The sequence below is a fragment of the Bacillus sp. FSL K6-1145 genome, assembly GCF_038003425.1.
Classification (GTDB): Bacteria; Bacillota; Bacilli; order Bacillales; family Bacillaceae; genus Bacillus; species Bacillus pumilus.
In genome coordinates this window covers 2,595,219-2,652,889 of the sequence record NZ_JBBOPC010000001.1, presented here as the reverse complement: position 1 = coordinate 2,652,889, position 57,671 = coordinate 2,595,219, and the positions used below count along the sequence as shown (strand labels likewise).

The following is a 57,671-nucleotide window of genomic DNA, read 5'->3' as shown; positions in this document are numbered from 1 at the left end:
CAAAACTTGTCCATTGATGTTAAGGAATCCGAATAGTTGAAAGCATATTCAAAATTTCTGGAGAGATACTTGGAAAACCGAAAGAATTCTTATAGTATAAAGTGAGTGTTATTTTTATAGGAATATATATGGTCATTACATAGAAACGAGGTAAATCGTAGAATGAATGAAGAAACATTGTCGCTTTTCCGAAATTTAACAGAATTACAAGGCACCCCAGGTAATGAACACCATGTGCGTGCTTTTATGAAAAAGGAACTTGAGAAATATTCTGACGAACTCATTCAGGATCGTCTTGGCGGTGTGTTTGGGGTACGCAAGGGACCAGAGAACGCACCTAAAATCATGGTGGCTGGTCATATGGATGAAGTGGGATTCATGGTTTCATCCATTACGAAAAACGGGATGATCCGCTTCCAAACACTCGGCGGCTGGTGGAGTCAAGTCATGCTGGCGCAGCGTGTCGATGTTCATACCGATCACGGGCCAATTCCTGGTGTCGTCTCTAGTACACCACCTCATCTTCTAACACCAGAACAAAAAAGCAAACCTGTGAAACCATCAGACATGCTCATTGATATTGGGGCAGACAGTGAAGAAGAGGCAAAAGAACTTGGCATTCGTCCAGGACAGCAAATCGTGCCTGCAACAGTCTTTACTCCTATGGCGAATCCTAAGAAGATTTTAGCGAAGGCTTGGGATAACCGCTATGGCTGCGGACTTGCGATTGAATTATTAAAAGAAATAAAAGACGAACCACTTTCATGTCATCTGTATTCTGGTGCAACGGTTCAGGAAGAAGTAGGTCTTAGAGGGGCAGAAGTAGCTGCGAATATGATTCAGCCAGATCTGTTCTTTGCTTTAGATGCAAGCCCTGCAAACGATGTGACAGGTGACAAAACCCAATTCGGCCAGCTAGGAAAAGGTGCACTTCTGCGTATTTTTGATCGAACCATGATTACGCACCGCGGCATGAGAGATTTTGTGCTCGATACGGCTGAGTCAAACAGTATTCCATACCAATACTTCGTATCACCAGGTGGTACAGACGCTGGACGTGTGCATATTTCAAACCAAGGCGTGCCTTCTGCTGTCATTGGGGTATGTGCTCGCTACATTCACACAAGTCATTCAGTATTGCATGTGGATGACTATGCAGCGGCAAAAGAATTAATTGTCCGTCTTGTGAAAAACTGTGATCAAAGTAAAGTGGATTCTATTTATCAACAGGTGTAAATATAATCAAAAGGCTGCCTCTTTCAAGAGAGCAGCCTTTTTTTATTGCTGTTCAAACACGTAAGATAACGCTTTGATCGCTTGGTTCACGGTTTCCACAGTGATATTCGCTTTGTTTGATAGCTCCTTTAACGGATGGTGCAGTTCTTTTGGGCGGATCAAAATGAGAGGTTTCCCTTTAGCGATGGCAGCAGATGCATCCATCGCCGTGTTCCACTGTTTATATTTCTCACCAAAGCGGGCAATGACGACGTCTGCCTTGTTTAATAGGATCTCAGTACGAAAATTGTTCAAATCAGAAGCGGCATCATCTTTGAATATGGCATTCGGCTGCTCACCTAAAATGTCCTCACCAATGTGATCGGAGCGGTCATGATTCTCCATTGGACCAACAAATGTCACTGGCAGTTTCAACGATTGGCTTTTCTCCTTGATTTCATCGCGCCACTGGCTATGAATTTCTCCTGCTAAATAGACGGTTAATTGCATAACGATCTCCTCCTTTTGTACAAACTTAGTAAAGGTTTGCCCTGTTTCTTTTCATGTTACACAAGAAGTGCTTGATAAAGCAAAAAAAATATGATTATGATATTCATGGTAGAAACTATTTTTCATCGTAAGAATACTACATATAATGGGAAGGACAGGCCTCTTCGTCTTTCCTATGAGAAAGCAGGAAGACGACGTTGATGACTTATTTGAAAAGAAAGGGAATCTCCCTTTCGCCAAAAGTGTACTTCATTGATGCACTCTCTTATATGGCTTTAGGTCTATTTGCTACACTAGTAGTAGGTCTGATTTTAAAAACAGCAGGCGGTCTGTTATCACTTCCGCTCATCATCAAAATGGGAACACTCGCCATGGGGCTCATGGGACCAGCGATCGGTGTAGCCGTTGCGTACCGGTTACAGGCATCTCCTCTGATCATTTTTGCAAGTGTTGTCTCAGGTGCTGCAGGAGCAGAGCTTGGTGGACCTGCTGGAAGCTTTGCCGCAGCATTAATTGGTGTGGAAATCGGTAAGCTGGTCAGTGGTGAGACAAAAATTGATATCATTTTGACACCGCTTGTCACCATCATCACTGGTTTTTCCACCGCCGCTTTGATCGGTCCTGGGATTGAAGCCATGATGACAGGGCTTGGCAGGCTCATCATGTGGGGGACTGACCAAAGTCCGCTGATCATGGGCATGCTAGTAGCAACCATTGTTGGACTTGCTCTCAGCTCACCGATTTCAAGTGCTGCGCTTGCGCTCATGCTTGACTTAAGCGGAACAGCTGCTGGTGCTGCAACGATTGGCTGCTGCGCTCAAATGGTCGGTTTTGCCGCTGCAGGCTTTAGAGAAAATCGTTTTGGCGGACTTGCCGCTGTCGGTATTGGCACGTCAAAATTGCAGCTGCCGAACATTGTGAAAAATCCCCTTATCCTTATTCCGCCGACGATAGCGGGCCTCATTCTCGCGCCAATTGGTATTATTGGCTTTGGGATGGTCAATAATGCGGCAGGGGCAGGAATGGGAACGAGTGGCCTTGTTGGACAGCTCATGACACTGACCGTTATGGGATTTCATCCATCCGTTTTTCTGGCGATTGCTCTTTTGCATATCGTTGGCCCGGCAGTGATTAGTTTGGTAGTATCAGAATGGATGAGAAAGAAAGGCTATATACAATTCGGAGATTTAACCATACAAACTGGAGGAATGAAACATGAAAAAAATTGAATCTAACGAAGAATTACAAAAAGTAATTCAAGAAGACTTAACAGTATTGCTATTTTCAGCGGACTGGTGCCCGGACTGCACCTTTATCGAACCATTCTTGCCAGAGCTTGAAGCAAACTACCCAGAATTTGAGTACTTCTATGTGGATAGAGATCAATTTATTGACACTTGCGCAGAGTGGGAAATTTACGGCATTCCAAGCTTTTTAGTATTTAAAAATGGGCAAGAGATTAACCGCTTTGTCAGCAAGGATCGTAAAACGAAGGAAGAGATTGAAGCATTTTTAACAGATTCTCTTTCTAAATAATGAAAGGAGAGTCTAAATCATGGCAAAAATGACATCAAGACAGCTTGCGAACGAACTCAAAAGCCGTCTGACAAATGACAGCTGGTCACACCAGTTTGACCGAGAAAAAGATACGCTTCGTATTGAAGATAAACAAACAGGCAAAGGGATCACACTAGAGCTCCCGCCAATCATTGCAAAGTGGGAAGTAAAGCCTGATGAAACATTGGATGAGATCGTTTATTATGTGAAAGAGGCGCTAAGTGCTATGAAAGGCGAAGCGCAGCACATCTCAGGAAAAGAAAAGCAAATTTATCCGGTCATTCGATCCACTTCCTTTCCTGAGACATCAAGTGACGAGATTCCGCTTGTTTTTGATGAGCATACAGCTGAAACGAGAATCTACTATGCACTTGACCTTGGAAGCACCTACAGATTAATTGATGAAAAGATGCTTCAAAAGGAAAACTGGACAAAAGAACGAATCAGGGAAACTGCAAGCTTCAATGTCCGCTCACTTGAAACTGTAGTGAAAATGGATGAAGTGGCAGGCAACCGGTTTTATTTCTTCCGTGCGAATGACGGATATGATGCCAGCAGACTTTTAAATGAATCGATTTTACAAGAATACACGCAAAAAATAGAAGGGCAGATGGCCATCTCTGTCCCCCATCAAGATGTATTCATCATTGCAGATGTTCGCAATGAATCAGGCTATGATATTTTAGGACAGATGTCGATGAGCTTCTTCGCCAGCGGCACGGTTCCGATTACCGCACTGTCATTTTTATATGATGAAGGCAAGCTTGAACCGATTTTTATTCTTGCTAAAAGCAGACCAAAACAGCAGTAGAAGGGAATTTTGAAGAATGAACGTTTTTTATAATGCAGAAGGTGTAGGCGACACACTCCTTATTTCATTGAAAGATGTGACGAGAGAAGAAGTAGGTCATGAGACGTTTGGAGATGTCGTAAGAATCTTCAATCAAGAAACAAAAGAAACAACAGGCTTTAATATCTTCAACGCATCCACTTACATGAAAATTGAAGAAAACGGATCTGTACCGCTTTCTGAAACACTTGTTCAAGATATGAACGAAATTTTAAACCGCAACGGTGTCAGTGAAACGTTGACTGTCGATCTATCACCAAAATTTGTTGTCGGTTATGTAAAGGAAAAAGAAAAGCATCCGAATGCAGATAAATTAAACATTTGCCAAGTGGATGTTGGCGATGAAACATTACAAATCGTGTGCGGTGCACCAAACGTTGATCAAGGGCAATATGTCGTGGTTGCGAAGGTTGGGGCAGTGATGCCAAGTGGTTTAATCATCAAAGATGCTGAGCTAAGAGGTGTTCCATCAAGCGGAATGATTTGTTCAGCAAAAGAACTAGATCTTCCAGACGCGCCTGCTGAAAAAGGGATTCTTGTTCTAGAAGGAAGCCATCAAGCTGGCGAAGCCTTTCAAGCATAACCTCCCATAAACGGGCACATCAGAGCGAAGAATGTGTTATACCAAAAGTCACTAAGTACGTACTTAGTGACTTTTTTTCATCTACAGACAGCACAAATAACAAAGAGCGGCACTTTTCTCGCTTTTCTGCATGAAAAAGCAATGGTATACTAAAAATCGCCCAAGAAAACGTAAGGGGAGTTAAAGTGAGTGATAAATGATGAGTTGGTTAGATAAATTTTTTAGTGTATTTTTAGGAGAAGAAAAGAAAGAAGAAAAAGCTGTGAGACCTGAGGAAGGTCCAGTTGCACCAAAGCAGCCAGTTTTTGAACAGCATAAAGAATATAAAAAAATTGAAGATACAAAAGTCTATTATGAATATCCGACAGGCAACTTCCGCTTTCCGCTCGTTCCAGATGAACCTCAGCGTGACGGAGTAAAGCAGGAAAGAAGACGCCCGAAGCAAGGCCAGCCAAAGGCTAAGCAGAAGACCTATGAGTCAAAACAAACGGTTCAGCCTGACACCAATAAAAAGCCATTCAAACCAGAGCAAATTCCATCACCGATCTATGGCTATCATCAGGATATGCGTCCGAAACGAACAGAGTCGAAAGAAGAATCATCTTCTGTTCAAATGAAAGCAGCAGAAACAGCGCAGCGCGTCACCCTGTTATCAGAAGAGGCAGAGCGTGAACGAAATGTCAGACAGCAAATGAACATTCCATCAATACGGAAAGAAAATCGTATGGAAGAAACAGTTTCAGCGCCAGCAGAAGAAAGAGTGGACATGCAAACAGACGTGACCCCGCTTACTTTGCAAGAGGAGCTCGCTTATCACGATCACGTTCAATCAACGATGGAGCGTTTAAATGACGAGCCTTTCATTCAAACAGAGGAAAAAGAGCCAGCCTTTTCTGAGCCTCAAGACCATATTGAAGCTGACTTACATCATCAGCAAGCCGAAGTATATCACAAGCCGCCGGTAGAGTCTGAGCCTGTACAGGATGTTTCCAGTGAAAACGAAGGAATACAGGACGAGCCGGTAGAACAGCTTGTAGATCATACGAAGGAAATAGAACCGTTGACATTCGAAACAGCGGAAGACACGCATTTCGCAATTGAAATGGAAGTAGACATGCCGGCAGAAGAAGTAGAGGTACTAGACGTCATCTCAGCAGAACCAGTCGAGGAAATAGAAGCTGATTCCTTAGAAGACCATCAAGAAGAAGAGCCAGCGGCGGCAGCATTAGAAGAAACAGAGCCAGTTGCCGAGCATGATCTGCAAGAAGAGCAATTGATAGAAGAAGCGGAAATAGTAGAAGATCAAGTAATGCCAATAGAACAAATAGCAGACGAACAGACCGCTACTGAACGAGTAGAACCTGTCATAGAGCAGCAAGAAAAGCAAGAACAAGTGCATGAAGTGATCGAAGAAAAACCGAAACAGGCATCTCCTCAGCCACAACGTGCAAGTGGACAAACCTCAACGGTTCCTTTTAACGTCATGATGTTAAAAAGTGATCAGCGCGTGCAAGGACAAAAGAAAGCAGCAGATGCCCAAGGATATGTGTTTCCAAGCCTCGCCCTTTTAGACGTACCTCCAGCTCAAAAAGAAGAGGACGGGACCTGGGTGAAAGAGCGAGCAGAGCTACTCAATGCCACGCTGAAAAATTTCAATGTCAGAGCAAGTGTGGTTCATGTCACGCAAGGCCCTTCTGTGACAAGGTTTGAAGTACATCCAGAACCAGGGGTCAAAGTGAACAAAATCACGAACCTGTCAGATGATATTAAACTCAGTTTGTCCGCAAAGGATATTCGAATTGAAGCACCGATACCAGGAAAGAACACGATCGGGATCGAAGTGCCGAACCTTCACAGTAAAATGGTTTTCTTACGAGAGATGATCAGAAGCAGTGCGTTTAGAGACAATCCATCTCCTTTAACAGCAGCACTCGGATTAGATATCTCAGGACAACCTGTTGTCGTTGATTTGCAAAAAATGCCGCATGGCTTAATTGCTGGAGCAACAGGTTCAGGAAAAAGTGTCTGCATCAATACCATTTTAGTGAGCTTAATGTTTAAAGCATCACCAGATGAAGTGAAAATGCTGTTAATCGACCCTAAAATGGTCGAATTAGCGCCGTATAATCATATTCCGCATCTCGTGAGTCCTGTTATTACCGATGCGAAGACAGCGACAGCTGCTCTGAAATGGGTAGTGGATGAAATGGAAAGACGCTACGAGCTGTTTGCGCACTCTGGTGTGAGAGAAATCAAACGATTCAATGAGCTTGTCAAAGAAAAACAAATGGGTGAAAAACTACCTTATCTTGTCGTGGTGATCGATGAGCTTGCTGATTTAATGATGGTCGCACCAAATGAAGTCGAAGAAAGCATTTGCCGAATCGCGCAAAAAGCAAGAGCATGCGGCATTCACTTATTGATTGCCACACAAAGACCTTCTGTTGATGTCATCACAGGTCTGATTAAAGCCAATATTCCAACAAGAATTGCATTCTCTGTCTCAAGTCAGGTAGATTCTAGAACGATCATCGACATGGCAGGTGCAGAAAAGCTTCTCGGAAAAGGAGACATGCTCTTCTTAGAAAATGGCTCCGGCAAGCCGACGAGGCTGCAAGGGAACTTTGTATCAGACCGCGAGATCGATCAAGTGGTGGCACATGTTAGAAAACAGCGTAAGCCGGTGTTCCTTTTCGAACAGGAGGAATTAATGCTCCAAGGCTCTGCGATTACAGATGAAGACGAATTGTTTATGGATGCCTGCCGTTTTGCCATTGAGCAGAATAGCGCTAGTACATCAAGTTTGCAGAGAAGATTTAGAATTGGCTACAATCGTGCAGCTAGATTGATCGACATGATGGAACGCGAGGGCATGATCTCTGGTGCAAAAGGCAGTAAGCCAAGGGAAGTCCTCATGACACTGAGTGACTTAGAACAGCTGATCTAAACAAACCACTTCATTTTTTTCATAAACATGGTATGATAGCACATAGGTGCAATTTTGGAATTGGACGCTTTTCGCATGCCTGTCAGAACGCTTTTTTATGTAAAATGAGCGAAAGCAGGTGTTAGAAATAGGAAAGTTGTCGGATACTAATCATAGTTAATTTTGATTAGAATAGGAAGATCGGAAAAAAATCTTTATTTGGAGCTGCGATCTGTGAGCCGCTAGAGGCGAAAATCACAAGTTGCAAATTGAAATGAGCGTCATATACTGTAAGTCAGATAGACGTTTGTTGGAGGTACAATTATGACTGTTTATCATTTTGTTGGAATAAAAGGGACAGGTATGAGTCCACTGGCCCAAATTCTTCATGATACTGGGTATACTGTCCAAGGATCGGATATCGAAAAACATATCTTTACACAAAAAGCATTAGAAGAACGAAATATTAAAATTCTTCCATTTGACCCAGATAATATTCAGCCAGGGATGACCGTCATTGCAGGTAATGCATTTCCTGATACACACCCTGAGATTGAACGCGCCCTTTCTGAAGGGATTCCTGTCATTCGTTACCATAAATTCCTTGGAGAATACATGGATACATTCACAAACGTTGCGATTACTGGTGCTCATGGTAAAACGTCAACAACAGGACTGCTTGCCCATGTGATGCAATCAGCGAAACCAACTTCATACTTAATCGGTGATGGATCTGGTATGGGGAAAGAAAACAGCGAGTATTTTGTATTTGAAGCATGCGAATACCGCAGACACTTCCTCAGCTATCATCCAGACTATGCGATCATGACCAATATTGATTTTGATCATCCTGATTACTTCTCGGATATTGACGACGTGTTTGATGCGTTTCAAAACATGGCGCTACAAGTGAAAAAGGCCATTATCGCTTGCGGTGATGACGAGCATCTGCCTAAAATTCAAGCGAAGGTACCTGTTGTATACTACGGTTTCAATGAAGAAAATGATTTCCAAGCACGCAATGTTGTGAAGAACACGGAAGGCACTACATTTGATGTATTTGTACGTAATACGTTTTATGATACCTTCTACATTCCTGCCTACGGAAATCACAATGTCCTTAATTCATTAGCTGTGATTGCATTATGTCACTATGAAGCCATTGATGTAGAGCTCATCAAAGGGGCACTAACGACATTTGGTGGAGTCAAACGCCGCTTTAATGAAAAAGTAGTCGGTGAGCAGGTTTTAATTGACGACTATGCCCATCACCCAACGGAGATTGAAGTCACAATTGAAGCAGCACGCCAAAAGTATCCAGACCGTGAGATTGTCGCTGTCTTCCAGCCGCATACCTTCACACGTACACAGCAATTCTTAAGTGAATTTGCTGACAGTTTGAAAAAAGCGGACTATGTATACCTATGTGATATTTTCGGTTCAGCCCGTGAAAACATCGGGAAGCTGAGTATCGAAGACTTACGAGAAAAAATCCCGCAGGCCCAATTGATTGCAGAAGAAGATACATCTGTGCTGAAAGCGCACAAAGATGGGATTCTGGTCTTTATGGGAGCAGGAGACATTCAAAAATATTTGCGTGCTTATGAAAAAGTCGCTGTATAAATACTTAAACGAAAAGTGCCGTTTTGATCGGCACTTTTTTTATTTTGAATAAAATGTGACAAAGCGGCTAATTGTGTCAACATCTTCCGCTTTTTTTCGTTCGCTGTGGACAGGAATCAGCGAATAAGTGTAGAATTATTATTCAATCGGTCATTCTACGCGATGTTTGAATGATACAACGAGAGGGTAATGAATTGAATATGCCCGCAGCAAAGGAGGTATCAGATGATTATTATTCTATATCTAAGCGTTGCACTGATTGCAATTGCTTTCCTCATTCTTGTCATCTACTTGTCCAAAACATTAAAATCCTTACAGCTGACATTAAAGAATGTCGCATCAACTTTAGAAGGTCTTGAAGGTCAGATGCAGGGGATCACCACAGAGACAGCACAGTTGCTACATAAGACGAATCAGCTTGCTGAAGATATTCAAGACAAATCGGCAAAACTCAACACAGTTGTGGATGCGGTGCAGGGAATTGGTGGCTCGATCAACCAATTTAATACAAGCATAAAGCAGGCAGCTGGTGCGGTTTCTTCATCCGTTGAACGAAATCAAGAAAAAGTCACGGATGTGGTAAGCTGGAGTAACGCAGCACTTGAAATTTATAAAAAATGGAAACAACGAAAACACCAAAAATAAACCATTTTCGCATAGGAGGAATAATCATGAGCAAAGACGGAATCAATAGCAAAGACTTTTTGATCGGAACACTTATTGGTGGAATTGTGGGTGCAACAACAGCTTTATTTTTAGCACCGAAGTCAGGGAAAGAGCTTCGCGATGATTTGAACACCCAAGCGAATGTTTTAAAAGAAAAAACAGATCGACTCACAACAGATGCAAAAGAAAGAGGCACTGAATATGTGACGATTGCGAAAGATAAAACGTCTGAATTGTCTCAAATGGTGGCAGAACAGTCAAACCAAATTTTAGACAAAGTGAAAGACATAAAAGAACGTGCAGCTGGAAAAGCTAATCATGTGAAAAGTGAAGCAGAAGATGCGGCAGCTGACATAGCAAGTGAAGCATCAGATGTAGCGGATGAAGCCAAAGTACGAGCACAAGAAGCGAAATCAGAAATTGAAGATGGCATTAAAGATGTCAAAGAAAAAGTAGAACAATCGACTAAAGGCTAACTCTTACTGCACAGAGTGAAGAAGGAGAACATCATGTCAAAACAACTCATTGAAACAGAAGAACAGTTTGATCAACTAACGAATCAAGATGGGACCTTTGTCTTTTTTAAGCACAGTTTGACATGTCCGATCAGTCAAGCGGCTTTTCAAGAGTTTGAAGCATTTGCGTCTGCACATGAAGACGTGCCAACTTATTTCTTGCAAATTCAAAACACAAGAGAGCTTTCATCCTATGTGACAGAAAAGTCAGGGGTAAAGCACGAAAGTCCCCAGGCACTCGTCTTTAGCGGTGGAAAAGTAAAATGGCATGCATCCCACTCAAGCATTACAAAAGAAGCGCTTGAACATAATGTGTAAAAGAAACGTCAGCAACTGCTGACGTTTCAGCGTGTAGACAAACCCTCGCATTCTTTGTCAGGACTGTGCTCCGGTGCTCACGAATGTCAAATTCGCTCCGCTCCTGTGCTCGCCCTTCCTAGACTGCAAAGGTTTTCTAACACGCTGAAAAGAAGACAAAGGGCTAAAATAAAGATCATTTTAGCCCTTTGTCAACAATCTGAACGTCAGCAACTGCTGACGTTTTTTTTATAAAAAAGGTTTACTTCAATCAAAACTATGCTATAATCTTACACATAATACTTTATCGCTTAAAAGCGTTTGGGTAATAAAGAAAATTTTCGTGACAATTCCGAAATCTTTGTTTATAATAAACCCTATCATGAGAGAATGAAAAAAAAAAAGCGAGAACAGGCAGAGGAAAGGATGACAAAAATGAGCAACAATGAACTAGAACAATTGAGACAGCAGGCAGATGAACTAAATCTTCAAATCTTAAAACTGATCAATGAAAGAGGAAGCATTGTAAAAGAAATTGGAAAGGCGAAAGAAGCGCAAGGTGTCAACCGTTATGATCCTGTCAGAGAGCGCACAATGCTGAACCAGATTCTTGAAGCAAATGATGGACCATTCGAAAACTCAACAATTCAGCATATTTTCAAAGAGATTTTCAAAGCAGGCCTAGAGCTTCAAGAAGATGACCACAGCAAAGCACTTCTTGTTTCTCGTAAGAAAAAATCGGAAAATACAATCGTGAACATCAATGGAGAAGCGATCGGTGATGGGAAACAGCGCTTCATCGTTGGACCATGTGCTGTTGAAAGCTACGAGCAAGTCGCAGAAGTGGCGGCAGCAGCGAAACAGCAAGGACTAAAACTACTTCGCGGAGGTGCATTTAAACCTCGCACAAGTCCATACGATTTCCAAGGACTTGGTGTAGACGGTCTTAAAATTCTAAAGCGTGTAGCGGATGAATACGGTCTTGCTGTCATTAGTGAAATCGTCAATCCTGCTCATATTGAAGAAGCGATTGAGCATATCGATGTCATCCAAATTGGTGCACGAAACATGCAAAACTTCGAGCTATTAAAAGCAGCCGGATCTGTGAAGAAACCAGTTCTTTTAAAACGTGGTCTTGCAGCGACTATTTCAGAATTCATCAATGCAGCTGAATACATCATCGCCCAAGGAAATGACCAAATCATCCTTTGCGAGCGCGGTATCCGCACATATGAAACAGCGACAAGAAATACACTAGATATTTCTGCTGTGCCAATCTTGAAACAAGAAACACATTTACCAGTCTTTGTTGATGTGACACACTCAACTGGACGTAGAGATCTTCTCCTTCCAACAGCGAAAGCAGCTCTTGCGATTGGAGCAGACGGTGTCATGGCAGAAGTGCATCCAGATCCATCTGTTGCTCTATCTGACTCAGCGCAGCAAATGGACATTCCTCAATTCGAAAAATGGTTAGATGCATTAAGACCACTTGTTAACATTCACGCGTAATCATAGATAGAAAGCCGCCGGATGACTGCCCGGCGGTTTTTCTATGGATAAAACATGATGGATATTGGGAATGAAAGGAAAAGAGCACATTGCAAGCTTTAAAAGTGCTTGTTCACAATGTTTTCATTTTTAAAATTCAATAGAATCTGCTAAGATCATTGTCATAGCTGACGTTCTCGACGATTTTTCATGAAATATGATTCAATTTACAGGTAACAAGCTCATTAAAGTTTGTTTAATTTAGTTATAAAAAGAAAGGGAACGTTTTCATATGGTGAAAAAACGTGTATAATTTCATAAAAGAATGTCATTTTGATGTAGATTGAAAAATTATGTGTCTCTTTTCATCGTTTTAATGACAAATAGGATATTATTTTCCTCGTATCTGACATGTCTCTATCCAATTGGTGAATGCTATAGATATGAAGTGTATTTGAAGGAGTGATTTATGTGAATAATGTTACAATATATGATGTAGCAAGAGAAGCAAATGTAAGTATGGCAACGGTATCACGCGTAGTGAATGGGAATCCGAATGTAAAACCAACAACAAGAAAAAAGGTACTTGAAGCGATTGATCGCCTTGGCTATCGCCCGAATGCGGTGGCACGAGGCCTTGCAAGTAAAAAAACAACAACGGTGGGAGTCATCATCCCTGATATTTCGAGTATCTTCTATTCAGAGCTTGCTCGCGGAATTGAAGATATCGCCACGATGTATAAGTACAACATCATTTTGAGCAACTCAGATCAAAATACCGATAAAGAGCTTCATCTTTTAAATACAATGCTAGGTAAACAAGTAGATGGGATTGTCTTTATGGGTGGAAATATCACAGATGTGCTTGTTGAAGAATTTAAGCGCTCTCCTGTGCCAATTGTTCTTGCTGCATCTGTTGAAGAGCAAGCTCAAACACCGTCTGTCAACATCAACTACGAGCAAGCGATTTATGATTCAGTTCAGCTTTTAGTTGAAAAAGGACATAAGCGAATTGCCTTCGTATCTGGCCCAATGTCAGAACCGATTAACTCTATGAGAAAGCTTGCAGGCTATAAGCGTGCGCTCGAAGAAGCGAGCATCGCATTTGACGATGCGCTCGTCGCTGAAGGCGATTATTCGTATGATTCTGGAATTGAATCACTTGCTCACTTGCTTGAGCAGTCTGACAAGCCGACAGCTGTTATTGCGGCTACGGATGAAATGGCGCTAGGTGTCATTCATGGAGCACAAGATAGAGGCGTATCCATTCCTGACGATTTAGAAGTGATTGGCTTTGATAACACGAGACTTTCTCTCATGGTGCGTCCTCAGCTGACAACTGTTGTTCAGCCGACGTATGATATTGGTGCTGTCGCAATGAGACTGCTGACAAAGCTGATGAACAAAGAGCAAGTAGATGACCAAATTGTGGAACTTCCACACAGAATTGAAGAAAGACAATCAACAAAATAAAACGAAAAAGCAGGCTTACACATCAGTGAATGCCTGCTTTTCTTATGCATTTTTCTTTTCTCTTCTAACGGGCATCAGTGCTTTTTCTACAGTTTGAGCATTTTTTTCTGTGATTTCTGCTTTTCTTGGGATCGGTGGATATAAATCGTCAGGGTCTCTCCATGTGGATGGCAGGGTGACAGGAGATTGTTTATGCCAAGCCTGAACCCAGTCCTGAGGCAGTTCATTAGGCGGTGTAATGCCTTTCATTTCAAGCCAAATTCGGCTCCACGCCCTTGGCACGACACGCCAAATATCATATCCTCCTCCGCCGACAGCGATCCATTTGCCATCACAATATTGATGCGCTAATTCATGGGCAAGTCTAGGAATTTCCTCATATATTTTCATGGTGGCAGATAAATGGGTTAACGGATCATAGTAGTGTGCGTCTGCGCCGTTTTGCGTCAAAATCACATCTGGTTTAAAAAAAGCAGCAATTTCCGTCACTGCTGTTCGGTATGCTTCAAGGAACGATTCGTCTTCTGTAAATGCATCAAGCGGAATATTGTAGGCGTAGCCATAGCCTTTATCATGACCTCTTTCCTGTACTTGTCCAGTTCCAGGGAACAAATAGCGTCCCGTTTCATGAATCGAGACCGTACATACCTCAGGGTCGTCATAGAAGCTGAATTGTACACCATCTCCATGATGGGCATCCGTATCAATATATAAAATTCTTGCACCATATGTCTTTTGAATATATTGAATCGCCACTGAGCTGTCATTATAAATACAGAAGCCAGATGCACGCCCTTTAAACCCGTGATGAAGTCCACCGCCAAGATTCAGTGCATGCTGCGAGTGTCCCATCATTACTTGGTCAACGGCTGTGAGTGTCCCGCCAACAAGGAGAGAAGCTGCCTCATGCATACCTGCAAACATCGGTGTATCCTCCGTGCCAAGACCGTAGCGCTCCCCCTCTGCTGTAGAGAGCTTTCCTTGACTAGCCCGCTGCACAGCTTGAATATAATCGGCTGTATGGACGAGCTTTAATTCCTCGAGGGTCGCCATACGCGGTGCGACGATCTCATCATCTGTTAACGCCTTCATTTTTTGAAGCAGGTCATATGTTAAGTAGACACGAAGCTGATTGAAGGGATGGTCTTGGTGAAACTGGTACGTTTGAAAAGAGGGTGAAAAAACAAAGGTCGCTTCCTTCATTTGATCGTCTGCTCCATAGGCCACAGCACCTTATAGCCTTTTGCACGAATCAGCTTCGTCACATGATCTGCATGCATGGTTTGAAGGCGGAAGACGAGCACTTTAGACGATTCATTTGCATGCGGATACACAAGCACACTCAGCATTTGAATATGCTGCTCTTTTAAAATGGTCGTAATGTCTGCAAGACCTTCTGTCATTTGGTCCACTTCAACCTCTAAGTGTGACCCAGGCTGATCTGCACCTGTCAGTCTGACAAACGTACGAAGCAAATCAGTCTTTGTGATAATGCCTACAAGCTTGCCGCGTCTCACTACTGGAAGGCAGCCAATTCCGTGTTCAAAAAAGACACTAGAAATCTCTTCAACGAAATCAAGCGGATGAGCAGTAATTGTCTCTAATACCATGATCTCTTCAACAGGCCGCTGAATAAAGAGCTTCCTTTTTTCTGTTTCAAATATACTTGGACTGGCATTTTTAATATCTCGATCTGTCACCATCCCAATGACAGAATCTTGATCAGATACGATCGGAATATGCCGAATGTGATGTGCACTCATTTTTTTTATGGCTTCTTCAATCGTATCGGTTTTTCGCAGCGTGATCACATCACGCTCCATAATTTGTTCAATCATCATTGTTTACCAATCCCCTTTGCCAAAAAAACGAATTGAACGTTAATACATAAAGCGTTGATGGAAGCGAAGACGATCGAAACGCTCAATCGAATCAGGACTCACGTTTTTCCCGATTCTGGCCATTAAACAATTGGCTGGATGTGAGCTGATCTCTGGCTCGTCTGTTGCAAACCAAACAAGACCGCCTGCGTTCATCATTTTCTCCATCATCTTGCGGTACTCCCACACGTTTTTCTTTGTCCCCTTTAAATCCCAATGCCAGTAATATTCAGTTGTAATGACGATATAATTCTCCATTTGCTCATCCATCATGCTCACATCAAGTAAATGCTTACCAAGTGAGCAGCCTCTAAATGGAGGAGCGACCTCAATCGCGCCAAGCTCGATTAAATTGTCCATGTTGCCCTCTGACCAGCGCTCAAGCGGATCAGGATACAAATACGTGACATAGCCGACAACAAGCTCATCCACTCTTGCAATGATAATACGTCCTTCTGGAAGGTCTGCTATTTCAACAAGTGCTTGTTTCTGTTCCTCTGGCGTGCGAAATGCCGTTAGGCCTTCATGAAACGTATAGTTCGCAAGCTCTGATGCAGGTACCGGACCTTCAATCAGGATGGTACCTGTTTCTCGCTTAATGGTTTTTGAATAATAAGTTTTAGGATGCTCCACGTATCCACCGCCTCAAATTCTAGTGAGTCGTCTCTATTTTATCTTAAAACTTGCAAGAATTAAAACGGTTTCACTATAAGTTTTTTAAAAATTGAGAAAAAAAGTCATCTATACTATAATGGTCATTGTAAACGTATGCAAAGGGGGACTGTTTGATGAAAGTGGAAACGCTACCATCAGTAAAAGGGGACTATCATTTAAATGATTATGAGCAGGCATACAAAGAATTTTCATGGGAAGAAGCAAGAAAAAACTTCTCATGGTATGAAACAGGAAACATAAATGCAGCCTATGAAGCGATTGACAGACATGCGGACTCGTTTCGTAAGAACAAGGTGGCGCTTCACTACAAAGATTCACAGCGGGATGAAAAATATACGTTCAGAGATATGAAAATCAACACAAATAAAGCGGGAAATCTATTCAGAGAAAAGGCGCATGTGCAAAAAGGTGATCGCGTATTTATCTTTATGCCAAGATCACCTGAACTCTATTTTCTTCTGCTTGGCGCAGTCAAGATTGGTGCGATCGTTGGCCCGTTATTTGAGGCATTTATGGAAGGTGCGGTCAAAGACCGTTTAGAAAATAGCGAGGCGAAGGTCATTGTGACAACGCCGGATCTGCTTGAACGAATTCCATTTGCAGAGCTTCCGAAACTTGAATCTGTCATCATTGTCGGCGGTGAAAAGGAAGACGTCGATGGCGTTCGGACAATCCATTATGAAGAGGCTTTTGCGCAGGCGGCGAAGGACCTTGAAATCGAATGGATGGATGAAAAAGACGGCTTTCTGCTTCATTACACGTCAGGGTCGACAGGTACGCCAAAAGGTGTGCTGCATGTCCATGGCGCAATGGTTCAGCAAGACCAGACTGGTAAATGGGTGCTTGATCTGAAAGAAGACGATGTCTACTGGTGTACAGCTGACCCAGGCTGGGTAACAGGCACAGTGTACGGCATTTTTTCACCGTGGTTAAATGGGGCGACGAATGTCATTTTAGGCGGCAGATTTAACCCTGATACGTGGTATGAAACGATTGAATCACTAGGTGTGACCGTTTGGTACAGTGCACCGACCGCCTTTAGAATGCTAATGGGGGCAGGAGATGACCTCATTCAAAAATATGATCTCAGCTCGCTCCGTCATGTGTTAAGTGTAGGTGAGCCTCTTAATCCAGAAGTCATCCGCTGGGGAGACGCTGTATTTGGCAAACGAATTCATGATACTTGGTGGATGACGGAAACCGGTGCACAGCTGATTTGTAATTATCCATGCATGGACATTAAACCAGGTTCAATGGGGAAACCGATTCCAGGCGTAGAAGCTGCGATTGTGGATAATGCCGGAAATGAACTTCCGCCATATCGGATGGGCAACCTCGCCATCAAAAAAGGCTGGCCGTCTATGATGCATACGATCTGGAACAATCCTGAAAAATATGAATCTTACTTTATGCCGGGAGATTGGTATGTTTCAGGAGATTCAGCTTATATGGACGAAGACGGATACTTTTGGTTCCAGGGACGTGTCGATGATGTGATCATGACATCAGGAGAGCGGGTTGGTCCTTTTGAGGTGGAAAGCAAACTGGTCGAACATCCGGCCATTGCAGAGGCTGGTGTCATTGGAAAACCAGATCCGGTCCGCGGCGAAATAATTAAAGCATTCATTGCGCTTAGAAGTGGATATGAGCCGACAGATGAGCTGAAAGAAGAGATCCGTACGTTTGTGAAAAAAGGACTCGCTGCACATGCGGCACCGAGAGAAATCGAGTTTAAGGACAAACTGCCTAAGACGCGAAGCGGAAAAATTATGAGACGTGTGCTAAAGGCGTGGGAGCTGAATTTACCGGCTGGCGACCTATCGACAATGGAAGATTAATTTTTTTCATCAGTTGACTTGATATCAAAAATATGTTTAAAATGACATTAGTTGAATATGTAAAGGTTTTGACTGAGATTCAGTAGAATCATCTTTCCCTGTCCAAGAGAGCTGACGGCTGGTGCGAGTCAGTACAAAGAGATATTCGAATTACCCTCACGAACCGCTTTTACGAAAAGGAGCATGTATGCTGTCCTGATTAGTGAAAGAACGGATCTATCCGTTATCAGTGTAAGTGAAAAGGCGTGATTTATTGTCTTTTAAGCAGGGTGGTACCGCGATATATATCGTCCCTTCGTTCATTCGAAGGGGCGTTTTTTATGTTGAATTGTAAAAAGGAGAATTGGATATGAGTCAATTGATGGAAGAGTTATCGTTCAGAGGATTAATTCAGCAGCAAACAGATGAAGAAGGTTTAACAAAATTATTATCGGAAGAAAAAATCAAGCTTTACTCCGGCTTTGACCCAACAGCGGACAGCTTACACATTGGTCACCTATTGCCAATTTTAACATTACGCAGATTCCAGGAAGCAGGCCATCACCCGATTGCTCTTGTTGGTGGCGCAACTGGACTAATCGGCGATCCTAGCTTCAAAAAAGCAGAACGTTCACTAAACCCAGCAGAAATCGTCGAACAGTGGTCAGATAAAATCAAAGGACAGCTCTCTCAATTTCTTGATTTTGAAGCAGGCGAGAACCCAGCCGTTATCGTGAATAACTACGACTGGATCAGCCAAATGAATGTCATCACGTTCCTTCGTGATATTGGAAAGAATTTCGGTGTGAACTTCATGCTGGCAAAAGATATCGTCAGCTCACGGATTGAGACAGGCATTTCGTACACAGAGTTTAGCTACGTCATCCTGCAATCTTTAGACTTCTTAAATCTTTACAGAAATGAAAACTGTAAGCTGCAAATTGGCGGAAGCGACCAGTGGGGAAATATCACATCTGGACTTGAACTGATCCGTAAGTCTGAAGCAGAAGGGGCAAAAGCATTCGGTTTAACGATGCCGCTCGTCACGAAAGCAGACGGTACGAAATTTGGTAAAACAGAAGGCGGCGCCATCTGGTTAGATAAAGAAAAAACATCTCCATATGAGTTCTACCAATTTTGGATCAACACAGATGACCGTGACGTCGTGAAATACTTAAAATACTTTACGTTCTTATCAAAAGAAGAGATCGCATCGTACGAAGAAAAAGTGCAAACAGCACCTGAAAAACGTGAAGCACAGCGCCGTCTAGCAGAGGAAGTGACGACACTTGTACATGGCCGTGAATCACTAGAACAGGCGGTCAACATCTCAAATGCACTATTCAAAGGCGAGATTAAATCTCTTTCAGCCGAAGAAGTCAAAGTAGGCTTTAAAGATGTTCCATCAATGGAGAAAAGCAGCACGGAAGAGTTAACACTTGTCGATGTCCTTGTGGAATCAAAGCTGTCACCATCAAAACGTCAAGCGCGTGAAGACATCACAAATGGTGCAGTTTCCATCAACGGAGAGAGACAAACCGATAAAGACTACGTCCTTTCAGCTGAAGATAGAATTGAAAACCAATTTACCGTCTTAAGAAGAGGGAAAAAGAAATACTTCCTTGTGAATTACAAATAAAAACGATTTGCAGCCGGCTGAGATTACCGGCTGCTTTTTTTATTCAAAATGTGAGGAGGGTGCTCAGTTAAGAGTCTAATAGACTGCTCATAGAGACATTGCCTAGTCTTTTGGCATTGACGCTTAGAAAGTCAAAGGTGCTTTTTCAGTAATTATTTTCTATAAAATAGAGCAACAAACAGTGCCTTGTTCACTTTTATGACATATTTTTCTTGTATAAAATAGAGTCGAATAAGATGAATAAGGGGGAATGAAAGTGATTTGTTTTAAGAAAAAGAGTTTGCAAATTCTTGTTGCGCTTGCATTAGTGATAGGTTCAATGGCCTTCATCCAGCCGAAAGAGATCAAAGCGGCTGAGCACAATCCGGTTGTGATGGTACATGGCATTGGCGGTGCGTCTTATAACTTTGCTTCTATTAAAAGTTACTTGGTCACACAAGGCTGGGATCGTAACAAATTATTTGCTATCGATTTCATAGACAAAACAGGGAATAACCGCAACAATGGTCCGCGTCTATCTAGATTCGTCAAAGATGTGTTAGACAAAACGGGTGCTAAAAAAGTAGATATTGTGGGTCATAGTATGGGCGGAGCGAACACGCTATATTATATTAAGAATCTAGACGGCGGTGATAAAATTGAAAACGTCGTCACAATTGGTGGAGCAAACGGACTTGTTTCAAGCAGAGCACTACCAGGCACAGATCCAAATCAAAAAATTCTTTACACATCTGTCTATAGCTCAGCCGATATGATTGTTGTCAACAGTCTCTCGCGTTTAATTGGCGCAAAAAACGTCCTGATCCATGGCGTTGGTCATATCGGTCTATTAACCTCAAGCCAAGTGAAAGGGTATATTAAAGAAGGACTGAACGGCGGAGGACAGAATACGAATTAAAAAGCAAAAAAAGACAGCGAAAGCCGCTGTCTTTTTTGATGTCATCTGACATATGGCAACTGCTAGATGAGAGAGATATTGAAAAGGGAGGAAAAACGATGACGCAAAAACTCAAGCATTATTTCTTCGGATACTTTCTCTATTTTCTATGCTCATTTCTCATCATCTATTTCATTTGGATGAAGTTCGTCAAATCAGTTCAAATAGATGAGGTGCTATCTAATTGTACACCGATTATCGGTATCTATTACATCATCACTAGTGTGTGGTTTGTTTTTTTGATGCAAAAACAGGTAAAACACCAGTAAAAGCATGTACAAATGGATCACCATTCCTTACACTACATGTAGTGGATAATAATATTTGGAGGTGAGCGTTTGTGCAAACGAGTCAAAAGGCTTTGATCATTGTCGATGTACAGAAGGCGTTCGAGCATGAAAAATGGGGAGAACGAAATAATCTAGAGGCAGAGGAGAATATCAGCCGCCTATTGAGGTTTTGGAGAGAGAAAGGCTGGACAGTCATTCATATTCAGCATACATCCGGCAATCCAGACTCTGTGTTTCATCCGGCAAATGAAGGACATCTGTTCAAAGATATCGCCAGACCGTTAGAGGAAGAAACGGTGATCCAAAAGAAAGTCAACAGCAGTTTCATTGGTACGAACTTGGAGGAACAGTTAAGATCAAACCATATTGACACGGTCGTGATTGCAGGGCTCACAACACCGCACTGCGTATCCACAACCACAAGAATGAGCGGAAACCTTGGCTTTGATACGTACCTCATCTCAGATGCAACAGCCGCCTTTGGACTAACAGATCATACCGGTACATATTTTGATCCTGAAATGATTCATCGTCTCTCACTTGCCACACTGCATGATGAATTTGCGACTGTCATGACAACAGATCAATTGATTAGTAATTGGATGGTAAAATAAAAGATACCGCCATACGCTTAATAATACTTGAGAGAACCTTGGAACAAAAAAATCCTCTAGAATTCTAGGGGATTTTTTTCATGATAGATTATATGGTTTTGAATAGCTTTTTATGAAAAAACAATAGACAAATTTAGCGCAAAATACAATCAAATTTTCAAAACCAAAAGAATTTAAGAATAATCTGGCAATTTGTGTTTATTCTACGCTTATCTTTATTCTTTGTACGTTTTACTTATCCACACCTATTTACAGATGTGGCATATGAATAATGATAAAGGAGATGAACAACTGATGGGTTGTGATAAGTATAAAAAATGCCCTAATTGTAAACAGAAACTATCAAAATCAAACTGCTGCATTATTTGTGAAACAAAAGTAATTGTAGGACGAAGAGGATTACGGGGATTACGAGGGATTCGAGGAGCTACAGGAGCGACCGGTCCAACAGGAGCAACGGGCACGGGCACAGGAGCCACTGGAGCCACGGGAGCCACAGGTGCCGCGGGAGCAACGGGAGCCACAGGAGCGACCGGTCCAACAGGAGCCACAGGAGCCACGGGAGCCACAGGAGATATCGGAGCCACGGGAGCCACAGGAGATATCGGAGCCACGGGAGCCACGGGAGCCACAGGTGCCGCGGGCGCAACGGGAGCCACAGGAGATATCGGAGCCACTGGAGTCACGGGAGCCACAGGAGATACCGGAGCCACGGGAGCCACGGGAGCCACAGGAGATATCGGAGCCACTGGAGTCACGGGAGCCACAGGAGATACCGGAGCCACTGGAGCCACAGGAGATACCGGAGCCACGGGAGCCACGGGAGCCACAGGAGATACCGGAGCCACAGGTGCCACAGGAGATACCGGAGCCACGGGAGCCACGGGAGCCATAGGAGATACCGGAGCCACGGGAGCCACGGGAGCCACAGGAGATATCGGAGCCACTGGAGTCACGGGAGCCACGGGAGCCATAGGAGATACCGGAGCCACGGGAGCTACAGGAGATACCGGAGCCACGGGAGCCACAGGAGATATCGGAGCCACGGGAGCCACTGGAGCCACAGGAGATATCGGAGCCACAGGAGTCACGGGAGCCACAGGAGATACCGGAGCCACGGGAGCCACAGGAGATACCGGAGCCACGGGAGCCACAGGAGATATCGGAGCCACGGGAGCCACAGGAGATACCGGAGCCACGGGAGCCACAGGAGATACCGGAGCCACTGGTCCAACAGGAGCCACTGGAGCCACAGGAGATACCGGAGCCACGGGAGCCACTGGAGCCACAGGAGATACCGGAGCCACGGGAGCCACAGGAGATACCGGAGCCACAGGAGATACCGGAGCCACGGGAGCCACGGGAGCCACGGGAGCAACAGGAGCCACGGGTGCCACAGGAGATACCGGAGCCACCGGAGTCACAGGAGCAGGGCTAGCTGAATTTGCTTATGTATACAATCTAAGTGCTGAAACAGTAGCTTTAGAGGCTCCGGTAATTTTTGACTCAACTGGAATTATTACTTCTGGTATTACACATGCCCCTGGAACTTCTCAAATTATAGTCACCAATCCAGGAAACTACGAGGTTACTTTTTCAGTTTCTGGCGTAGAGCCAAATCAATTTACCCTATTTGTAAATGGAGGTCCTGTGACGAACACAGTTTATGGGTCAGGAGCTGGCACTCAACAGAATAACGGTCAGGCAATCCTCGCTCTAGCAGCGGGTGACACGCTTACTCTTGTAAACCATACTTCCGCAGCAGCAGTTACTCTTCAAACCCTAGCAGGAGGGACTCAAACAAACGTGAATGCCTCTATTATTATTAAAAAATTAGACTAACTTAAATGTGTAGAAATGCTTTTAGAAGTTTTGTCTGGTGCTCGTCTTGTGTATAGTCTGTTTTCTATATATGTTTTAAATTGATTTGTTCATAGGAGAATGCAAACAAAAAACCCTAGACCACCTTGAACAATCAAGGGATATAGGGTTTTTTTGATCTCTCTTTGGAGAGTCATGAAATTAACGAGAGTAGAACTCAACGATTAGTTGTTCGCTGATTTCAGGCGCTAATTCAGAACGCTCTGGAAGACGAGTGAAAGTTCCTTCAAGCTTTTCAGCATCGAAAGTAAGGTATTCAGGAACGAAGCTGTTAACTTCAACTGATTCTTTCACAACTGCAAGGTTTTGAGATTTCTCACGAAGAGCAATCGTTTGACCTGGTTTCACAGAGAAAGATGGGATGTCTACACGGCTTCCATCAACAAGGATGTGACCATGGTTGACTAGCTGACGAGCTTGGCGACGAGTACGAGCAAGGCCAAGACGGTATACTAGGTTGTCAAGGCGAGTTTCAAGAAGGATCATGAAGTTTTCACCTTGTTTACCAGGAAGTTTAGCAGCTTTGTCAAATAGTGTACGGAATTGACGTTCGTTGACACCGTACATGTGACGAAGCTTTTGCTTCTCTTGTAATTGTAAACCGTATTCAGATAGTTTTTTGCGTTGTCCTGGACCATGTGGGCCTGGAGCATAAGGGCGTTTTTCAAGTTCCTTACCTGTTCCGCTTAATGAAATGCCTAAACGGCGGGAAATCTTCCAACTTGGACCTGTATAGCGAGCCATAATGTGACTCCTCCTTATTTGTTTTTATTTGTGAAAAATAAAAACCGTCTGTTCTTTGTCTTTTCCGTCATTATGTTTTCATGCATCCTCGCTCCAGCAGCAGGGAGTTACAAGATGCACCTTCATATAGAAGGAACAAAATGATACAAAAAAGCCGAACAAAAAGGCTGCCATATTTCACACAAACTCTATTATATGACGCTGGATAGGAGAAGTCAACCTATTTAGAGGCAATGGTGGTGCCTTGCGTCTGCGAAGAAAAATAAAAAAGCAGACAATGTGCCTGCTTTTTTGTAAGATTACGCATTTGTAGAGGCGGATAATGCCTTCTGGAGTACCTCGGTAAATTGAATTAAGTAGGTTTCATCTACTTCACTGAAACGGTCTTTCACGGGACTGTCAATGTCGAGCACCCCAATGATCTCTCCATTTACCTTGAGCGGAACGACAATTTCAGATTGTGATGCTGCATCACATGCGATATGCCCAGGGAATGCGTGCACATCAGCGATACGCTGGACTTCACCTGTTGCAAATGCCGTACCGCAAACGCCTTTTCCAGATGGGATACGCACACATGCAGGCAGTCCGTTAAACGGTCCGAGCACAAGCTCGCCGCCTTTAGCCAAATAAAACCCTGCCCAATTGACCTCTTGGAGTGAATGATACAATAGCGCCGCGGCATTTGCTAGATTGGCAATTAGATCAGGCTCACCATCTGTAATGGCTTCGACCTGTTTAACGAGCAATTGATAGTTTTTTGATGGATCGCCAGACTGTTTTTCGACATGAAACATGAAAATCTCCTACTTTCTATCTCAAAAATACATAACTTGCGTCTCACATGTGGGATTTGTCGAGCAATTGTAAAAGGAACTTCCGCCTTCATCTTGAAGTATGTACACATGAAGAGGGGTGAGCGGATGAAAGCATCAACAACCATGCAAACAAAAGACCGTATTATTGAAGCTGCCATCAGACTTTTTAACCAAAAAGGATTTTCTGGAACCTCTGTCCGTGAGATTGCGAAGGAAGCAAACGTCAATGTTGCCCACATTTCTTATTACTTTCAAGGAAAAGGAGGGCTGCTTGAGCAGCTCGTATCCGATTTTTATGAAGGCTATATTCACATGATTGAATCACATATCCATCACATGGAAACTCGTCATGCAAAAGAATGCTTACTACATGTGGTTTTTGATATTTTATCTTATCAGCACAAGCACCGTCAATTAACCCGTTTCGTTTATCGAGAGGTAACGATTGATTCGACGCTCATTAGAGAAATTATGTCGACCTATTTAACGAAAGAAAAATATTTGTTTCAGCTCATCATTGAAAAAGGAAAAAGCACCCATGTGATTTGTGAGCAGCTCTCCATCTCCTCTTTTATGATTCAGCTGAAATCACTACTCATGATGCCCTATTTACAGCCGCAATATTTAACGGAGGTGCTTTATTTAAATCCAAATGAGCCTTATTTCTATCAAACGTATTTTAAAGAACTGAGCCGCTCGCTTCATCATTTACTAGAACCAAAAAAGCCGGCATTAGATTCTCATTTAAAACTCATGATGTCTTCGAATTGATCATAAGCATATCCGAGATCTTCCGCTTGATGGGCATCAGACCCAAAAATGAGCGGAATTTTTTTCTGTTTTGCAAGATCAATCATCCATTGATCTAAATAGATACTTCTGGCATATGTTTTACGAAGACCTGATGTATTAAAATCTAAGGACATGCCTTTTTTTGCCGTTTCTTCAAGACAAAGGGTGACCTTTTGACAAAGTGCAGATGTCATCTCAAATGGGAAAAGCTGTTTGAATTTCTGCACAAGGGTGATATGACCGATTCTATTTGGCTTATAGCGACCTAAAGATGATAGAATAGAAGAGTGAATTTGGTCATAGTAGCTTTGATAGACCTGTTCGATGCTGCCATAGAGGCTTATTAGCTGCTGGAAGGCATGCTCGTCAAAATCAAGGCAAATATAATCATCTCCAGCAGGAAGAAAGTGAACAGATAAAATGCTATCGTCTAGATCTGGACCATAGCAGTCTAAAAAGGCACTTGTTTCCTCTTCATACTCTTTGATATAGTCAACCTCAAGCCCAGTTTTTACTATTAATTGGCCTTTGTATTCCTGTTTCAACTGATCCAATTTCGTTATATACGAGTCAAGTTCTTGGAGCTTCATGGCACTATCCTGCTCTGGTGTTGGATCTTGAAACGATGGAGGCAGAGGGGCATGCTCGGTAAAGGTTATGGAATCAAATCCCTTTTTGATGGCTTTTTCAATATAAGAATGAAAAGAATCAAGCGAGCCGTGAGGGCAAAACGGTGTATGTAGATGTGCATCTTGCTTCAGCATGTCGTCACCTCTTGTCGATATTTTGAAAAACGTCATGTTTATCAGCGAAAATAATGAAAAATCATGACCAAAAATGCTGGTTACATGGTATCATAATAACAATGAAAACGACAGCTTCCGCATACATAAAAGCAGGTCACATGGATACGTGTGATCAAATGATAGAAAGCGCTCAAATACTTTCTTGAAAAACATACATACAACCGTGAATGGATGGTATTGGAAAACATACGATCCTGTTTATAAAAAGACAAATGCAAAGCGGACACGAAAGGGTTCTCAGGTCTACTCGGGACACTTTTACCCTGACATCACTTAGATCACAACAAGGGGGCTCATTATGGAGTTTATCATCGGTTTAATTGTCATTTTGCTTGCTTTGTTTTCAGTCGGTTATTTCCTCAGAAAAAATATATATAAAGAGATTGACCGATTGGAAGCATGGAAAATTGAAATTTTAAACAGATCAATTGTAGAAGAAATTTCAAAAATCAAACACTTAAAAATGACCGGAGAAACAGAGCAATTTTTTGAAAGATGGCGTGCAGAGTGGGACGATATCGTCACAGCCCATCTTCCAAAGGTAGAGGAGCTATTATATGACGCAGAAGAGTATTCTGATAAATATCGATTCTCCAAAGCCAAGCAGGTTCTAACGCATATTGAGGATTTGCTGAGTGCTGCTGATTCGAACATTGAAGACATTTTAAAAGAAATTGCAGACCTTGTCACAAGCGAGGAGCAAAATCGCAAGGACATTGAAAAGGTCAAAGAGCAATATCAAACGGTTCGAAAAAATCTGCTTGCGTACAGCCATTTGTATGGCACCCTTTATGACAAAATGGAGCAGGACTTAGATGAGGCCTGGGAAGGGATCAAGCAGTACGAGGAAGAAACAGAAAACGGAAACTACATGAAAGCAAGAAAAATTTTGCTTGAGCAAGACCGCAGACTCGACCAGCTTCAACTATATATCAATGATGTACCAAAGCTTATTGCAGACTGCAAACAAACCGTACCAGGTCAGCTGACGAAGCTGAAAGACGGATATCAAGAAATGTCGGAAAAAGGCTACAAGCTGGAGCACATCCAGATCACGAAAGAGCTGGAGACTTTAAACAAACAGCTTGTGAGAGCGGAAAAATTGCTCATTGATGAACTCAATTTAGAAGAGGCATCAAGCATTCTGCAAATGATTGATGATGCGATTGAGACGCTGTATGATCAGCTAGAGGCGGAAGTAGAGGCAGGTCAGGAAATTAAAAGCAGAATGCCTGAGCTCACAGAAGCATTCGAAAAGCTCGAGCAAGATCACACACAAACAAAGGCAGAAACGGCTCTTGTGAAAGAAAGCTACAAGCTGACAGCAGGAGAACTCGATCAACAGAAGGCATTTGAAAAACGTTTAGAAGAAATTGAAAAGCTGATGAAACAAATCCGTGAGAAGCTTGATCGTGATCACGTGGCATATTCATTATTAATGGATGAAATCAATCAGCTGGACACCTTTATCGAGGATGCAAAAGCATTGCATGACACATTTAAAGGTCATCTCCAATCATTAAGAAAAGAAGAATTACAAGCGAGAGAAACACTGACTGAGCTCAAAACCATGCTGACAGATACAGTACGCCAGCTGCATAAAAGCAATATTCCAGGTGTACCTGCTGAGATGAAAGAGCGGGCTGAAAAAGCGCAGGAGATGATTCATCAAGTGCACGAGCAGCTGGAAAACCTGCCACTCAACATGCCGGCAGTAAATCAGCAATTAAAAGATGCCTCTGACACAGTCAAAAATGTTGTGGATGAGACAGAAGAAATACTTGGTAAAGTGGATCAAATTGAACGAATCATTCAATATGGCAATCGCTTTAGAAGTCAAAACCACATTCTTTCAGAACAATTAAAAGAGGCTGAACGAAGATTTTACGCCTATGATTACAACGGATCATTTGATATAGCAGCAGCGGCTGTTGAAAAAGCATCACCCGGAGCTGTTCAAAAGCTGTTAGCTCAGCAAGAAAAAGAGTATCAGCATCAATAAAAAAGCTGAAGTCCTATCAATGGACTTCAGCTCAGCGTGTAGACAAACCCTCGCATTCGTTGTCAGTCCTGCGCGCTGGTGCTCACGAATGTCAAATTCGCTCCGCGCCAGTGCTCGTCCTTCCTAGACTTCAAAGGTTTTCTATCACGCTGAAAGAAGACAAAGGGTTAAAATAAAGATCATTTTAACCCTTTGTCAACAATCTAAGCTGAAGCCCTATCAATGGACTTCAGCTTTTTTATATTATGACGCTTGTTTTTGACGCTCTTCTGAAGCAGAAGAAGTGAAAAGAGAGATTACAAATCCGATCACGATTCCAAGTATTGCAGGGACAATCCAGCCTATGCCAAGGTCATATAAAGGCAGTATTGATTGGAAGACGTCTTTTATTGGATCGATTGGAAGTTTCGCTGCTGCTAAGCCGTCAAATAAGCTAACGCAACCTGTTAAAATTAAAGAGAGAGCATATACAGGTCTTCTATGTCCAAGCCACTTATCAGCAAGTGACAAAACAATGATCACAATCGCTAGCGGATAAATCGCAGTTAAAACTGGTACAGAGAAAGCGATAATATGAGCAAGTCCAAAATTCGAAATGATAAAACTGAATAATGTCACGAGTGTAACGACCATTTTATACGAAAGCTTAGGTAGTAACTTCGAGAAATACTCTCCGCATGATGTAACGAGGCCGATACTTGTTGTTAAACAAGCAACCGTAATCGCAGCACCCAACACAATATTTCCTAAGCTGCCAAATAGGAATTGAGAAGACTGAGCCAAGATTTTACTACCATCTCCAACAAAACCAATGGCATGTGTACTTGAAGCGCCTAAATAAGCAAGAGATAGATAAACAAATGTTAATCCGCAGGCTGCAATCAGACCTGCTTTGATACAAGCAGATGTCAGTGCCTTTTTACTTGTCACACCGCGTCCTTTAATGGCGTTGATGACAACAACCCCAAACACAATTGAGGCAAGAGCATCCATTGTTTTATAGCCCTCTAAAAATCCTTTGAAAAATGATCCGTTGCTATAGGATACATCAGGTGTGCCAATGACGCCCATCGGCGTTAAAATGGCTTTGACAATAATAATAAGAATGATCGTAAATTTAATCGGTGTTAACACTTTCCCTACACGATCTACAATCTTCGTTGGATTTAGAGCAAGATAATACGTAATACCAAAAAAGACAAGTGTGAATAAAAGAAGGGAGAGCCAAGCTGGTACACCTGCTAAAAAGGGTAATGCACCAATTTCATATGAAACCGTTCCTGTACGAGGAATAGCGAAAAGCGGCCCAATAGATAAATATAAAATGACGGTAAACGCTGTTCCAAAAGCTGGGTGAGCTTTATCAGCTAATCCTTTCGCATCTCGACCTGTTAAAGCGATCGCAATAATCCCTAGAAGAGGTAAACCGACACCTGTTAATAAAAATCCGCCCATTGCTTTCCATACATTTGTGCCAGCATATTGCCCAAGCTCTGGTGGATAAATCATATTTCCGGCGCCGAAGAATAGAGCAAATAACATAAAACCGATAATAACTGTATCTTTCGTCGACAATGTTGCCTTCATTGAATATAAAGCCTCCAATATTATGTTGAAATATTCTGTTAATTAGTTGCTAGGTAACCGTTCATCATTAACAATCACTAATTATAAAGGATGTGCGTCTGATGTCAACATGTGTTTTCGTACAAAAGTCATGAATTTTTCTATTTTAGTATATGGAGGACAATAAAAAAACATCCCCTTCATCTTTGGAAGGGGATGTTTGAAGTATGATTATGATGCGAGCTGTTTAGGCGGGCTAGTCAACATAGAGATGAGTACGCCAATACCTGCGCCGATAATTGCTGGTACGACCCATCCGATGCCTAAATCGTAAAATGGAATGAATGCATCTAAGAAGGCAGGCAACCCACCGAGATTGATTTTGGCAGCTAATAATCCATCAATGATGGCAAAGAAACCAGTAAAGATGAGGGATACTACATAAATCACTCGTCTACCGTTAATCCAGCGGTCAAGGAATGACAATAAAATAATGACAATTGCCAGTGGATATATCGCTACGAGTACAGGGACCGATAGAGAGATGATTTGTGCCAGTCCAAGGTTTGCAACCAATGTGCTAAATAAAGAAACAATGAGTACGACTGTGCGATAAGAAAGTGCTGGGAAAAGCTTTGAAAAATATTCGCCGCATGATGAGACAAGCCCAACACTTGTTGTGAGACAAGCAAATAAAATGGCTACACCAAGGACAATGTTACCAGCAGAACCAAATAAAAAGTTTGCTGATAGTGAAAGCAGTTTGCCGCCTTCATTTGCCCCAACCATTCCGGTTGTATCAGGACTTGAAGCACCGACATAAGCAAGCGAGATATACACTAGTGCTAGTCCAGCTGCTGCAACAAGGCCAGCTTTTATACAGGCCGCCGCAAGAGATTTGCGCTCTGTGATGCCTCTTTCTTTAACAGCTGTCACAACAACGATTCCAAATACGAGAGAAGCGAGAGCATCCATTGTTTTATAGCCCTCTAAAAACCCAGTGAAGAGAGGGTTTGCTTTATAAGTCGCATCAGGCGCACCGATTATTCCCATTGGTGTAGCTATGGCTTTAAATACAATAATTGCAATGACCGTTAATAAGATAGGTGTCAACACTTTGCCGATTCGATCAACAAGCTTTGAAGGGTTCAAAGCGAGCAGATACGTAATCGTGAAAAACACAAGGGTGAATAAGAAAAGCGGTACCCATGAAGAGGTTTGTGTTTCAGACAGAAACGGTGCTAAACCAATCTCGTAAGAAACCGTACCTGTTCGCGGGATAGCAAAAAATGGTCCTATGGATAAATACAGAATGACAGTGAAAATGGTTCCAAATATAGGATGGGCTTTATCCGCAAGGCCTTTTGCACCGGTACCTGTAAGGGCAATAGCAATAACTCCTAGAAGCGGAAGACCAACTCCTGTGAGTAAAAATCCACCGATAGCAAGCCAAACATTCTCACCTGCATATTGTCCAAGGACAGGCGGGAAAATCATATTTCCTGCGCCAAAGAATAATGCAAAAAGCATTAAACCAATGGCTAATGTCTCTTTTATACTTAAACTATTTTTCAAAATAGTTCCTCCTTATCCAATGTAATGTGCTAAATTTAAATATTCTGACAATTTAGGTGTTTATGTGCCAATTGCACTATGCATGATATAGTGAAAATGAAAAGTTGTCAACTGCCATTTTCAGAAAATTCTCTGTCTGACTTCATTATGGTAACATATAAATGCATTTATTTTTAAAGCTTTTTGTAAGGAGTCCAAGTATGATTTATCTCGATAATAGTGCAACAACAAAACCGTACCCTGAGGTTTTACAAGTATATCAGCAAGTGAGTGAACGTTTTTTTGGGAATCCGTCTTCGCTACATCAGCTTGGAATTGATGCGAGCCGCTTGCTAAGTGAAACGAGAAAACAAATCCTTCACTATACAGGTTTGAAACAATATGAGGTTATTTTTACTTCTGGTGCAACAGAAGCAAATAACATCGCCATTAAAGGAGCAGCTCTCGCCAAAATGAATCGGGGGAAACATATTGTGACAACAGCAATTGAACACCCGTCTGTCATCGAATCGTTTGAACAGCTGAAGGCTTTATTTGGTTTTGACATCTCCTATATTCAAGTAAATGAGCATGGCCATGCAGATATGAATCATTTAAAAGAAGTGCTTCGCCCTGATACAGTGCTTGTCAGCATGATGCACGTCAATAACGAAACGGGTGCCACCCAGCCAATTGAAGAAGCTGCTGGCATGATTCGTGAGCATGCTGAAAATGCCCTATTTCATGTCGACGGGGTGCAGGGAATGTGCAGAGTAGCACTTGATAAACAACTGGATGTGGATCTTTTGACGATATCTGGCCATAAAATTCATGGCTTAAAAGGCACAGGAGCGCTCTTTTTAAAGAAAGGTGTAGTGCTTGCCCCTTTTATCACAGGAGGAGAGCAGGAATTAGGCCTACGTTCAGGTACCGAAAACCCTGCTGGTGCTGTCAGCTTAGCAAAAGCCATGAAACAATCATTCGAGCTGCAAAAAAAACATCATGATGAAATGCTAAACTTAAAAACGCAGCTGCAAAAGCAGCTTGGAGAAATAGAAGGTATTGTCATCAACACACCGCTGACGCAAAGTGCGCCGCACATTGTGAATTTTTCAGTACCAGGTATTCAAATTGAGGTCCTTCTTCATATGCTTGAAAAAGAAGGCATGTATGTTTCGACAACATCTGCCTGTTCAGCCAAGAAAAAAGAGCCAAGCCAAGTTCTCCTAGCGATGGGGAGGCCGGAAGAAGTGGCAAAAAGCAGTATGAGAATCAGTTTGACGTATGGACAAGGACCCGAACTAGCGCCGCAAATCATCACATCGATCGCACAAAGTGTGAAAAAATTAAAAGGAATGAGATAACAGCATGAAATATGATCATATTTTAGTCCGTTTTGGTGAAATTTCAACAAAAGGAAAAAATAGAAAGAAATTTATTGAAAAACTAAGGCAGCATATCCGGTTTGTATTAAAAGACTTTGAAGCATTAAAGTATGCATCTGACAGAGACCGCATCACGATCATGCTGAACGGTGAAGACCCTGAACCGATTTCAGAACAGCTTAAAGGTGTATTTGGCATTCAGAGCTTTAGTCTGGCGGTGAAATGTGAGACAAATCTCGATGCCATCAAAGAAGCGGCACTCACAGCGGTACAGGAAGTATATGAACAAGGAGATACATTTAAGGTCTCAACGAAACGCTCTTATAAGCAATTTGAACTTGATTCAAATGAAATGAACCGGGAAATTGGCGGACATGTACTGAAGAATACGGAAAACTTAACGGTCAATGTCAAACAGCCGGATGTACATTTGCGCATTGAAATAAGAGAACATGCGACATACATTACATTTAAAGATGTCAAGGGTGCAGGCGGACTGCCAGTGGGTTCAAGCGGAAGAGCGATGCTCATGCTTTCAGGCGGCTTTGACAGCCCAGTTGCCGGCTACCAAGCGATGAAACGCGGAATTCAAATTGAGGCCGTCCATTTCTTTAGTCCCCCATATACAAGTGAACGTGCCAAACAAAAGGTCATTGATCTTACAGAATGCTTAGCTGCATATGGGGGCGAAGTGAAGCTTCACATCGTACCTTTCACAAAAATTCAAGAGCTGATTCACAAACAAGTACCTGAAAACTATACGATGACATCAACAAGAAGAATGATGCTGAAAATCGCAGATAAAATAAGAGAGAAGCGTGATGCTCTTGCGATTATTACCGGTGAAAGCCTTGGACAAGTCGCAAGTCAGACACTTGAAAGCATGTATGCCATTAACCATGTAACCAATACACCAATCATTCGCCCGCTTATTGCGGTTGATAAGAATGACATTATTGAAGAAGCGAGACGAATTGGCACATACGATACAAGTATTCAACCTTTCGAGGATTGCTGTACGATCTTTACGCCGCCGTCTCCTAAAACAAAACCAAAGCTTGAGAAAGTAGAACGCTACGAAAGCTTTGCTGATTTCGAGCCAATGCTTGATGAGGCAGTGGATCAAATCGAAACGATTATCGTCACAAATGAGAAGAAAGCGGCTGACGAATTCGCTGATTTATTCTAAAATAAAAATTTCATAATAATTACCATAAAATCGATCGCATGAAGTCATGTGTTTCTACACATTCTATATTCACAAGGAGGTGAGAACACATGGCTCAACAAAACAGACAAAGCAGTTCTAATCAATTAGTCGTTCCAGGCGCTGCACAAGCGATCGACCAAATGAAGTATGAAATCGCTTCAGAATTTGGTGTAAACCTTGGACCAGAAACAACAGCTCGCGCTAACGGATCAGTTGGTGGAGAAATCACTAAACGTCTTGTATCTTACGCTCAACAACATATGGGTGGCGGATCTTTCTAAGACACACAATTAAAAAGCTATGGCTTAGGAGCGGGATCATTCCCGCTCTTTTCTTTTTGTACATAAAAATAGTTTGAATATTTACAAAAAAGAAGACGGAATGAAAAAATTATGGCATAATACTAGGAGTAGGTCCTAATTCAAGCATTTTTCAGTTATGAATGTTAGAATAGGTAAATTGAAACATGTTTCGTTTCATAGAAAGAGGCTAAAAGGAGCTGTACCATGAAAAGAGAAGACTTAATTGCACCAGAACAATATAACTTAGTCAGTGAGATTGAAGCGTTCAGTCATGACAAGGAGAAAAAGGCCCTGCACTGGCAGGATGGAAATGGCTACGAAGCACATGTGACGTATGCATCTTTAGTGGAAGAAGCAAATAAAATTGGTCATGTATTATTAAATGCAGGCTTTAAAAAAGGCGATAAAATCATTGTGATGGTGCCGCGCATGCTAGAGGCATACAGCATTTATTTAGCGATCTTGAAAACAGGAATGGTCGTCATTCCTTGTTCAGAAATGCTGCGTGCAAAAGATTTAGATTACCGAATTGAACATGCAGAAGCAAAGGGAGCGATCGTTTACTCTTCATTCATTCAATCGTTCGACGGAACCAATCAGCCAAACGATTTTAAAACATTCTCAATCGGTGAAAACGATCATGGCTGGACAAATATTCTTGCGGAAAAGGATCACCAATCAAGCGAGCTTCCAATGGCTCCAACAACACGCACAGACATGGCGTTCTTATCCTATACATCTGGTACAACAGGCAACCCAAAAGGGGTTGTTCATACACATGGCTGGGCATATGCACATTTACGCACCGCTGCCAAAGCATGGCTCTCCATTAATGAAGGAGATAAAGTATGGGCGACAGCAGGACCAGGCTGGCAAAAATGGGTGTGGAGCCCACTCTTATCTGTGTTAGGAAGTGGCGCAGAAGGCTTTGTATACGGAGGAAAATTCAATCCAAATACGTACTTAGAGCTGCTTCAAAAAAATGAAATCAATGTCCTATGCTGTACGCCGACAGAATACCGATTTATGGCGAAAGTAGATGACTTAAGTCAGTACGAGCTGCCAAAATTGCATAGTGCCGTTTCTGCGGGAGAGCCGCTGAACCGTGAAGTCATTGATACATTCAAAAAGCATTTCGATATAGAAGTACGAGATGGCTATGGCCAAACAGAAAGCACACTGCTCGTAGGGGTTCTAAAAGGAATGGACATCAAGCCAGGCAGTATGGGAAAACCAACACCTGGAAACGAAGTCGAGATCATTGATGAGGACGGCAGCGTATGCGCTCCTGGAGAAATTGGTGATATTGCGGTTCATCTTGAAACGCCGGCTTTATTTAAGGAATACTACAAAGATGAAGAGCGTACAAAGGCGCAGCGCCGCGGGAATTACTTTATTACGGGTGACCGCGCGAAAAAAGACGAAGATGGGTACTTCTGGTTTGAAAGCCGTAGAGATGATATCATCGTCAGCTCTGGCTATACCATTGGGCCGTTTGAAGTAGAAGATGCACTGATTAAACACCCAGCAGTTAAAGAATGTGCGGTTGTGGCGAGTCCAGATGAAATCAGAGGATCCATTGTGAAGGCATATGTTGTCCTGCGTGATGAATCAGCACAAAGTGATGAGCTGATCAAAGAACTGCAAACACATGTGAAAAACACAACAGCACCTTACAAATACCCAAGAGAAATTGAATTCATTGACGAACTGCCAAAAACACCGTCAGCGAAAATCCGTCGTGTCGAACTGAGAGAAAGAGAGCTTGCACGAAAAGGATCATGATGAATAAACGAAAAGCGTTTGGATGAAAGCATCCAGCGCTTTTTTTATGGAAAATCAAATCTGCTGGAAGCAATCATGACGTTTTATGTTAAAATGTGTAGGAATTTCTGGGAAAGGAGAATCTAGAAGATGTTCATTGCCATCATTCATGGAATTGTGCTTGCCTTTGGCCTCATTTTACCATTGGGCGCACAAAATGTATTTGTGTTTCAGCAAGGAGCCCTTCAGCCGCGATTATATCAGGCTTTACCTGTCGTGATCACTGCTGCTCTTTGTGACACACTTTTAATTGCGTTAGCTGTCATTGGGGTTTCTGTTGTGGTGTTCACCATTCCTATGCTGCAAATGTGTCTTTATCTCATTGGATTTTGTTTTTTAGTTTATATGGGATGGTCCGTGTGGAACACAAGCTCATCAACAGATGCTAAAGAGAAGCAGGAATTCATGCCTGCGAGAAAACAAATTCTCTTTGCCTGTTCAGTTTCACTTTTAAATCCCCACGCCATTCTCGATACCATTGGCGTGATTGGCACAAATTCGCTTCAATATAGTGGGGCAGAAAAATGGGCATTTACACTCGCTTGTATCATCGTGTCCTGGTTATGGTTTATTGGGCTCGCTCTTTTAGGGAAGATGCTAGGGAAGTTAGATACAAACGGCAAGTGGATGAACCGTATCAATAAAGCTTCAGCGGTCATGATCTGGCTTGTCGCATTATACATTGCGTATCAATTGATTGTATAAAGGTACATAGAGAAAAAAGAGAGAAGCGTTTGGGCGGATGAGAGGCACGCGCTTTTTTGTATTTTGAAGTTTAGTATCCTCTGCATGAGCGATACGCTCATGCTTTTTTAGGTTCTTTTTTGAAAATCGTTTGATTTAAAAGGCGGAGAGCTTGTACGATATCATCCATTTGTTCTATATCGGAGGAAGATAGGCTGTCTAATAGCACCTCTTCGATATGTTGGAAGGCTTCATTCATACAAGTACGGCCTTTGTCAGAAAGCATAATGACGTGTTTTCGTTTGTCATCACGGTCTTCTTCTTTATCAATAAATTGTTTCTCGTGTAGTTTCTTAAGTTCTCTGCTGACATTCGGAAGAGACATGTGCTGGCAGTCGGCTATTTCACTAGGCGTAAGCGGCTCGCTGACAGCTAACTGCTCTAGTATCAAGTATTGTAAGGTCGTTAAGTTAGCTGGTTTGACTTTGTTCATTAGGTCATGTTTTAGTTCTGAAAAAGTAGAAGCAAATGCTACGAATTCCTTGAAGAAATGGGGATGTTTCATGTTTATCACCTCCTACGTAATATACCAAAATTATTATCAAAAAACAATTATCATTTGACAACTATTTAACGAGGGTATATCATTTAGTTATCAAATGATAATAAAAGGAGCTCATACATGAATGTACTCATTATTTATACTCACCCCCATCACAATAGTTTAAATGGTGCTTTCTTAAAAGAAATTATGAAAGGCAGTGAAGAAAATCCACTAGTTCATGAAGTGAAAATCATCGATTTATACAAAGAAGAATTTGATCCTGTGCTGATTTTTAATAAAGAGAAAAAAAGGCGTGACATGCATAAAGACCCTGACATTCGGATGTATCAGGAGAAGATCAAATGGGCGGACAAAATCGTGTTCGTATATCCTATTTGGTGGGGAAGACCTCCAGCCATGCTGCTTGGCTTTATTGACCGCATGTTTGCTGCGAATTTTGCTTATCGTCAAACAGGCGGGCTGTTTCCAGAAGGACTGTTAAAAGGAAAAAGTGCTGTTTGTGTATCGACGATGCAAGGGCCAACCAACTACCCTTTGTTCTTTTTGCAAAATGCACACAAGATCTTAATGAAACGAGCCCTTTTACACTATGTCGGAATCAAACCTGTGAAGTTCTTTGAGTTCGGCATGATGGAAAGCCCAAAAGGAAAACATGACGTCAAATTAAAACGTATCTACAACTATTTCAGAAAAATCAGCTCATAAAACAGTTAGCGAAGTCACTTTTCTTCTAATTGGATCCTTTTATGTTTTAAAATGACAGTGAGGGTGGGAGAACTCTTCCTCGTCATTTGAAAAGGGGGATATGGATGAAGAAAACATTGTTTAAAGATGCAGCGCTTTTAACACTTGATCCAACTTTAGGTTTTTTAGAAAAAGGAGATTTATTAATTGAAGGGACACACATTTTAGAGGTCGGACCTTTCATTGAAGCAAATGATGCTGACATTGTCGATGCGTCCGATATGGTGATCATGCCAGGGCTTGTGGATACACATCGTCATGTGTGGCAGTCTGTCATCAGAGGCATAGGCACAGATTGGTCGTTGCAGACATATTTGAGCAAAATCTATTATGGAAACTATGGTGCGATGAGACGCCCATCCGATGATCGAATCGCAAATTATTTAGGGGCATTAGAGGCATTAGATGCCGGAGTGACCACATTTCTAGACTGGACGATGATCAATTCAATGGATCATACAGAAGAGCTCATCGGAGGATTAAAGGATGCGGGCATTCGAGCTGTTTTTGCTTTCGGTTCCTCTGGAGATGCTGAGTATTGGGATAGGGAGAGCACGCTCACCAATATGGAGGACGCAGCACGCGTGAAAAAAGCGCATTTTCAATCATCAGATCAGCTTTTGACGATGGGGCTTGCGATTCGTGGACCAGAGTTTTCTTCATGGGAAACTTCAGTATTTGAAATTGAAACAGCCCGGTCTCTAGATGCTCTATGCAGTATGCATATTGGCTTTGGGAACTGGGGAGCGGAGGATCGTTCAATTGAGCGACTTCACAAAGCGGGATTACTTGGACCTGATCTCAACATGGTGCATATCAATGCAATCGATGCGGATCAAATGAAGATGCTGGCAGACAGCGGAAGCTCCATATCCATTACACCTGAAATTGAGATGATGATGGGTCACGGTTATCCTGTCACAGGACTTGCGATCGAACAAGGTGTTCTTCCAACACTCGGTGTAGACGTGGTCACAGCGACAGGCGGAGATTTGTTTGCTCAAATGAAATTTGGACTTCAGGCAGAGCGCGCGCTCCAAAATCAATCATTGCTGATGGAGGGCATTATGCCAGGACCTGAACTTGGGATTTCTGCTCATCAAATGCTTGAAGCTGCGACGATCAATGGAGCTCGTGCATTACAGCTTGATCATAAAATTGGCTCGCTCACACCTGGAAAAGAAGCTGATTTCATCCTGATCGACCGGACAAGCATGAATCTTCTGCCGATGACAGATCCGGCTGGAGCGGTTGTCCAAACGGCACACCCTTCAAATGTTGATTCTGTCTATGTGGCCGGAAAAGTAGTGAAACGAAACGGAAAGCTTGTCGGTGTGAACCTAGAAGAGGTCAAACGGAAAGCTTATGCGGCAAGAGATCATATTCTATCGCATAAGTTTGAATCAACTCCATCATAAACAAACATATCCCCATAGGCAGCGGCCTATGGGGAATAAATTACAAGGATTCTTTAATGACCTTTTTGTAATACTGGACAGATAGGAATCCGAAGATAGAATATAACACCGTATAAATCGACATGACGATGAGCATTGGTGTCCACAGTTCACCGCCGAATAAAAACCAGCCTGACTGTACGGCAAAGTAGCTGTGCAGCAATCCGATGATGAGCGGAATCCCAAAGTTAAATAGCTGTTTGAGTCGTATGCCTTTTAATAGATCTTTCTCTGTAAAGCCAAGTTTACGTAAGATCGTATAAGAGCTTTGTTCTTCTTCACTTTCATTCATCTGTTTGAAGTATAAAATACAGCCTGATGTGACAAGGAAGCTTAAACCTAAAAATCCAACCACAAACATCATCAGTCCCATTGTTTGCTTTTGCTGCTGAGCTGAAGCTAATTGAGACATGCTGTTGTCACTTAGTTTTAAAGATGTAAACACATCATTGGCTTGTTCAAGATTTTGATCATCTTTTATATTGATTGCGTTATATTGGTTATTCTCAAGCTGCAGTTTAGGATCTTTCTGCTGGTCAAGCTGCTCAAAAACACTTTGACTTACGACGGCAACAGGCAGACCGCCAAAAGTGAACTTGTAAGAGATGATGTAATCTTTCTTCATATCAATGACTTTTAAATCAAGCGGTTTCTTGATAAGAAGTTTCACATCACCTGAGCTTTGAATCGGCATGAATTTCTTCAATATATCACTGTAGCCGCTTAAAATGACTTCGTTGTTCTCCACATGAATATTAGGTGCATTTTTCTCACTGATCACAGACAGTGTCAAGACTCCTGGATCCTTCTTCAAACTATCTAATTCCGAATCCATGATCTTCTTTGCGTCAAAATCCGCTTGAATGACCTTGAACTGCTTTTTTTCATATGCAATATGTTTGTCAGAAAGTGCACGAGCGAAGGTATTGGCTTCTTTCTCTGAGCCCATGACAAAATGTGATGGAATCTGTTGTTCAGCCGTTTTTTCTGCTGAGTAATAGGAAATGTAGCTTAAAGATAACAACCCGATGGCAAGAGCAGATACGGTTGTAATAATCGTTAAAAGCAGTGCATTTGATTTTAATCGGAACATAATAGATGACAAAGACAGGACTTCATGAATGGCGAGATAGCCATTTTTTCTTTTACGTACGATATTGGCAATGAAAGAAACAGAGCCTTTATAAAAAAGAAAGGTACCGATAATGACAGAGGCTAGAATATAAATCATGGCTAAAAATAATTCAAGTATAGACGTATATGAGCCGCTAAAAAGCTGAGAAGAAATATAATAGCCTGAGCTGATCAAGGCAATACCGAAAACCCCAATGATGATTTCAAACACAGAGATCTTTTTCACACGCTGCTCTGTAGAAGACGTGGTTCGAAACAAAGATAAAATTGTCTGTTTACTAATAAACCGTCTATTTCTTAGCATAATTAATCCATAGATGATGAAAAAGACGATAAGTGTCTGCAAAAGGGCCATGCCTGAAAAATGCAGGTTGGCGATGGCGTTCACGCCGGTTACTTTAAATAACACCATCAGCATGAGCTTTGAACCGACAAATCCAGCTATGATGCCAACAGCCATTGAGAACACGTAGAGGATAAAATTTTCTGCATTGAGCAGTTTGGCAATTTTTTGTTTCGTCATGCCAATGAGTTGCAGGAGACCTATTTCTTTCCCTCGGCGTTTAATAAAAATGCTGTTCGCATATAACAGGAAGATCCCAACGATGGCAATAAGCAGCACCGAAGCGGCTTTAATCGACGCACCGCCTTTAATGGACCCTTTTACATCATCAAGTGCTGGTGAGTACTGCAAGGTGACAAAAGAAAAGTAGAGCGCCACACTAAACACGAGAGCAAACACATATAAATAGTAATTCTTCAAATTTTTCTTCAGGTTACGGAGAATGAGCTGATTAATGTTCATGCTTCACACCGCCTAAAACACCTTGCGTTTTCATAATATCCTCGAAAAACATCTTTCTCTCTAAAGCACCTTTATTTAACTGAGTATAAATCTGTCCATCCTTGATAAAAATGACGCGTCTTGAATAGCTGGCTGCGACAGGATCATGTGTTACCATGACAATGGTCGCTTTTCGTTTTCGATTGAAATCTTGCAGTTTATTGAGTAAATCAGATGCAGATTTGGAATCAAGCGCTCCAGTAGGTTCATCTGCGAAAATCAGACTTGGCTCATGAATGAAGGCACGAACCGCTGATGTCCGCTGCTTTTGTCCACCAGAGAGTTCATTCGGATATTTGTCTCTTAGTTCATAGATGCCCATGTCCTCCGCAAGCTGTTGAAAACGTTCGAAAGCTTCTTTTTTCGGCGTTTTGGAGATGGATAATGGCAAGAGGATGTTCTCTTTGACCGTGAGTGTATCAAGTAAGTTATAATCCTGAAAAACAAAGCCAAGCTGCTTTTTTCTGAATTCTGCGAGCTGCTGATCTTTCATTTGTGTCATCTCAACATCTGCGATACGAATTGATCCGCTGGACACATGATCAATAGAGGACAATACGTTCAGAAGGGTTGTTTTCCCCGAGCCTGATGGCCCCATAATACTGACAAATTCTCCGGCTTCAATGGTCAAATCAATGCCACTCAGCACCTCTTGTTTGTTGAATTTATTTCCGTAGCTTTTATATATTTTGCGAGCTTCTAAAATGTTCATTTGTCGATCCCCTTTTCTATTTAATTGATATCTCTAGTATAAAAAGAAGCCCGCCGGACTTCCTTCGATTTGGCGAACAAAACAGACGAGCATGTGACATTGTTGTCACATGCTTGTTTTTTTTAACGGTTCATATGTTTTGTTTAAGTTTGTTTCTGATCATCACACATTCATTTTATCTGTTTTTCATTCTTATGTATCAATCTTCTTGGATTTTTCTTGGTATTATGACGTTTTGGAGCTTTACATGGTCATTTTATTCATGTAAGATATGCATATCAAATATATGCATAGTAAATCTATGTATTGGGAGTGATCAGGAATGAAAGTAAGTAAAGAGCTTTTAAAGGGAAGTACAGCTACCCTGATTTTAAGCTTGTTAAATGAAAAGCCAATGTATGGATATGAAATGATCAAAGCATTGGAGGAGAAGTCTGAAGGTATTTTCAGCTTTAAAGAAGGAACAATCTATCCGATTTTGCACAACTTGGAGGGGAAAGAATTCATTATCTCTTACTGGGGCGAAGGGAATGGCAATCGGAAAAGAAAATATTACAAAATAAATGAACAAGGAAAAGCATTTATGCAAGAAAAGAAAGAAGAATGGGATGTTTTCAAAAATGCAGTCGATGGCGTGTTGAACGGAGTGAAAATCGCATGGGATTAGAAAAAAAGTTTGAAAAATATATGAAGAATGTATGTAAACGAGTCAAAAATAAAGATGTCCATTCGGAAATCAAGCTTGAACTTATGGATCATCTATACACGCTAAAAGAGGAAGCGATGAATGCTGGGATGTCTGAAGAAGAGGCGGTGGATCAAGCGCTAGAGCAAATTGGGGATGCGACCATTCTTGGAGCGCAGCTTCATGAAACACATAAAACCGAAATGGATCTTAAAATGTTTCTACTTGTATTAGCAGCTTGTTCTTTTGGACTGCTTATCATGTACTTTTTGCAGTTTCATTCGGGGTTTACAAATCTACAAGACATGAATATTTTTTATAAAAGTCTCGCCTTTTATTTAGTTGGACTAGTGCTTATGTTTGTTTTATTTTCCTTCGATTATCGGCGCTTATTGAAATACTCCTGGCATTTATATATAGGGACGCTTGGAATGGTGCTTCTGACGATGATTTTTGGCATAAGAGTAAACGGTGTTCTGTTTTTAAGATTAAGCGATATCTCAATCAATTTGACGGAGGTCGTACCATTTCTTGTGGCTGTTTCTTTAGCAGGTATCTTTCACTCTTGGAATTGGGAGAATGGTCTCAAAGCTTGGCTTGGTGTAGGGATTATGGCTTTACCAGTTATTCTAATCAGTGCGATTGGTTTTCTTCCTGCGACCGTTATCTGTTTTGTCATGTGTTTAACGATGATGTGTGTGTCTAGTGCTAGTTTAAGGCAAATCATTCCGCTGGCAGCAGCAGGCGGTATATATCTAATGTTTGAAATGTTTTCTCTTTTTCAAGCAGGTAGACAACTTTACACAGTTCATCAATTTAGTTCAAACGGACTTCAAATCATTCCTTCTGCAATGTCCGAGGTTCACACTGATTGGATGTTTACATATATCATTTTTTCATTTGGCTGGCTAGCAGGAGTCGTTGTACTTATGTTGTTTGTCATTTTTATTTACCGAATCTTTCATACAACAAAACGCGTAAAAATGGCTTATGGAAAAATGCTGATGACAGGTTTTGCAGCTGTGTTTGCAGCAAAATTGATTTTAAGCATTGTTACTAATTTCGGCTTTCTGCCTTTTTCTGGATTGTCCATGCCTTTCATGAGCTATGGCGGTTCTCATATTCTGCTTGAATTGATGGCTGTTGGGATGATTTTAAGTATTTATAGACGTAGAAAGGTGGAAGATATTGTGCGTCAAGAGGCAGAGAGCATTTCTTAAATAAAAGAATGAAATCTCTTCGCACTAGCTTGGGAGCCAGATGCGAAGAGATTTTGATTCGTCTGTTTTGTTACATGCTCGCAATATGCACAAAATCATTCTTTTTCGGAAAGATGAAGGTGAAGGTTGTGCCTTGATCTATCGTGGAGTTGACCTCGATCTTGATATGAAGAGCGTCTGCTCCTTTTTTTGTTAAATAGAGTCCCATTCCTGTTGAGGCTGTGTCATTGTGATGTCTAGTTGAGGTAAAGCCTTTTTCAAAAATACGTGGAAGGTCTCTTGGGTCAATTCCTCTGCCTTGATCTGTAATCGTCAGCATCATTTGGTCATCCATTTTCTTGCTTTCAATGGCAATATCGGACGATTGGCTGTACTTGACTGCATTTGTGAGTACCTGTCTGATCATAAAGGATAACCATTTTGTATCACTTAATACGTGACGTTCTTCTAGCGTGAGTTCAAAGCCGATCCCTTTTTGCATGCACCATGATTGGAGCGCTTTGATTTCCTTCGCTATGATGCTTTGCAGGTCCAGCTGTTCAATAAATAAATCATTTTCGATATGACGTATTCTGCTTTGATGCAGCTGGGCATCGAGTAATAAATGAATTCTGAGCCATTCGTACGTCATATTTGATTTCAGCGGCTGCTCTGTTAAGCGGTCAATCATCAAGTGCATCGCTGTGAGAGGTGTCTTCACTTCATGTATCCATGAGAGTAATTCATCCTTCTCTTCTTCAAGGGCAATTTGCTGTTCTGCTGCCATTTTTCGGTAGCGGGCAATTTGCTCAGACGTCGCATCATGTACAAGCTGTTCAAATGGGGAAGATGGCGTGAGCCGCATTTGATGATCAATATGATCATCCCATTCTTTCAGCCGCTCATAATACGCCGTTTCTTTACGGTATCGGAAAAAGAGAAAGACGATCATGAAAAACGTAGATAATAACACAATATAAAAAAGAGATGCCATTGGAATGGTCGTATCCAAATAAGCAACAAACAGAATGAGGAGCTGCAAACTAAGAAAGAACAGAATCCAGCTTCTTCGTTCTTTTAAAAATGCGTGCAGCATCATTGATCATCCTTTTCCTTTGCAAGATAGCCTTGGCCCACTTTTGTTTCAATGTAGGTGCCAAGGGAGATCTCATCTAGTTTTTTTCTAAGGCGATTGACGTTCACAGTAAGTGTATTGTCACTGACAAACCGTTCATCCTCCCACAGTGCTTGAATGAGTGATTCCCGGCTGACAATATGATTTTTATGCTGAATCAATTCCTTGAGAATAAATAACTCATTTTTCGTTAATTCAACTTCACCGTGATCATTTGTGACGGTGTTTTTTTCTAGATCAATCGTAGCGCCGCACCATAACTTTAAGCTAGCCGGTTCTGCATTATAATCATGCACGCGGCGAAGGACAGCACTGACTTTGGCAATAAGCACGTCAAAGTGAAAGGGCTTTTGTACAAAATCATCGGCACCGAGCTGCATTGACATGACCATATCAGCAGGATGGTCACGTGAGGAGAGGAAGATGATTGGTACATTTGAATGATGCCGAATCATCCGGCACCAATGAAAGCCATCGTATTTTGGGAGCTGTATATCGATAATGACGAGATCAGGCTGAACAGAAGTGAATTCCTGCATCACCTGTTGAAAATCGTGAATCCCATAAACATCATAGGACCAGTTGACTAAACGTTCTTTGATTTCTTGGAAGAGGGTTGTATCATCCTCAATGAGTAAAATTTTAAACAAAACCAGCACCACACTTTTTGTATTCGCTTGTATGTCATTGTAGCGGAAAAAAGATGCTGCCGCTAGAAGCAGATAAGAAAAAAGCAAGGGAAGGGCTCCCTTGCTTCAGTTTATTTACCTAAAAAGTGCTTTTTAAAGAATGATAGTTGATACTCGAGTGTGAGCGGATCATTAAAATAGAATTCTTCTGCATTTGCCACATACACACGATGTTTTTTCACAGCTGGTATGGACTTGTAAATTTCACTGTTTTGATAGGAATTGTCCATTTCGCTGTTTTTACTAATGATCATATAGTCTCCAGCAAATTCAGGAATAACTTCTTGTGAAACCGCATAGTAGCCAGCCTTTAATGCTTTTTCTTTCACTTTTTCAGGCATTTTTAGTTTCATTGCTTGGTAAAGAATTTCTGTGCCCCGGCCCCATGCATCTCCGAACACGTAAAGATCTTTTGTGCCACTTTCAAACACAGAAACCGTCGCATCCTCGCCGATTTTTGCTTTAATTTCTTTTCCAGCTTCAGCTGCGCGTTCTTTAAAATCTTTTACCCATGCTTTGGCTTCTTTTTCTTTGTTTAATACTTTTCCAATTTCAATATGCTGCTGTAGGTAATCGACTTTGTTATACGTAAACAAGACGGTTGGTGCAATTTTTTTTAGTTTTTCTACATTTTTTGTATTGCTTAAGCCAATGATGACATCAGGCTTTAGCTTCATGATTTTTTCGACATTGGCATCCGACACTTCTTCCACATTTTTTAATTCCTTTTGGAAGCGTGGGTTCTTTTTTGACCAAGAGTCGACGCCGACCAGGTTCACACCAAGTGACATGACATTACCAGTGTAAGAACCAAGTACAACGACACGTTTTGGGTGCGCTGGCAGCTTCACAGGGCCATTTTCAGATTCATATGTAATTTTGTCTGATGATGTTGATTGATTTCCTTTATTTGAGGAAGAGCTGCTGCTATTGCCACATGCGCTCAATGCAAGTACAAAGATGAGCATCAGAGGGAACAATATTTTCTTCATGAATGTAGACTCCTTTGAAATCGGCACATTAGCCGGGTATTTGATTGTATGAGTGATAATGATAATTATTATCACTTGGATATCATATCATAGAAGTGCGGTCTGTTGTCAATTACATTTTGATAGTTGGTGATAAAAAATAGGAGGGGAGATTTTTGGTAGAAAAAAAGATCAAGGCAGCATGTGTCCTGATCTTTTTTCTTATTTAAACCAGCCTTTTTCTTTTGAGCGTGTAATGGCTTCAATGCGGTTTTTCACTTCTAGCTTATCTAAAATAATGGAAATGTAGTTTCGGACAGTGCCGCTTTTAATGCTGAGCTCCTTCGCAATTTCTTTTGTGTTTTTGCCATCGGCGACGAGTTCAAGGACTGATTTCTCTCGATCTGTTAAAGGGTTTTCGTCACTATATAAGTCTTCCATTAATTCAGGGGCGTACACCTTTTTCCCTTTCATCACACTGCGAATGGCACTTGCCAGATCTTCACTTGGACTATCTTTCAGCATATAGCCGCTGACGCCAGCTTTGAGCGCCCTTTGGAAATAACCAGAGCGGGCAAAGGTCGTTAAAATGATGATTTTTACATCTGTTCCTTTGAGCTCTTCCGCTGCATCAAGTCCCGTTTTTCCTGGCATTTCAATATCCATTAAGCAAATATCAACAGGGTGTTTTTTGGCAAAATCGATGGCGTCCTGGCCGTTCGTACCTTTCCCAACAACCGTCATATCGTCTTCTAAATCAAGAAGTGAACCGAGCGCACCGAGCAGCATTTGCTGATCTTCTGCGATAAAGATGTTGATCATTTCATCCCCTCCTTGTCTTTTGCTGCTGAATCATTTGGAATGCTCATGATCAGCTTTGTTCCGTCCTTTGTCTCAATACGCAGGCGCCCATTTGCAAATTCCAATCTTTCTCTAATTCCTAAAAGGCCATGTCCCTTCATTGGAGAGAGTGGATCATCGCCTTTAAATGTCCCGTCATCCTCAACGGTGATGATAGCTTCCTTTGATTTTTGATGAATGGTGACTTTGCAAACGGTCGCATCACTATGTTTGACGACATTTGTCACGGCCTCTTTGATGCACATGCTTACAATGTTTTCGTTAAGAAGAGAGATGTGTTTTGGCGCTTCCTTTTCATCATAAATCAATTCAATCCCCGCTGCTTCGAGAATTTGCTCGATGTTCGACATTTCATCCTTGATCCGAATACCTTTCATGGAGGAAACAATTTTCCGCACTTCATTGAGAGACGTTCTGGCTGTTTGCTGGATGCTTTTCAGTTCGGCGCGTGCCTGCTCTGGGTCTTTATAAACCAGTTTTCGGGCAAGATCACTCTTTAAACCGATGAGGGAAAGCTTTTGTCCAAGGGTATCATGCAGATCACGTGCAATGCGCTGCCTTTCTTCAATTTTTACAAGGTCAGCGATCCGTTCATTGGCATCTTCTAATTTCTCTTCGAGCCGTTCACGTTCCTTCCTGCTTCGAATGCTGAGAGGGAGGAGAATGGCACTAATGAGTGTAATGAGAACCAAGGGGATTTGCGTGAGAAACCAGCCCTTTTTTAAGATCAGACTGAAGTTTACAGCAATGGCGGCGCTCCCGACATGAATATAGTATAAGATATAGAAAGGTACTTTTCTTTTAATATGCCCATTGAAATAGGCGATGCAAAAAGCGAAATAAATGTAGCTGTAGAGCATGACATAGCCAGTAGAAATCGCAATCAAGAGAAGGCCTAATACATATAAAGACCAGCCTTTTGCGATAAAGGCAAAACGATAGACAGCGAAAAAGACAACGTTCAAAATAATGCCGATTACAATGCCTAAAGTCGAAGGAGCCTTAATGATAAAATAAAAGGGAAGGATGAAAAAAATGGCCCATATATAGGGAGAAATTCCATGTAATTTTTGAATTTTTAACTGTTTTTTCATCCGTGTGCCACCTTTTCCGTTTTCGTTCTTTTTCCTTACTTTATCAAATTCAACTTATGGTTGCATCCTGTAAATGACAACAAGCTCCTTCTAGTGTAAGAAAGAGCTTGCACCAATTATGCATTTTTCTTTAGAATGTCTCCTTTAATGACAGGTGCGGGCATCTTCTTAGATTGCCGTGCTTCTTTAAAGGTAACGAATGCTTTCGTTTCTTCATCCCAAAGTCTAAATTTCATTGATTCGATACTTGTTTTTAAAGTGATGGTTGGAACATTTTGAAGCGGCTCACTATGCTCATGTGCATGCTCCAAGTGATAATTTGGTACCCTCGGACTTAAATGATGGACATGGTGATAACCGATATTACCTGTTAACCACTGAAGAAGCTTTGGCAATTTGTAAAAAGAACTGCCTTCTACAGCTGCCTGCACATAATTCCAATGTTCATCTTCTTCAAAGTAAGAATCCTCAAATGTATGCTGCACATAAAACAGCCATACACCGATTGATCCTGAGATCAGGAAGATTGGACCTTGGACAAGCAGGAACTCCTGCCAGCCAAAAAGTAGACACGTTGCAGCTGCTAGCGCAATGATGCTCACATTTGTGAAATACGTGTTCCAGCGCTCTTTTTTACGAGCATTTTTGACGTTGAAACGGTTTTTTAAGAGAAAAACAAAGATCGGTCCTAAAATAAACATGACAAAAGGATTGCGATAAAATCTGTAGCGAAATTTCGTCCATGCAGATGCTTCTTGATATTCTTTGACTGTCAGGAGCCAAATGTCACCAGTACCTCGTTTGTCTAAATTACTGCTTGTGGCATGGTGAATTGAATGATCTCTTTGCCATTGAAGATAAGGGAAAAGGGTGAGTACACCCGTTATGAAACCAAACAGGTGATTCAGCGGCTTCTGTTTAAAAAAGGATTGGTGGCAGCAGTCGTGAAAAATAATAAAGACACGTACTAAAAAACCAGCTGCAATAACCGCAAAGAAGAGGGTTAAAAGGTAGGAGATGTTCAGGCTATAATAGGCAAGAAACCAAAGCCCCAAAAATGGAATGAATGTATTAAAGAGTTGAATGATACTTTTTTTCGAATTAGCACCAGAGAATTGGCCAACTTGTTTTCTTAAAGTGGCTTGCTGCTGTGTGTTTGTTGAAGTCGTCATGAACGTTCAAGTCCTTTCCGTTTCTTTCTACTTCAAAGTATAGAAGGAAAGGTGTCATGCTCATAGTAGCACCCATCATGTATTCGATATGACATTTGTCATGTTGATTGCAGGAAAGGCTGATGGTATCAGGGTTTGTAAGCTTATTTTATTTTAAATAAAAAAGTAAAGGCGATTAGCCTTCACTTTTTTATGAACGTGCTTCATGAACTTTTAACTGCTTGCCTTTAATGGTTGTGTGGCGCATAGCATTTAGCACAAGAGGGCCTTTGCCGTTTAAAATATCGACATATGTTTTCGTATCTTGAATGGTAATAATCCCAATGTCATCAAAGGCAACGCCTTCTATTTTGGCAATGGTCCCAACGAAATCAACGGCCCGCAGCTTTTTTTTCTTCCCGCCGTTAAAATAAAGCTTCATAATATCTTTCTCAACGCCCGCCTGTTTATTTTCCTTTTGAACTGGCGTTTCAATCTTTTCTTCAAAGCCTTCTACATGCTGCTCTGCATCTTCCTTTGTTGGATAAGGCTGCGTTTTGAAATCAATACCTGCTTCCTCTTTTAATTCATCAATCAGAGGTTTTGCATTTTTCGTCATAAACGCAATGGTTTTTCCGCTTTTTCCCGCTCTGCCTGTTCTTCCTGTTCGGTGAATATAGCGCTCTTTTTCATAGGGGAGGTCATAATGAATCACATGTGTCATGTCACTGACATCAATGCCCCGGGCTGCTATATCGGTTGCGATCAAATAACGGAATTCCCCGTTTTTGAATTCATCCATAACAGCGAAACGGTCTTCCTGTCTCATGCCTCCATGAATTTTGTCACAAGGCACATCCCAATCATCCAGCTTCATCGTGAGTTCATTGACTCGATCCTGTGTATTACAGAAAATAATGCAGCTATCTGGATTTTCAATGACGATCGTACGCTGAAGAAGAGAGAATTTCGCTTCTTCTTCCGTTTCAATCACGGTGTGGGTGATTTGTGGTACAGACGTTTCCGCGCGTGCAATTTCAATTACTTTTGGTGATTGTAAAAACTGTTCACTTAATTTCTTCATCTCATCAGACATGGTCGCTGAAAAGAGCATTGACATGCGCTTTGGCGGCAGATACTCAATAATAGAAGAAACTTGCTCAATAAATCCCATGTTCAGCATTTCATCCGCTTCATCTAACACGAAAAATTTAAGGTTTTCTAAGGAAAGAGTACCTTTCTCAAGGTGATCCAAGACTCGTCCTGGTGTTCCGCACACAATGTGGTTTTTTTGTGCAAGCTCTACTTTTTGGGCTTGAAAAGGGGCTTTTCCATAAATGGCTGCGGCTTTAATTCGTTTCAATCGTCCAAGGCTTGTAAGGTCCTGTTTTACCTGCATGGCGAGTTCTCGCGTTGGAACGAGGATGAGGGCTTGAGGTTTATTTTCAGCCCAATCGACCATTTCACAAATCGGCAGACCATAGGCTGCGGTCTTGCCACTGCCAGTCTGAGATTTGACGATCAGATCCTGCCTTGAAAAAGCAACGGATAATGTCTCGTGCTGAACAGGTGTAGGTGTATGGAAGTGAAGTGCTTTTAGCGCTTGTTTTAAATCATCGCTTAATGGATATTGATCAAATTGTTGTAATGTCATCGTGTTCTCCTTTTCGTACATTCATACTTGTGACATCATACCATAATCATGACCGTGAATGAAAAAACATGAAAAAAAGCCCCGTAAAGGAGCTTTCAGCGTGTAGACAAACCCTCGCATTCGGTGTCAGATTTGCGCTCCGGTACTCACGAATGTAAAATTCGCTCCGTTCCGGTGCTCACTCTTCCTAGACTTCAAAGGTTTTCTATCACGCTGAAAAGAAAACAAAAGCCCCATAAAGGAGCTTTTTGATTAAAGGAATCTGCGTTTTACTTTTTCCCAGTAGGAGTTGTCTTTTAATTTTACCGTTTTAATGACTTTTCCTGAAAGGCCGATGTCGATTTGTTTGACGTGTTTTGTGCCAAGCGCTTCGTTATCAAGCCCGATAATCGGATGGTCGTTTCCGTCCTGCACAACCTTCAGCGTTAGCTTGCGGTCACTGCTTAAGATGAAAGGAGCGCCCAGTGTACGGTACGAGTTGTTGTTTAGCGATGCAAGCTCTGTAACTTGCATACAAGGGAGCATCGGATCAACCACGGCGCCGTTTACCGATTTATTGTAGGCTGTTGAGCCAGTCGGAGTAGAAATAATCATTCCGTCTCCTCTAAATGTTTCAAAGTGGAAATCATCTATATACACATCGATCACAAATGTTTTAATAATACTTGAGCGGATCGACAGTTCATTTAAGCAATGAAATTGATTGGTACTGTCAACGCTTACATCAATGATCGGATATTTTCTCACTTCAATCTGTTCAGTGTTCATGGCATCAATCATTTTATCAAAATGTTCTAATGAAAAATCGCAGTATAGATGCGAATTCTCTGTTTTTGATACCCCTACATATAAGCAGTCATCCCGGAAGTTCGTTTTGCGGACTGCTTGAAGAAATGTGCCATCTCCGCCAATTGAAGCAATAATATGGGCATCCTCTGCACGCTTGACGACTTGAAAGCCTTGATCAGTAGCGAGCTTCTCCAGAGAAGAAATGTGTCCATCCAATTCATGATCTTTTTTGTAAAAGAAAAATACATTGCGACGATTGTCTGTCATTGACGTTCTCCCCTTCGTTGTCAAAAGTAGATTTAAAGTAATAAAGGGCTTACATATGAAGCCTTGCTCACATTTTACACTTTTTTCATATGAAAGTAAAAACATTAGAAAAACCTTCATGATGGTGGCATTCATTTTTAGAAATGAGTCAATGTAAGGGATTTGAAAAGGGCAGAATTTGAGCATAATTGAATAGCTGTTTTCTTATGAAAGAGTGGATTAGGTGTTTTGTTGTGGTGAAGACCTAGCCTAATAGGTGCAGAGAGAGGATAAAAAAGCCAATTTTTCGTCACACGTATCTCTTGGCAGACGATGTAAAGTTGATCGTGAAAGAAGAGAGGTGCTATCATATGATGAAATGAAATGTAAAAAAACCACAATTCCTGTGAAACATTTCATGTGAATATTCGTATCAATGAAGAGAGACAAAAAGGAGGAGAAAAAGATGAATGCGAAAAGATGGGTAGCGTTAATCATTGCACTTGGAGTTTTCGGATTTTCAATTGTGATTAGTGTCACGACGGCTTTGTATGAAAGCTTCAATGACAATAAAATGAGCTATCAATTTGGGGATGAAATAGAAGAGAAGGTACTAGAGGATGGAAGCGGTGCTGGAAAAATAGCGGTTCTTGAGATTAATGGAACCATTCAAGATAATGGCGGCGCATCAAGTCTATTAGGCGGAGAAGGCTATGATCATCGTGCATTCCTCAAGGAACTAGAAAAAGCGAAAGATGATGCTTCAGTAAAAGGTGTACTGCTACGCGTCAACTCTCCTGGCGGCGGTGTCTATGAAAGTGCAGAAATACATAAAAAATTAGAAGAAGTGAAAAAAGCGAAGAAGCCGATTTACGTCTCCATGGGCTCTATGGCAGCTTCTGGCGGCTACTACGTATCAACTCCAGCCAAAAAAATCTTTGCTTCACCTGAAACATTAACAGGATCGTTAGGTGTGATCATGCAAAGCTTGAACTATTCAAAGCTGGCAGATAATTTAGGTATTAAATACGAAACAATTAAGAGCGGAAAATTCAAAGACATCATGTCACCAAATCGTGACATGACAAAAGATGAGCGCGACATCATGCAAAGCATGGTTGATAATTCGTATGAAGGATTTGTCAAAGTGATCTCTGAAGGACGCGGCATGTCAAAACAAGACGTGAAGAAAATTGCTGACGGCCGGGTCTATGACGGAACACAGGCGAAATCGAACGGATTAGTCGATGAGCTTGGATATTATGAAGATGCAATCAAAGCAATGAAGAAAAATGAAAAAGGGTTAAAAGGAGCGACAGTGATCAGCTATTCTCAAAGCTTTGGCTGGAACTCTCTCTTCAATATGAGCGCAAGCAAACTCTTTAAAAGTGAAATTGATTTTCTCAATCTAAAAGAAACACTGGCTGGCTCAAATGGGTCTAAACCGATGTATCTCTATTCAAAATAAAGGAGGGATCATAGATGGATTCTACATTCGATGAAGTAACCGAAAGCCGTAGCCAAGAAGAATCGAATCCGGCTCTTGCGAAACGTGCAGTGATTGAAGCACAGGCGTTTGCAGGCTTTTGGATTAGGTTTTGGGCGTTTATTCTTGATTGGCTCGTCGTCTGGGGTGTCAACCATTTGACGGTTTCTCCAATCTTTAGTCTGTTCGGCTGGTCCAAAGGAGGAGGATGGTTTTCTCCATTCTCCGTCACAACGACGATTGTATTCCTGCTTTATTTCGCCATCATGACGAAATTCTTTCAGCAAACACTTGGGAAAATGGTGTTTGGAATCAAAGTGGTCTCACTTCAACCTGAAAAGAAGCTGGCATGGGATGTCATTTTCTTTAGAGAGATTGTAGGACGCTATATCAATACGCTCTTTGTTCTCTATGCTGTTGTTGGATTCACACCGAAAAAGCAAGGGGTTCATGATTACTTTGCTGATACGGTGGTCGTCCATGAACACCTATATGAAAAAACAGAAGCAAACGTATAATCAGAGGAGTTTGGCCGGGTACCGGTCAAACTCTTTTTTTTATGATTGGGTATAAAATCCAGAATGAGAGCCATAATCGTAGAGGAAGCATCATTTGTTATGAAGGAAGTGAGCACAGTGCTTTACGTTTGGATCGCAGCTTTTTTGTTCCTTGGAATCTTATTAATCTTCATGAAAGTGACCATTTCACTGGATTATTCACATGCAAATGACGATGACCATCTTGCACTGAAGATCATCACCTTATATGGAATCATCAGACTCAAAAAAGACATTCCGATGGTGAGGGTCAATCCAGAGGATCAAACGATTGATATACGTGAAAAGAAAATGGCGAGCGCCAAAACCCCTAGTCACGAAAAAGAATCCATACATAAAAAAGTGGGAAAACGTGATATGAAGCAAATCCTTCATCAAATGGAGCGCATCACAAAAGAGATCGTCGATTTAAACCGGATCATGCGTAAATTCTTCATCCACGTAAAGATTGTCTCGTTTCACTGGTCAACATGGATCGGCTTTCATGACGCTGCTTTGACAGGTGTAGCAGCTGGTGGTGTATGGTCAGTGAAAGGAGCACTACTTGCCTTTATGCAGGAGCATCTCACCTTTAAGCATAAACCGGTATATGAAGTCATTCCTGCCTTTCAGCACAATGTGTCACAGACCCAGTTTACATGTATAGCTTATTTTCGTATTGGACATGCTATGCTTGCAGCCATTCGTTTACTTGTTCATTGGTTAAAAGGAAGAAAGGCGAGAAAAAATGCCTCTCTTCAAGCAACGAAGAATGAATCATCTGTTTAAGGAGGAACCCGAAAATGGCAGATCATCCAATCCAAGGTCTTATGAAGACAGCGATGGAAAACTTAAAAGAAATGATAGATGTGAATACGATCATCGGCGATCCAGTCGAAACCCCTGACGGCAGTGTCATCCTCACTGTGTCGAAGGTTGGTTTTGGATTTGCAGCCGGCGGCAGTGAATTTAACGGGAACCAAAAGAAAGAAAAACGTTCTGATGATCAAGAACGAAAAGAACCGAGACTCCCATTTGGCGGAGGAAGCGGCGGAGGTGTGTCTATTACACCAATCGCCTTCTTAATTGTCGGAACAAACGGCGTTCGAATGCTTCATTTGGATGAACATACACATCTGCTTGATAAAATATTGGATTCTGCTCCTCAAGCAATTGAACGTCTTCAGCACATGTTTAAGAAGGATGAACGGGAGAACCGTCATAAAGAACGAAAACTAGATGACATAGACCTTTAAAAAGTTAGCTGCGCTGCAGTTAACTTTTTTTTCAAAAGCGAAGATTAGGCTTTGCAGTTTTTTGCTTTCTCTACTATGATAGAACCATACATTTGATAAGGGAGGAATTGTTTTGGCATCGATCACATTTAAAGGGAGTTCTGTCACGCTTGTAGGAAATGAAGTAAAAGTAGGCGAGCAGGCTCCGGATTTCACGGTATTAACGAACTCACTAGGGGAAGTTTCACTTTCTGATTTAACAGGAAAAGTGACGATCATCTCAGTGATTCCTTCTATTGATACAGGTGTGTGTGACGCACAAACAAGACGTTTCAATGAAGAGGCAGCCGGTTTAGGTCCGGTCAATATCTATACAATTAGTGCAGATCTTCCATTTGCACAAGCACGCTGGTGCGGAGCAAACGGAATTGAAAATGTCGAAACATTATCTGATCACAGAGATATGTCATTTGGTGAAGCATTCGGTGTGTATATGAAAGAATTGCGTTTATTGGCGCGTGCAGTTTTCGTATTAGACCCTAATGGGAAAGTGGTTTACACTGAATACGTAAGCGAAGCAACGAATCACCCAAATTATGAAAAAGCCATTGAAGCTGCAAAATCACTGTTATAAAAGCAGCATCGACAAGAGCTCCGGCTTCATACTGGGGCTCTTTTCAATGAGAACATATAGCTTTTAACAAAGCGAGGAGAGAAAAGCATTGCAGAAAGATCAAGTAAGTACGATTTTCGAGCTGCTCGATACAGCTTCTATTCGATTAAAAAAGGACCAAAGCATTTCCTATATTGAGGCATTAGCTGAAGCAGGAGAAGCCTTTTTCCAAGCAAATGATCGAGACGGTTTACTAAAGGATTTAATAGAGAAAGCAGATTTTGCCTCTTATGATCATGAGCAGATTCGTAAAGCGTTTCAGCTCGCCGTATTGAAAGGACAAAAGGATATTTCCCATCCAAATCGTCAGATGACACCAGATACGATCGGGCTGTTTGTCAGCTACTTGGTGAATAAATTTTTAGAAGGACAAAAAGAGCTAGTTGTCTTTGATCCAGCAGCAGGAACAGGGAACTTACTGCTTGCTGTCTTAAATAATCTGACTGCAGAAACAAAGCGCGGCTTTGCGTCTGAAATTGATGATGTCCTCATTAAAATTGCATGGGCACAGGCGAACTTGGAAGAGAAGGAAGTCGAGCTTTTCCATCAAGACAGTCTTGAGCCGCTTTTGATCTCTCCAGTAGATGTCACTGTATGCAGTCTGCCAGTTGGTTATTATCCAAATGATGAGCGTGCAGCAGACTATGAATTAAAGGCAAAAGAAGGACATGCCTTTGCGCATTAT

Annotated in this window: 55 protein-coding genes and 1 other annotated feature (1 of these 56 only partly in view); of the genes, 35 read left to right on the top strand and 20 right to left on the bottom strand. The window is 41.7% G+C overall.

Annotation, left to right across the window (positions count from 1 at the left end; all coding sequences use genetic code 11):
- Positions 1-162: 162 nt before the first annotated feature.
- The gene (locus tag MHH41_RS13375) at positions 163-1,236 is read left to right on the top strand and encodes a M42 family metallopeptidase (RefSeq protein ID WP_340866449.1); all 1,074 of its coding nucleotides are present in this window, start codon (positions 163-165) and stop codon (positions 1,234-1,236) included.
- Between the two features lie 42 nt (positions 1,237-1,278).
- Here MHH41_RS13375 and MHH41_RS13370 read toward each other — a convergent pair whose 3' ends face one another.
- Positions 1,279-1,725: a YtoQ family protein gene (locus MHH41_RS13370; RefSeq protein WP_003217634.1), complete on the bottom strand. Its 447-nt coding sequence runs from the start codon at positions 1,723-1,725 to the stop codon at positions 1,279-1,281.
- A 200-nt stretch (positions 1,726-1,925) separates the two neighbouring features.
- Between MHH41_RS13370 and MHH41_RS13365 the strand changes: the two genes are divergently transcribed.
- From MHH41_RS13365 to ccpA, 11 genes are all read left to right on the top strand, one after another.
- Positions 1,926-2,954, top strand: coding sequence for a PTS transporter subunit IIC (locus MHH41_RS13365; RefSeq protein ID WP_340866448.1), 1,029 nt, complete (start codon positions 1,926-1,928; stop codon positions 2,952-2,954).
- Positions 2,941-3,261, top strand: coding sequence for a thioredoxin family protein (locus tag MHH41_RS13360; protein WP_003217665.1), 321 nt, complete (start codon positions 2,941-2,943; stop codon positions 3,259-3,261). The genes MHH41_RS13365 and MHH41_RS13360 overlap by 14 nt, the downstream gene beginning before the upstream one ends.
- 19 nt (positions 3,262-3,280) lie before the next feature.
- Positions 3,281-4,093, top strand: a complete 813-nt coding sequence (locus MHH41_RS13355; protein ID WP_327840778.1) for a DUF1444 domain-containing protein — start codon at positions 3,281-3,283, stop codon at positions 4,091-4,093.
- 16 nt (positions 4,094-4,109) lie between these two features.
- Positions 4,110-4,715 carry a YtpR family tRNA-binding protein gene (gene ytpR, locus MHH41_RS13350; protein ID WP_212046410.1) on the top strand — a complete coding sequence of 202 codons (606 nt, stop codon included), beginning with the start codon at positions 4,110-4,112 and terminating at the stop codon, positions 4,713-4,715.
- Positions 4,716-4,911: 196 nt separating this feature from the next.
- Entirely contained in the window at positions 4,912-7,662 is a 2,751-nt protein-coding gene (locus tag MHH41_RS13345) for a DNA translocase FtsK (RefSeq protein WP_340866447.1), read from the top strand.
- A 303-nt stretch (positions 7,663-7,965) separates the two neighbouring features.
- Entirely contained in the window at positions 7,966-9,264 is a 1,299-nt protein-coding gene (gene murC / locus MHH41_RS13340) for a UDP-N-acetylmuramate--L-alanine ligase (RefSeq protein WP_003217748.1), read from the top strand.
- Positions 9,265-9,489: 225 nt separating this feature from the next.
- A complete protein-coding gene (locus MHH41_RS13335; protein ID WP_024424855.1) occupies positions 9,490-9,909 on the top strand; it encodes a DUF948 domain-containing protein in 420 nt (139 codons plus the stop codon).
- A 26-nt stretch (positions 9,910-9,935) separates the two neighbouring features.
- A complete protein-coding gene (locus MHH41_RS13330; protein ID WP_003217681.1) occupies positions 9,936-10,406 on the top strand; it encodes a YtxH domain-containing protein in 471 nt (156 codons plus the stop codon).
- A 33-nt stretch (positions 10,407-10,439) separates the two neighbouring features.
- Positions 10,440-10,763 (top strand): bacillithiol system redox-active protein YtxJ, encoded by a 324-nt coding sequence (gene ytxJ, locus MHH41_RS13325; RefSeq protein WP_003217729.1) that lies wholly within the window; start codon positions 10,440-10,442, stop codon positions 10,761-10,763.
- 414 nt (positions 10,764-11,177) lie between these two features.
- On the top strand, positions 11,178-12,254 hold the full coding sequence (locus MHH41_RS13320; protein WP_003217626.1) for a bifunctional 3-deoxy-7-phosphoheptulonate synthase/chorismate mutase: 1,077 nt from the start codon (positions 11,178-11,180) through the stop codon (positions 12,252-12,254).
- Between the two features lie 450 nt (positions 12,255-12,704).
- Positions 12,705-13,706, top strand: a complete 1,002-nt coding sequence (gene ccpA / locus MHH41_RS13315; RefSeq protein ID WP_340866446.1) for a catabolite control protein A — start codon at positions 12,705-12,707, stop codon at positions 13,704-13,706.
- A 42-nt stretch (positions 13,707-13,748) separates the two neighbouring features.
- Here the strand turns inward: ccpA and MHH41_RS13310 are convergent, their stop codons facing one another.
- Genes MHH41_RS13310 through MHH41_RS13300 form a run of 3 tightly spaced genes read right to left on the bottom strand, consistent with a single transcriptional unit; the run spans position 13,749 to position 16,219 of the window.
- Entirely contained in the window at positions 13,749-14,909 is a 1,161-nt protein-coding gene (locus MHH41_RS13310; protein ID WP_003217659.1) for an acetoin utilization protein AcuC, read from the bottom strand.
- The gene (locus tag MHH41_RS13305; RefSeq protein ID WP_003217690.1) at positions 14,906-15,547 is read right to left on the bottom strand and encodes a CBS and ACT domain-containing protein; all 642 of its coding nucleotides are present in this window, start codon (positions 15,545-15,547) and stop codon (positions 14,906-14,908) included. The genes MHH41_RS13310 and MHH41_RS13305 overlap by 4 nt, the downstream gene beginning before the upstream one ends.
- 39 nt (positions 15,548-15,586) lie before the next feature.
- Positions 15,587-16,219, bottom strand: coding sequence for a GNAT family N-acetyltransferase (locus MHH41_RS13300; protein ID WP_003217598.1), 633 nt, complete (start codon positions 16,217-16,219; stop codon positions 15,587-15,589).
- Between the two features lie 155 nt (positions 16,220-16,374).
- Here MHH41_RS13300 and acsA point away from each other — a divergent pair, with 155 nt between their 5' ends.
- The 6 genes from acsA (at position 16,375) to MHH41_RS13270 (ending at position 23,400) form a co-directional block, all read left to right on the top strand.
- Entirely contained in the window at positions 16,375-18,099 is a 1,725-nt protein-coding gene (gene acsA, locus MHH41_RS13295) for an acetate--CoA ligase (RefSeq protein ID WP_340866445.1), read from the top strand.
- Between the two features lie 59 nt (positions 18,100-18,158).
- Positions 18,159-18,397: a binding site (T-box leader), on the top strand.
- A 51-nt stretch (positions 18,398-18,448) separates the two neighbouring features.
- Entirely contained in the window at positions 18,449-19,717 is a 1,269-nt protein-coding gene (gene tyrS, locus MHH41_RS13290) for a tyrosine--tRNA ligase (RefSeq protein ID WP_106065767.1), read from the top strand.
- Positions 19,718-20,036: 319 nt separating this feature from the next.
- The gene (locus tag MHH41_RS13285) at positions 20,037-20,615 is read left to right on the top strand and encodes an esterase/lipase family protein (protein ID WP_374726556.1); all 579 of its coding nucleotides are present in this window, start codon (positions 20,037-20,039) and stop codon (positions 20,613-20,615) included.
- Positions 20,616-20,713: 98 nt separating this feature from the next.
- A complete protein-coding gene (locus tag MHH41_RS13280; protein WP_340866444.1) occupies positions 20,714-20,923 on the top strand; it encodes a hypothetical protein in 210 nt (69 codons plus the stop codon).
- A gap of 71 nt (positions 20,924-20,994) precedes the next feature.
- Positions 20,995-21,558, top strand: a complete 564-nt coding sequence (locus tag MHH41_RS13275; RefSeq protein ID WP_340866443.1) for a cysteine hydrolase family protein — start codon at positions 20,995-20,997, stop codon at positions 21,556-21,558.
- A gap of 294 nt (positions 21,559-21,852) precedes the next feature.
- On the top strand, positions 21,853-23,400 hold the full coding sequence (locus tag MHH41_RS13270) for a collagen-like protein (protein ID WP_340866442.1): 1,548 nt from the start codon (positions 21,853-21,855) through the stop codon (positions 23,398-23,400).
- A gap of 180 nt (positions 23,401-23,580) precedes the next feature.
- Here MHH41_RS13270 and rpsD read toward each other — a convergent pair whose 3' ends face one another.
- Positions 23,581-24,183 carry a 30S ribosomal protein S4 gene (rpsD, locus tag MHH41_RS13265; protein WP_012010904.1) on the bottom strand — a complete coding sequence of 201 codons (603 nt, stop codon included), beginning with the start codon at positions 24,181-24,183 and terminating at the stop codon, positions 23,581-23,583.
- 299 nt (positions 24,184-24,482) lie between these two features.
- Positions 24,483-24,980 carry a GAF domain-containing protein gene (locus tag MHH41_RS13260; protein WP_340866441.1) on the bottom strand — a complete coding sequence of 166 codons (498 nt, stop codon included), beginning with the start codon at positions 24,978-24,980 and terminating at the stop codon, positions 24,483-24,485.
- Between the two features lie 126 nt (positions 24,981-25,106).
- Between MHH41_RS13260 and refZ the strand changes: the two genes are divergently transcribed.
- Positions 25,107-25,772, top strand: coding sequence for a forespore capture DNA-binding protein RefZ (refZ, locus tag MHH41_RS13255; protein WP_340866440.1), 666 nt, complete (start codon positions 25,107-25,109; stop codon positions 25,770-25,772).
- On the opposite strand, the gene hisJ is transcribed toward refZ, so the two are convergent.
- Positions 25,742-26,557 carry a histidinol-phosphatase HisJ gene (hisJ, locus tag MHH41_RS13250; protein WP_340866439.1) on the bottom strand — a complete coding sequence of 272 codons (816 nt, stop codon included), beginning with the start codon at positions 26,555-26,557 and terminating at the stop codon, positions 25,742-25,744. The genes refZ and hisJ overlap by 31 nt on opposite strands.
- 340 nt (positions 26,558-26,897) lie before the next feature.
- Here hisJ and ezrA point away from each other — a divergent pair, with 340 nt between their 5' ends.
- Positions 26,898-28,601, top strand: a complete 1,704-nt coding sequence (gene ezrA, locus MHH41_RS13245; protein ID WP_321999461.1) for a septation ring formation regulator EzrA — start codon at positions 26,898-26,900, stop codon at positions 28,599-28,601.
- 243 nt (positions 28,602-28,844) lie between these two features.
- Here ezrA and brnQ (MHH41_RS13240) read toward each other — a convergent pair whose 3' ends face one another.
- Together brnQ (MHH41_RS13240) and brnQ (MHH41_RS13235) are read right to left on the bottom strand one after the other, a co-directional pair.
- Positions 28,845-30,188, bottom strand: a complete 1,344-nt coding sequence (brnQ, locus tag MHH41_RS13240) for a branched-chain amino acid transport system II carrier protein (RefSeq protein ID WP_003216733.1) — start codon at positions 30,186-30,188, stop codon at positions 28,845-28,847.
- A gap of 210 nt (positions 30,189-30,398) precedes the next feature.
- Positions 30,399-31,742, bottom strand: a complete 1,344-nt coding sequence (brnQ, locus tag MHH41_RS13235) for a branched-chain amino acid transport system II carrier protein (protein WP_050943561.1) — start codon at positions 31,740-31,742, stop codon at positions 30,399-30,401.
- A gap of 200 nt (positions 31,743-31,942) precedes the next feature.
- Here brnQ (MHH41_RS13235) and MHH41_RS13230 point away from each other — a divergent pair, with 200 nt between their 5' ends.
- From MHH41_RS13230 to MHH41_RS13210, 5 genes are all read left to right on the top strand, one after another.
- Positions 31,943-33,085 (top strand): cysteine desulfurase family protein, encoded by a 1,143-nt coding sequence (locus MHH41_RS13230; protein WP_050943562.1) that lies wholly within the window; start codon positions 31,943-31,945, stop codon positions 33,083-33,085.
- 4 nt (positions 33,086-33,089) lie between these two features.
- Positions 33,090-34,295 carry a tRNA uracil 4-sulfurtransferase ThiI gene (gene thiI / locus MHH41_RS13225; RefSeq protein WP_113387238.1) on the top strand — a complete coding sequence of 402 codons (1,206 nt, stop codon included), beginning with the start codon at positions 33,090-33,092 and terminating at the stop codon, positions 34,293-34,295.
- 89 nt (positions 34,296-34,384) lie between these two features.
- Positions 34,385-34,597: an alpha/beta-type small acid-soluble spore protein gene (locus MHH41_RS13220; RefSeq protein WP_003216385.1), complete on the top strand. Its 213-nt coding sequence runs from the start codon at positions 34,385-34,387 to the stop codon at positions 34,595-34,597.
- 225 nt (positions 34,598-34,822) lie between these two features.
- Positions 34,823-36,403, top strand: coding sequence for an acyl-CoA synthetase MbcS (gene mbcS / locus MHH41_RS13215; protein ID WP_340866438.1), 1,581 nt, complete (start codon positions 34,823-34,825; stop codon positions 36,401-36,403).
- A gap of 129 nt (positions 36,404-36,532) precedes the next feature.
- Positions 36,533-37,147, top strand: coding sequence for a LysE/ArgO family amino acid transporter (locus MHH41_RS13210; RefSeq protein ID WP_061409100.1), 615 nt, complete (start codon positions 36,533-36,535; stop codon positions 37,145-37,147).
- Between the two features lie 97 nt (positions 37,148-37,244).
- On the opposite strand, the gene MHH41_RS13205 is transcribed toward MHH41_RS13210, so the two are convergent.
- The gene (locus tag MHH41_RS13205; RefSeq protein ID WP_340866437.1) at positions 37,245-37,691 is read right to left on the bottom strand and encodes a MarR family winged helix-turn-helix transcriptional regulator; all 447 of its coding nucleotides are present in this window, start codon (positions 37,689-37,691) and stop codon (positions 37,245-37,247) included.
- 117 nt (positions 37,692-37,808) lie between these two features.
- On the opposite strand from MHH41_RS13205, the gene MHH41_RS13200 reads away from it, so the two are divergent.
- Together MHH41_RS13200 and MHH41_RS13195 are read left to right on the top strand one after the other, a co-directional pair.
- Complete coding sequence (locus MHH41_RS13200) at positions 37,809-38,396, top strand: NAD(P)H-dependent oxidoreductase (RefSeq protein WP_050943566.1); 588 nt, start codon at positions 37,809-37,811, stop codon at positions 38,394-38,396.
- Between the two features lie 104 nt (positions 38,397-38,500).
- Positions 38,501-39,853: an amidohydrolase family protein gene (locus tag MHH41_RS13195; RefSeq protein WP_340866436.1), complete on the top strand. Its 1,353-nt coding sequence runs from the start codon at positions 38,501-38,503 to the stop codon at positions 39,851-39,853.
- Between the two features lie 40 nt (positions 39,854-39,893).
- On the opposite strand, the gene MHH41_RS13190 is transcribed toward MHH41_RS13195, so the two are convergent.
- Together MHH41_RS13190 and MHH41_RS13185 are read right to left on the bottom strand one after the other, a co-directional pair.
- Positions 39,894-41,831: an ABC transporter permease gene (locus tag MHH41_RS13190; RefSeq protein ID WP_340866435.1), complete on the bottom strand. Its 1,938-nt coding sequence runs from the start codon at positions 41,829-41,831 to the stop codon at positions 39,894-39,896.
- Positions 41,821-42,582, bottom strand: a complete 762-nt coding sequence (locus tag MHH41_RS13185; RefSeq protein ID WP_003216695.1) for an ABC transporter ATP-binding protein — start codon at positions 42,580-42,582, stop codon at positions 41,821-41,823. The genes MHH41_RS13190 and MHH41_RS13185 overlap by 11 nt, the downstream gene beginning before the upstream one ends.
- Before the next feature lie 322 nt (positions 42,583-42,904).
- On the opposite strand from MHH41_RS13185, the gene MHH41_RS13180 reads away from it, so the two are divergent.
- Together MHH41_RS13180 and MHH41_RS13175 are read left to right on the top strand one after the other, a co-directional pair.
- Entirely contained in the window at positions 42,905-43,249 is a 345-nt protein-coding gene (locus tag MHH41_RS13180) for a PadR family transcriptional regulator (protein WP_003216467.1), read from the top strand.
- Positions 43,240-44,487, top strand: coding sequence for an FtsW/RodA/SpoVE family cell cycle protein (locus MHH41_RS13175; protein ID WP_340866434.1), 1,248 nt, complete (start codon positions 43,240-43,242; stop codon positions 44,485-44,487). The genes MHH41_RS13180 and MHH41_RS13175 overlap by 10 nt, the downstream gene beginning before the upstream one ends.
- Before the next feature lie 70 nt (positions 44,488-44,557).
- On the opposite strand, the gene MHH41_RS13170 is transcribed toward MHH41_RS13175, so the two are convergent.
- The 8 genes from MHH41_RS13170 to MHH41_RS13135 form a co-directional block, all read right to left on the bottom strand.
- Entirely contained in the window at positions 44,558-45,562 is a 1,005-nt protein-coding gene (locus MHH41_RS13170; protein WP_340866433.1) for a sensor histidine kinase, read from the bottom strand.
- Positions 45,562-46,251 carry a response regulator transcription factor gene (locus tag MHH41_RS13165; protein ID WP_226805363.1) on the bottom strand — a complete coding sequence of 230 codons (690 nt, stop codon included), beginning with the start codon at positions 46,249-46,251 and terminating at the stop codon, positions 45,562-45,564. Before MHH41_RS13165 ends, MHH41_RS13170 begins: the two co-directional genes overlap by 1 nt.
- Before the next feature lie 110 nt (positions 46,252-46,361).
- A complete protein-coding gene (locus MHH41_RS13160; protein WP_003216500.1) occupies positions 46,362-47,282 on the bottom strand; it encodes an iron-hydroxamate ABC transporter substrate-binding protein in 921 nt (306 codons plus the stop codon).
- 201 nt (positions 47,283-47,483) lie between these two features.
- Positions 47,484-48,083: a response regulator transcription factor gene (locus MHH41_RS13155; RefSeq protein ID WP_058015072.1), complete on the bottom strand. Its 600-nt coding sequence runs from the start codon at positions 48,081-48,083 to the stop codon at positions 47,484-47,486.
- Positions 48,080-49,216 (bottom strand): sensor histidine kinase, encoded by a 1,137-nt coding sequence (locus MHH41_RS13150; RefSeq protein WP_003216252.1) that lies wholly within the window; start codon positions 49,214-49,216, stop codon positions 48,080-48,082. Before MHH41_RS13150 ends, MHH41_RS13155 begins: the two co-directional genes overlap by 4 nt.
- Positions 49,217-49,332: 116 nt before the next feature.
- On the bottom strand, positions 49,333-50,388 hold the full coding sequence (locus MHH41_RS13145; RefSeq protein ID WP_284906631.1) for a fatty acid desaturase: 1,056 nt from the start codon (positions 50,386-50,388) through the stop codon (positions 49,333-49,335).
- Positions 50,389-50,578: 190 nt separating this feature from the next.
- The gene (locus MHH41_RS13140) at positions 50,579-52,021 is read right to left on the bottom strand and encodes a DEAD/DEAH box helicase (protein WP_340866432.1); all 1,443 of its coding nucleotides are present in this window, start codon (positions 52,019-52,021) and stop codon (positions 50,579-50,581) included.
- Positions 52,022-52,273: 252 nt separating this feature from the next.
- Entirely contained in the window at positions 52,274-53,077 is an 804-nt protein-coding gene (locus tag MHH41_RS13135; protein WP_003216672.1) for an NAD kinase, read from the bottom strand.
- A gap of 445 nt (positions 53,078-53,522) precedes the next feature.
- On the opposite strand from MHH41_RS13135, the gene sppA reads away from it, so the two are divergent.
- The 6 genes from sppA to MHH41_RS13105 all read left to right on the top strand — a co-directional run.
- Positions 53,523-54,524, top strand: coding sequence for a signal peptide peptidase SppA (gene sppA / locus MHH41_RS13130; RefSeq protein WP_012010881.1), 1,002 nt, complete (start codon positions 53,523-53,525; stop codon positions 54,522-54,524).
- Positions 54,525-54,538: 14 nt separating this feature from the next.
- Entirely contained in the window at positions 54,539-55,060 is a 522-nt protein-coding gene (locus tag MHH41_RS13125; protein WP_050943577.1) for an RDD family protein, read from the top strand.
- A gap of 99 nt (positions 55,061-55,159) precedes the next feature.
- On the top strand, positions 55,160-55,867 hold the full coding sequence (locus tag MHH41_RS13120; protein ID WP_340866431.1) for a DUF2953 domain-containing protein: 708 nt from the start codon (positions 55,160-55,162) through the stop codon (positions 55,865-55,867).
- Between the two features lie 14 nt (positions 55,868-55,881).
- Positions 55,882-56,334: a GerW family sporulation protein gene (gene ytfJ, locus MHH41_RS13115; protein ID WP_003216488.1), complete on the top strand. Its 453-nt coding sequence runs from the start codon at positions 55,882-55,884 to the stop codon at positions 56,332-56,334.
- Between the two features lie 112 nt (positions 56,335-56,446).
- Positions 56,447-56,947, top strand: coding sequence for a thiol peroxidase (gene tpx / locus MHH41_RS13110; RefSeq protein ID WP_003216787.1), 501 nt, complete (start codon positions 56,447-56,449; stop codon positions 56,945-56,947).
- An 88-nt stretch (positions 56,948-57,035) separates the two neighbouring features.
- Positions 57,036-57,671, top strand: partial view of a class I SAM-dependent methyltransferase gene (locus MHH41_RS13105; RefSeq protein WP_003216620.1) — the 5' portion only. It continues 339 nt past the right edge of the window; the window shows 636 of its 975 coding nt (coding positions 1-636); the start codon lies at positions 57,036-57,038; its stop codon lies beyond the right edge, outside the window.

Excerpts from the sequence above, each read along its gene's own strand:
- MHH41_RS13375 (WP_340866449.1), top strand. The coding sequence starts at position 163 with ATGAATGAAGAAACATTGTCGCTTTTCCGAAATTTAACAGAATTACAA.
- MHH41_RS13370 (WP_003217634.1), bottom strand. The coding sequence starts at position 1,725 with ATGCAATTAACCGTCTATTTAGCAGGAGAAATTCATAGCCAGTGGCGC.
- MHH41_RS13365 (WP_340866448.1), top strand. The coding sequence starts at position 1,926 with ATGACTTATTTGAAAAGAAAGGGAATCTCCCTTTCGCCAAAAGTGTAC.
- MHH41_RS13360 (WP_003217665.1), top strand. The coding sequence starts at position 2,941 with ATGAAAAAAATTGAATCTAACGAAGAATTACAAAAAGTAATTCAAGAA.
- MHH41_RS13355 (WP_327840778.1), top strand. The coding sequence starts at position 3,281 with ATGGCAAAAATGACATCAAGACAGCTTGCGAACGAACTCAAAAGCCGT.
- ytpR (WP_212046410.1), top strand. The coding sequence starts at position 4,110 with ATGAACGTTTTTTATAATGCAGAAGGTGTAGGCGACACACTCCTTATT.
- MHH41_RS13345 (WP_340866447.1), top strand. The coding sequence starts at position 4,912 with ATGATGAGTTGGTTAGATAAATTTTTTAGTGTATTTTTAGGAGAAGAA.
- murC (WP_003217748.1), top strand. The coding sequence starts at position 7,966 with ATGACTGTTTATCATTTTGTTGGAATAAAAGGGACAGGTATGAGTCCA.
- MHH41_RS13335 (WP_024424855.1), top strand. The coding sequence starts at position 9,490 with ATGATTATTATTCTATATCTAAGCGTTGCACTGATTGCAATTGCTTTC.
- MHH41_RS13330 (WP_003217681.1), top strand. The coding sequence starts at position 9,936 with ATGAGCAAAGACGGAATCAATAGCAAAGACTTTTTGATCGGAACACTT.
- ytxJ (WP_003217729.1), top strand. The coding sequence starts at position 10,440 with ATGTCAAAACAACTCATTGAAACAGAAGAACAGTTTGATCAACTAACG.
- MHH41_RS13320 (WP_003217626.1), top strand. The coding sequence starts at position 11,178 with ATGAGCAACAATGAACTAGAACAATTGAGACAGCAGGCAGATGAACTA.
- MHH41_RS13310 (WP_003217659.1), bottom strand. The coding sequence starts at position 14,909 with ATGAAGGAAGCGACCTTTGTTTTTTCACCCTCTTTTCAAACGTACCAG.
- MHH41_RS13305 (WP_003217690.1), bottom strand. The coding sequence starts at position 15,547 with ATGATGATTGAACAAATTATGGAGCGTGATGTGATCACGCTGCGAAAA.
- acsA (WP_340866445.1), top strand. The coding sequence starts at position 16,375 with ATGAAAGTGGAAACGCTACCATCAGTAAAAGGGGACTATCATTTAAAT.
- tyrS (WP_106065767.1), top strand. The coding sequence starts at position 18,449 with ATGAGTCAATTGATGGAAGAGTTATCGTTCAGAGGATTAATTCAGCAG.
- MHH41_RS13285 (WP_374726556.1), top strand. The coding sequence starts at position 20,037 with ATGGCCTTCATCCAGCCGAAAGAGATCAAAGCGGCTGAGCACAATCCG.
- MHH41_RS13280 (WP_340866444.1), top strand. The coding sequence starts at position 20,714 with ATGACGCAAAAACTCAAGCATTATTTCTTCGGATACTTTCTCTATTTT.
- MHH41_RS13270 (WP_340866442.1), top strand. The coding sequence starts at position 21,853 with ATGGGTTGTGATAAGTATAAAAAATGCCCTAATTGTAAACAGAAACTA.
- rpsD (WP_012010904.1), bottom strand. The coding sequence starts at position 24,183 with ATGGCTCGCTATACAGGTCCAAGTTGGAAGATTTCCCGCCGTTTAGGC.
- MHH41_RS13260 (WP_340866441.1), bottom strand. The coding sequence starts at position 24,980 with ATGTTTCATGTCGAAAAACAGTCTGGCGATCCATCAAAAAACTATCAA.
- refZ (WP_340866440.1), top strand. The coding sequence starts at position 25,107 with ATGAAAGCATCAACAACCATGCAAACAAAAGACCGTATTATTGAAGCT.
- hisJ (WP_340866439.1), bottom strand. The coding sequence starts at position 26,557 with ATGCTGAAGCAAGATGCACATCTACATACACCGTTTTGCCCTCACGGC.
- ezrA (WP_321999461.1), top strand. The coding sequence starts at position 26,898 with ATGGAGTTTATCATCGGTTTAATTGTCATTTTGCTTGCTTTGTTTTCA.
- brnQ (WP_003216733.1), bottom strand. The coding sequence starts at position 30,188 with ATGAAGGCAACATTGTCGACGAAAGATACAGTTATTATCGGTTTTATG.
- MHH41_RS13230 (WP_050943562.1), top strand. The coding sequence starts at position 31,943 with ATGATTTATCTCGATAATAGTGCAACAACAAAACCGTACCCTGAGGTT.
- thiI (WP_113387238.1), top strand. The coding sequence starts at position 33,090 with ATGAAATATGATCATATTTTAGTCCGTTTTGGTGAAATTTCAACAAAA.
- MHH41_RS13220 (WP_003216385.1), top strand. The coding sequence starts at position 34,385 with ATGGCTCAACAAAACAGACAAAGCAGTTCTAATCAATTAGTCGTTCCA.
- mbcS (WP_340866438.1), top strand. The coding sequence starts at position 34,823 with ATGAAAAGAGAAGACTTAATTGCACCAGAACAATATAACTTAGTCAGT.
- MHH41_RS13210 (WP_061409100.1), top strand. The coding sequence starts at position 36,533 with ATGTTCATTGCCATCATTCATGGAATTGTGCTTGCCTTTGGCCTCATT.
- MHH41_RS13205 (WP_340866437.1), bottom strand. The coding sequence starts at position 37,691 with ATGAAACATCCCCATTTCTTCAAGGAATTCGTAGCATTTGCTTCTACT.
- MHH41_RS13200 (WP_050943566.1), top strand. The coding sequence starts at position 37,809 with ATGAATGTACTCATTATTTATACTCACCCCCATCACAATAGTTTAAAT.
- MHH41_RS13195 (WP_340866436.1), top strand. The coding sequence starts at position 38,501 with ATGAAGAAAACATTGTTTAAAGATGCAGCGCTTTTAACACTTGATCCA.
- MHH41_RS13190 (WP_340866435.1), bottom strand. The coding sequence starts at position 41,831 with ATGAACATTAATCAGCTCATTCTCCGTAACCTGAAGAAAAATTTGAAG.
- MHH41_RS13185 (WP_003216695.1), bottom strand. The coding sequence starts at position 42,582 with ATGAACATTTTAGAAGCTCGCAAAATATATAAAAGCTACGGAAATAAA.
- MHH41_RS13180 (WP_003216467.1), top strand. The coding sequence starts at position 42,905 with ATGAAAGTAAGTAAAGAGCTTTTAAAGGGAAGTACAGCTACCCTGATT.
- MHH41_RS13175 (WP_340866434.1), top strand. The coding sequence starts at position 43,240 with ATGGGATTAGAAAAAAAGTTTGAAAAATATATGAAGAATGTATGTAAA.
- MHH41_RS13170 (WP_340866433.1), bottom strand. The coding sequence starts at position 45,562 with ATGCTGCACGCATTTTTAAAAGAACGAAGAAGCTGGATTCTGTTCTTT.
- MHH41_RS13160 (WP_003216500.1), bottom strand. The coding sequence starts at position 47,282 with ATGAAGAAAATATTGTTCCCTCTGATGCTCATCTTTGTACTTGCATTG.
- MHH41_RS13155 (WP_058015072.1), bottom strand. The coding sequence starts at position 48,083 with ATGATCAACATCTTTATCGCAGAAGATCAGCAAATGCTGCTCGGTGCG.
- MHH41_RS13150 (WP_003216252.1), bottom strand. The coding sequence starts at position 49,216 with ATGAAAAAACAGTTAAAAATTCAAAAATTACATGGAATTTCTCCCTAT.
- MHH41_RS13145 (WP_284906631.1), bottom strand. The coding sequence starts at position 50,388 with ATGACGACTTCAACAAACACACAGCAGCAAGCCACTTTAAGAAAACAA.
- MHH41_RS13140 (WP_340866432.1), bottom strand. The coding sequence starts at position 52,021 with ATGACATTACAACAATTTGATCAATATCCATTAAGCGATGATTTAAAA.
- MHH41_RS13135 (WP_003216672.1), bottom strand. The coding sequence starts at position 53,077 with ATGACAGACAATCGTCGCAATGTATTTTTCTTTTACAAAAAAGATCAT.
- sppA (WP_012010881.1), top strand. The coding sequence starts at position 53,523 with ATGAATGCGAAAAGATGGGTAGCGTTAATCATTGCACTTGGAGTTTTC.
- MHH41_RS13125 (WP_050943577.1), top strand. The coding sequence starts at position 54,539 with ATGGATTCTACATTCGATGAAGTAACCGAAAGCCGTAGCCAAGAAGAA.
- MHH41_RS13120 (WP_340866431.1), top strand. The coding sequence starts at position 55,160 with ATGAAGGAAGTGAGCACAGTGCTTTACGTTTGGATCGCAGCTTTTTTG.
- ytfJ (WP_003216488.1), top strand. The coding sequence starts at position 55,882 with ATGGCAGATCATCCAATCCAAGGTCTTATGAAGACAGCGATGGAAAAC.